The 56,039-nt window shown below is 61.4% G+C and carries 53 protein-coding genes, 1 tRNA gene and 1 riboswitch (2 of these 55 cut by a window edge); of the genes, 42 read left to right on the top strand and 12 right to left on the bottom strand.

Translation table 11 applies throughout. The features are described 5' to 3' along the window. Positions 1–163 carry the beginning of a DUF350 domain-containing protein gene (locus DevBK_RS08920; RefSeq protein WP_061907232.1) on the bottom strand. 239 nt of this gene lie to the left of the window's left edge, so only the first 163 of its 402 coding nucleotides appear in the window; the start codon lies at positions 161–163; the stop codon falls past the left edge of the window. A 32-nt stretch (positions 164–195) separates the two neighbouring features. Next, positions 196–855, bottom strand: a complete 660-nt coding sequence (locus tag DevBK_RS08915; RefSeq protein ID WP_062630900.1) for a DUF2491 family protein — start codon at positions 853–855, stop codon at positions 196–198. 208 nt (positions 856–1,063) lie between these two features. Between DevBK_RS08915 and DevBK_RS08910 the strand changes: the two genes are divergently transcribed. From DevBK_RS08910 to DevBK_RS08890, 5 genes are all read left to right on the top strand, one after another. Further along, on the top strand, positions 1,064–1,510 hold the full coding sequence (locus tag DevBK_RS08910; RefSeq protein ID WP_317185172.1) for a DUF2170 family protein: 447 nt from the start codon (positions 1,064–1,066) through the stop codon (positions 1,508–1,510). Then, positions 1,507–2,235, top strand: coding sequence for a PspA/IM30 family protein (locus DevBK_RS08905; RefSeq protein WP_317185171.1), 729 nt, complete (start codon positions 1,507–1,509; stop codon positions 2,233–2,235). Before DevBK_RS08910 ends, DevBK_RS08905 begins: the two co-directional genes overlap by 4 nt. Positions 2,236–2,381: 146 nt before the next feature. Then, positions 2,382–2,795: a response regulator gene (locus tag DevBK_RS08900; RefSeq protein ID WP_061907228.1), complete on the top strand. Its 414-nt coding sequence runs from the start codon at positions 2,382–2,384 to the stop codon at positions 2,793–2,795. Positions 2,796–2,974: 179 nt separating this feature from the next. Beyond that, positions 2,975–5,059, top strand: coding sequence for a glycogen debranching protein GlgX (gene glgX / locus DevBK_RS08895; RefSeq protein WP_317185170.1), 2,085 nt, complete (start codon positions 2,975–2,977; stop codon positions 5,057–5,059). A gap of 172 nt (positions 5,060–5,231) precedes the next feature. Beyond that, on the top strand, positions 5,232–5,723 hold the full coding sequence (locus DevBK_RS08890) for a hypothetical protein (protein ID WP_317185169.1): 492 nt from the start codon (positions 5,232–5,234) through the stop codon (positions 5,721–5,723). Positions 5,724–5,729: 6 nt separating this feature from the next. Here DevBK_RS08890 and gcvA read toward each other — a convergent pair whose 3' ends face one another. Beyond that, positions 5,730–6,620, bottom strand: a complete 891-nt coding sequence (gene gcvA / locus DevBK_RS08885; RefSeq protein ID WP_061907296.1) for a transcriptional regulator GcvA — start codon at positions 6,618–6,620, stop codon at positions 5,730–5,732. Positions 6,621–6,757: 137 nt separating this feature from the next. On the opposite strand from gcvA, the gene DevBK_RS08880 reads away from it, so the two are divergent. The 29 genes from DevBK_RS08880 (at position 6,758) to DevBK_RS08740 (ending at position 40,881) form a co-directional block, all read left to right on the top strand. After that, on the top strand, positions 6,758–7,168 hold the full coding sequence (locus tag DevBK_RS08880) for a VOC family protein (protein ID WP_317185168.1): 411 nt from the start codon (positions 6,758–6,760) through the stop codon (positions 7,166–7,168). Positions 7,169–7,200: 32 nt separating this feature from the next. Then, positions 7,201–8,400, top strand: a complete 1,200-nt coding sequence (locus DevBK_RS08875; protein ID WP_317185167.1) for a hypothetical protein — start codon at positions 7,201–7,203, stop codon at positions 8,398–8,400. Next, positions 8,397–9,479 (top strand): ketopantoate reductase family protein, encoded by a 1,083-nt coding sequence (locus DevBK_RS08870; RefSeq protein ID WP_317185166.1) that lies wholly within the window; start codon positions 8,397–8,399, stop codon positions 9,477–9,479. Before DevBK_RS08875 ends, DevBK_RS08870 begins: the two co-directional genes overlap by 4 nt. Then, a complete protein-coding gene (locus DevBK_RS08865; RefSeq protein WP_317185165.1) occupies positions 9,476–10,591 on the top strand; it encodes a Gfo/Idh/MocA family oxidoreductase in 1,116 nt (371 codons plus the stop codon). Before DevBK_RS08870 ends, DevBK_RS08865 begins: the two co-directional genes overlap by 4 nt. Beyond that, a complete protein-coding gene (locus DevBK_RS08860) occupies positions 10,588–12,207 on the top strand; it encodes a DUF885 family protein (RefSeq protein ID WP_317185164.1) in 1,620 nt (539 codons plus the stop codon). The genes DevBK_RS08865 and DevBK_RS08860 overlap by 4 nt, the downstream gene beginning before the upstream one ends. Then, a complete protein-coding gene (locus DevBK_RS08855; protein WP_317185163.1) occupies positions 12,204–13,226 on the top strand; it encodes an ABC transporter ATP-binding protein in 1,023 nt (340 codons plus the stop codon). The genes DevBK_RS08860 and DevBK_RS08855 overlap by 4 nt, the downstream gene beginning before the upstream one ends. After that, the gene (locus DevBK_RS08850; RefSeq protein ID WP_317185162.1) at positions 13,219–14,202 is read left to right on the top strand and encodes an oligopeptide/dipeptide ABC transporter ATP-binding protein; all 984 of its coding nucleotides are present in this window, start codon (positions 13,219–13,221) and stop codon (positions 14,200–14,202) included. The genes DevBK_RS08855 and DevBK_RS08850 overlap by 8 nt, the downstream gene beginning before the upstream one ends. A 192-nt stretch (positions 14,203–14,394) precedes the next feature. Further along, entirely contained in the window at positions 14,395–15,324 is a 930-nt protein-coding gene (locus DevBK_RS08845) for a glyoxylate/hydroxypyruvate reductase A (protein ID WP_317185161.1), read from the top strand. Between the two features lie 67 nt (positions 15,325–15,391). Next, the gene (locus DevBK_RS08840) at positions 15,392–17,002 is read left to right on the top strand and encodes a peptide ABC transporter substrate-binding protein (protein WP_082461220.1); all 1,611 of its coding nucleotides are present in this window, start codon (positions 15,392–15,394) and stop codon (positions 17,000–17,002) included. A gap of 71 nt (positions 17,003–17,073) precedes the next feature. Then, positions 17,074–18,027 carry an ABC transporter permease gene (locus DevBK_RS08835; protein WP_061907217.1) on the top strand — a complete coding sequence of 318 codons (954 nt, stop codon included), beginning with the start codon at positions 17,074–17,076 and terminating at the stop codon, positions 18,025–18,027. Beyond that, positions 18,020–18,901 carry an ABC transporter permease gene (locus DevBK_RS08830; RefSeq protein ID WP_082461221.1) on the top strand — a complete coding sequence of 294 codons (882 nt, stop codon included), beginning with the start codon at positions 18,020–18,022 and terminating at the stop codon, positions 18,899–18,901. Before DevBK_RS08835 ends, DevBK_RS08830 begins: the two co-directional genes overlap by 8 nt. Before the next feature lie 30 nt (positions 18,902–18,931). Then, positions 18,932–20,608 (top strand): gamma-glutamyltransferase, encoded by a 1,677-nt coding sequence (locus DevBK_RS08825; RefSeq protein WP_317185160.1) that lies wholly within the window; start codon positions 18,932–18,934, stop codon positions 20,606–20,608. A gap of 211 nt (positions 20,609–20,819) precedes the next feature. Further along, positions 20,820–21,034, top strand: a riboswitch (cobalamin riboswitch). A 254-nt stretch (positions 21,035–21,288) separates the two neighbouring features. Beyond that, positions 21,289–22,272 (top strand): DUF1852 domain-containing protein, encoded by a 984-nt coding sequence (locus DevBK_RS08820; RefSeq protein ID WP_317185159.1) that lies wholly within the window; start codon positions 21,289–21,291, stop codon positions 22,270–22,272. A gap of 29 nt (positions 22,273–22,301) precedes the next feature. Continuing rightward, positions 22,302–23,330 (top strand): methionine synthase, encoded by a 1,029-nt coding sequence (locus DevBK_RS08815; RefSeq protein ID WP_317185158.1) that lies wholly within the window; start codon positions 22,302–22,304, stop codon positions 23,328–23,330. A gap of 117 nt (positions 23,331–23,447) precedes the next feature. Next, on the top strand, positions 23,448–23,948 hold the full coding sequence (locus DevBK_RS08810) for a flavin reductase (RefSeq protein WP_317185157.1): 501 nt from the start codon (positions 23,448–23,450) through the stop codon (positions 23,946–23,948). Positions 23,949–24,057: 109 nt separating this feature from the next. Further along, positions 24,058–25,059, top strand: coding sequence for a bile acid:sodium symporter family protein (locus DevBK_RS08805; RefSeq protein ID WP_061907212.1), 1,002 nt, complete (start codon positions 24,058–24,060; stop codon positions 25,057–25,059). A gap of 364 nt (positions 25,060–25,423) precedes the next feature. Then, on the top strand, positions 25,424–26,764 hold the full coding sequence (locus DevBK_RS08800; protein WP_317185605.1) for a UbiD family decarboxylase: 1,341 nt from the start codon (positions 25,424–25,426) through the stop codon (positions 26,762–26,764). A gap of 3 nt (positions 26,765–26,767) precedes the next feature. Next, positions 26,768–27,349, top strand: coding sequence for a UbiX family flavin prenyltransferase (locus tag DevBK_RS08795; RefSeq protein ID WP_061907210.1), 582 nt, complete (start codon positions 26,768–26,770; stop codon positions 27,347–27,349). 91 nt (positions 27,350–27,440) lie between these two features. Continuing rightward, the gene (locus DevBK_RS08790) at positions 27,441–29,060 is read left to right on the top strand and encodes an ABC transporter substrate-binding protein (RefSeq protein WP_156463950.1); all 1,620 of its coding nucleotides are present in this window, start codon (positions 27,441–27,443) and stop codon (positions 29,058–29,060) included. A 124-nt stretch (positions 29,061–29,184) separates the two neighbouring features. Beyond that, positions 29,185–30,117, top strand: coding sequence for an oxaloacetate decarboxylase (locus DevBK_RS08785; RefSeq protein WP_061907209.1), 933 nt, complete (start codon positions 29,185–29,187; stop codon positions 30,115–30,117). A gap of 90 nt (positions 30,118–30,207) precedes the next feature. After that, positions 30,208–31,155, top strand: coding sequence for an ABC transporter permease (locus DevBK_RS08780; RefSeq protein ID WP_061907208.1), 948 nt, complete (start codon positions 30,208–30,210; stop codon positions 31,153–31,155). Then, positions 31,152–32,072, top strand: coding sequence for an ABC transporter permease (locus tag DevBK_RS08775; RefSeq protein ID WP_317185156.1), 921 nt, complete (start codon positions 31,152–31,154; stop codon positions 32,070–32,072). Before DevBK_RS08780 ends, DevBK_RS08775 begins: the two co-directional genes overlap by 4 nt. Before the next feature lies 1 nt (position 32,073). After that, positions 32,074–33,099 (top strand): ABC transporter ATP-binding protein, encoded by a 1,026-nt coding sequence (locus DevBK_RS08770; RefSeq protein ID WP_317185155.1) that lies wholly within the window; start codon positions 32,074–32,076, stop codon positions 33,097–33,099. Next, positions 33,089–34,078: an ABC transporter ATP-binding protein gene (locus tag DevBK_RS08765; RefSeq protein WP_317185154.1), complete on the top strand. Its 990-nt coding sequence runs from the start codon at positions 33,089–33,091 to the stop codon at positions 34,076–34,078. The genes DevBK_RS08770 and DevBK_RS08765 overlap by 11 nt, the downstream gene beginning before the upstream one ends. Positions 34,079–34,088: 10 nt before the next feature. After that, a complete protein-coding gene (locus DevBK_RS08760; protein WP_317185153.1) occupies positions 34,089–34,589 on the top strand; it encodes a TIGR02444 family protein in 501 nt (166 codons plus the stop codon). A 14-nt stretch (positions 34,590–34,603) separates the two neighbouring features. Beyond that, complete coding sequence (locus tag DevBK_RS08755; protein ID WP_317185152.1) at positions 34,604–35,980, top strand: dihydroorotase; 1,377 nt, start codon at positions 34,604–34,606, stop codon at positions 35,978–35,980. Further along, the gene (locus DevBK_RS08750; protein WP_317185151.1) at positions 35,977–37,260 is read left to right on the top strand and encodes a Zn-dependent hydrolase; all 1,284 of its coding nucleotides are present in this window, start codon (positions 35,977–35,979) and stop codon (positions 37,258–37,260) included. The genes DevBK_RS08755 and DevBK_RS08750 overlap by 4 nt, the downstream gene beginning before the upstream one ends. 38 nt (positions 37,261–37,298) lie before the next feature. Continuing rightward, positions 37,299–38,912 carry a histidine ammonia-lyase gene (hutH, locus tag DevBK_RS08745; protein WP_317185150.1) on the top strand — a complete coding sequence of 538 codons (1,614 nt, stop codon included), beginning with the start codon at positions 37,299–37,301 and terminating at the stop codon, positions 38,910–38,912. A gap of 97 nt (positions 38,913–39,009) precedes the next feature. After that, on the top strand, positions 39,010–40,881 hold the full coding sequence (locus DevBK_RS08740; RefSeq protein WP_317185149.1) for a LysR family transcriptional regulator: 1,872 nt from the start codon (positions 39,010–39,012) through the stop codon (positions 40,879–40,881). Here the strand turns inward: DevBK_RS08740 and DevBK_RS08735 are convergent, their stop codons facing one another. Then, on the bottom strand, positions 40,882–41,919 hold the full coding sequence (locus DevBK_RS08735; protein WP_317185148.1) for an L-idonate 5-dehydrogenase: 1,038 nt from the start codon (positions 41,917–41,919) through the stop codon (positions 40,882–40,884). Continuing rightward, positions 41,919–42,869 (bottom strand): 2-hydroxyacid dehydrogenase, encoded by a 951-nt coding sequence (locus DevBK_RS08730; protein ID WP_317185147.1) that lies wholly within the window; start codon positions 42,867–42,869, stop codon positions 41,919–41,921. Before DevBK_RS08730 ends, DevBK_RS08735 begins: the two co-directional genes overlap by 1 nt. A gap of 93 nt (positions 42,870–42,962) precedes the next feature. Here DevBK_RS08730 and DevBK_RS08725 point away from each other — a divergent pair, with 93 nt between their 5' ends. From DevBK_RS08725 to DevBK_RS08710, 4 genes are all read left to right on the top strand, one after another. Continuing rightward, entirely contained in the window at positions 42,963–43,712 is a 750-nt protein-coding gene (locus tag DevBK_RS08725; protein ID WP_317185146.1) for an SDR family oxidoreductase, read from the top strand. A gap of 20 nt (positions 43,713–43,732) precedes the next feature. After that, the gene (locus tag DevBK_RS08720; protein ID WP_317185145.1) at positions 43,733–44,620 is read left to right on the top strand and encodes an NAD(P)-dependent oxidoreductase; all 888 of its coding nucleotides are present in this window, start codon (positions 43,733–43,735) and stop codon (positions 44,618–44,620) included. Next, positions 44,617–44,952 (top strand): hypothetical protein, encoded by a 336-nt coding sequence (locus tag DevBK_RS08715; RefSeq protein WP_317185144.1) that lies wholly within the window; start codon positions 44,617–44,619, stop codon positions 44,950–44,952. The genes DevBK_RS08720 and DevBK_RS08715 overlap by 4 nt, the downstream gene beginning before the upstream one ends. A 70-nt stretch (positions 44,953–45,022) precedes the next feature. After that, positions 45,023–46,042, top strand: coding sequence for a LacI family DNA-binding transcriptional regulator (locus tag DevBK_RS08710; protein WP_410494047.1), 1,020 nt, complete (start codon positions 45,023–45,025; stop codon positions 46,040–46,042). Between the two features lie 14 nt (positions 46,043–46,056). Here the strand turns inward: DevBK_RS08710 and DevBK_RS08705 are convergent, their stop codons facing one another. The 6 genes from DevBK_RS08705 to DevBK_RS08680 all read right to left on the bottom strand — a co-directional run bounded on the left by DevBK_RS08705 (position 46,057) and on the right by DevBK_RS08680 (position 53,137). After that, positions 46,057–47,109 carry an osmoprotectant NAGGN system M42 family peptidase gene (locus DevBK_RS08705; protein WP_317185143.1) on the bottom strand — a complete coding sequence of 351 codons (1,053 nt, stop codon included), beginning with the start codon at positions 47,107–47,109 and terminating at the stop codon, positions 46,057–46,059. Next, positions 47,106–47,900 carry a FadR/GntR family transcriptional regulator gene (locus tag DevBK_RS08700; RefSeq protein WP_061907193.1) on the bottom strand — a complete coding sequence of 265 codons (795 nt, stop codon included), beginning with the start codon at positions 47,898–47,900 and terminating at the stop codon, positions 47,106–47,108. Before DevBK_RS08700 ends, DevBK_RS08705 begins: the two co-directional genes overlap by 4 nt. Then, positions 47,897–48,703: an ATP-binding cassette domain-containing protein gene (locus DevBK_RS08695; protein WP_317185142.1), complete on the bottom strand. Its 807-nt coding sequence runs from the start codon at positions 48,701–48,703 to the stop codon at positions 47,897–47,899. The genes DevBK_RS08700 and DevBK_RS08695 overlap by 4 nt, the downstream gene beginning before the upstream one ends. Next, a complete protein-coding gene (locus tag DevBK_RS08690; RefSeq protein ID WP_317185141.1) occupies positions 48,700–50,487 on the bottom strand; it encodes a dipeptide/oligopeptide/nickel ABC transporter permease/ATP-binding protein in 1,788 nt (595 codons plus the stop codon). Before DevBK_RS08690 ends, DevBK_RS08695 begins: the two co-directional genes overlap by 4 nt. Continuing rightward, positions 50,484–51,431 (bottom strand): ABC transporter permease, encoded by a 948-nt coding sequence (locus DevBK_RS08685; protein WP_317185140.1) that lies wholly within the window; start codon positions 51,429–51,431, stop codon positions 50,484–50,486. The genes DevBK_RS08690 and DevBK_RS08685 overlap by 4 nt, the downstream gene beginning before the upstream one ends. Before the next feature lie 137 nt (positions 51,432–51,568). Next, positions 51,569–53,137, bottom strand: coding sequence for an ABC transporter substrate-binding protein (locus tag DevBK_RS08680; protein WP_317185139.1), 1,569 nt, complete (start codon positions 53,135–53,137; stop codon positions 51,569–51,571). Between the two features lie 138 nt (positions 53,138–53,275). Between DevBK_RS08680 and DevBK_RS08675 the strand changes: the two genes are divergently transcribed. Both DevBK_RS08675 and DevBK_RS08670 read left to right on the top strand, forming a co-directional pair. After that, positions 53,276–53,911: a DUF1028 domain-containing protein gene (locus tag DevBK_RS08675; RefSeq protein ID WP_317185138.1), complete on the top strand. Its 636-nt coding sequence runs from the start codon at positions 53,276–53,278 to the stop codon at positions 53,909–53,911. Continuing rightward, entirely contained in the window at positions 53,908–54,372 is a 465-nt protein-coding gene (locus tag DevBK_RS08670; protein WP_317185137.1) for a gamma-glutamylcyclotransferase family protein, read from the top strand. The genes DevBK_RS08675 and DevBK_RS08670 overlap by 4 nt, the downstream gene beginning before the upstream one ends. A gap of 129 nt (positions 54,373–54,501) precedes the next feature. Here DevBK_RS08670 and DevBK_RS08665 read toward each other — a convergent pair. Continuing rightward, positions 54,502–54,575: transfer RNA gene (locus DevBK_RS08665), tRNA-Gln, on the bottom strand. Positions 54,576–54,816: 241 nt separating this feature from the next. On the opposite strand from DevBK_RS08665, the gene DevBK_RS08660 reads away from it, so the two are divergent. Together DevBK_RS08660 and DevBK_RS08655 are read left to right on the top strand one after the other, a co-directional pair. Then, positions 54,817–55,989, top strand: coding sequence for a Ppx/GppA phosphatase family protein (locus tag DevBK_RS08660; protein WP_317185136.1), 1,173 nt, complete (start codon positions 54,817–54,819; stop codon positions 55,987–55,989). After that, positions 55,979–56,039 carry the beginning of an RlmE family RNA methyltransferase gene (locus DevBK_RS08655; protein ID WP_061907186.1) on the top strand. It continues 677 nt past the right edge of the window, so 61 of the gene's 738 nt are visible here — the first part of the coding sequence; the start codon lies at positions 55,979–55,981; its stop codon lies beyond the right edge, outside the window. The genes DevBK_RS08660 and DevBK_RS08655 overlap by 11 nt, the downstream gene beginning before the upstream one ends.

The following is a 56,039-nucleotide window of genomic DNA, read 5'->3' as shown; positions in this document are numbered from 1 at the left end:
CGCCGAGAAACGCCGTGACGGCTGCCATGTTGCCGGCGCGGATCAATTCGACTTCGCGATGGGGCGTAATCGCCGTGTAGACGAGCGCGAAAACGCCATAGGCGCCAAGGCCGATCGCGAAGTAGCCGAGGAAGGCCGGCAGGCCCGCCACATAGTCAAGCATGTCGAAACTCCGTTGGATAAAAGGTCAAATGATCAGACGCGTCGGACATCGGCGGGGGTCAGCCCATAGCCGATCATAAATTCCACGGAGCTGCCGGTTTGGCGCTCGCGTTCGCCGAGATCGCGCTCGACATTGATCAGCAGCATTTCGCGCGATTGCCCGAGCGGGCGATAGTAAAGCATGCAGGTCTGGTGGATCGAGCGAACCGTTTCGCCATCATCGACCTGTTCAACAAATTCGACGAGCGGAGCACGGTCGGGACCTTCGCCCCAGAAGCGGCGGAAGAGAATACCGTCGGCGTCATATTCCGGCAGGCCGATCAGCCCTTGGGGTCCAGTCCAGCGGGCCCATTCGCTTGCGCCGGATGGCACCACGCTGTCCCAGGAATGATAGAAACTGATGTCCTCAACCGCATTGCCCGGCTTTCCGCCGCCGGACATTGCCTGGATCAGGCGATGCTCTTCATCATAATAGCGCGACAGCACGGTGCTCGCGTCGAGCTTAGCCTCTCCATAAGCGGCGACGATAAAGGGTCCGCTGAGGGGCAGGGGCATGGCGGGATCGCCGCCGAGGGCATTGGCTTCGAGCGAGAGCAGGTCGAGATCCAGAGCGCCGCCGATGCCGACGGCAAGCGGCCCACGCTCCACCGGAAGGGGCTTTGCTTCACTCTTTCGACCAAACCAGCCGACCATCTCTGCCTCCCCGACGCTCTACGTTTCAGCCGGGCCCCGGCGCAACGTCGCATGATTATATGGTAGCCATGCAACAAGATGCTAGGAAGGCAAAGCGTTGCAATTGGTGGCGACAAGTCGCCACAGTCAGAAAGTCATTGCAGCCGCCGGACGATACTACCATATGCCCGCAATGGCCCGCACATGCCGGTCGATATCGACAGATCCTATGGAGGACCTTTTGGACACCTGGAACCTCACGACCTTGACGCAGCTTTTCGCGTCCGATCCCGAGGCGCTTGGCGATGTGGATGTGCATGTGCCGCCCGAGGGCAGCGTGCTCTATGTGACGCTCAAGGAAAAGGGCGATCTGGACGTCTTCGTGACGGTAAGTGGGGATCGCGATATTCTGGCGAGCGTCGTGCTCGCGCGGTGCAAGGACATTCCCAACCGCGAAGCCTTCGAGCGCATGGTGCTGCGCACCCACAAGCTCGTGCCGCTATCGAGCTTTGGCATTACCCAAATCCAGGGCGAAGAATGGTATGAACTGTTTGGCTCGCTTTCGGCCCGCTCGAGCGCGGAAGCCGTGGTCGAAGAAGTGGCGGTGCTGGCAGCCAATGCGGTCGACGCCGCCGACATGATCAACGAATGGAAGAATGGGGACTTCGCAGCATGAGCGCCTGGGGTAAGATTTTCACCGCCATCCGCGGCGGCGCCAATGAAGCGGCCGAGGCGGTCGCCGATAGCCAGTCGATGCGCATTCTCGATCAGGAAATCCGCGATGCCGAGCAGTCTCTGCGCCTGGCGCGATCCGATCTTGCCGGCATTATGGCCTCGAACAAGAGCGTGATGCGCCGGATCGATGAGAACCGCACTAAGGAAGCAAAAGATACCGATAGCGCTCGCGCCGCTATCGCCGCCGGCCGCACCGATTTGGCTCAGGGTCTAGCCCAGCGTATCGCGACGATCCGCACCGAATTGCAGCGCGACCAGACCGAGCTCGACCAGCTCCTGCCGCGCCAGCAGCAAATGCTGCGCGCCATTCAGGACACCGAAGCGCGCATTACCCAGATGAAGCGCGAAGTCGACAATGTGAAGGCCAACGAGGCTCTGCTCAAGGCGCAGTCAGCACTGGCCCATAGCCAGTCCGGCATCAATACCCGCCTTGGCAGTGCCGTCGATAGCCTCGAACGCATCAAGAAGCGCCAGGAAGCGACCGCTGGCCGGATCGCCGCTGGCGCTGAACTTGCCGCGCTCGAAAACGGTAATGACCTCGACCGGCAGCTGCTCGAAGCCGGCATTGGCGGCTCCAGCCAATCTGCTGATGACATTCTTGCGCAATTGATGTCGCCCGCATCGTCCGATCCGCTTGCCCTGCCGGGCGGCAAGAAGGACAGCTAAGCCTAATCTGCATGGTTCTTCGCCGATATGCGGAGAACCATGCCTCCGTACTTTCTGTCGTCCTGCATATGCTTGGGGCGTCTGGTTTTTGGCGGATCGTTCCGCGATCTCGTACGTTCTGGTGAGCCAACGCCAGGGAGAACGAGATGTCCGACGACTTTACGCCATACGCCTTAGTCGCCGACGACGATGCGCTGATCCGTATGGATGCCTCGGATATCCTCCAACACGCCGGCTTTCGTGTGCATGAAGCATCAGGCGTCGATCAGGCCCTTGCGATCCTTGAGAGTGAAGGCGAGAGCATCCAGCTCTTGTTCACCGACGTGCAGATGCCTCCCGGCGAACTGAACGGCTTTCATCTGGCCCAGGTCTGCGCGAGGACCTGGCCGCATATCAGCATTCTCGTCGCTTCAGGCATGATCGAGCCCCAGGGCGATGACTTGCCAAAAGGTGCGGTCTTTGTGAAGAAGCCATTTAGCGACGAGGTGGTCTACGATCACCTGCAGGATATCCTGCCCGACGGCGCCAAGCCTGAGCCGCTGAAAAAACGCGCCAAGTAGATTTTGACACAACCGTAAGCCTGCCGATTGCCAGTCTCTAGACAGCTTTCAGCCCGGAAACCTGAGCTCTTCGCTCGCCATGCGCCCACATTAAGTTCCGTCTGTGCTGTTATGCATATTTACGCTGCAACCGGGAGGGATTGGCGGGTGTTGTAGGGCAGCCTAACCCGGAGCAGCAAATGAACGATACGCCTTCGTCCTCACGCCGTGCCTTGCCTGGTGATTACACTCGCCTCGGCGCCAATTGGGATGGAGAGGGCACCAATTTCGCCCTGTTTTCGGCTCATGCCTCGCGCGTCGAACTCTGCCTGTTCGATGAAGCGAGCGGTGCGGAGATTGAGCGCATAACGCTGCCTGAGAACACCAACGAGGTCTGGCACGGTTACATTCCCGATCTTGGCCCCGGCACCCTTTATGGCTATCGTGTCCATGGCCCATATGAGCCTTCGCACGGCCACCGGTTTAATCCGAACAAGCTGTTGCTCGACCCCTACGCCAAGGAACTGGTCGGCGATGTTCAATGGTCGCCTGCCCACTTCGGCTATCTTGCCGATGCGGAGGAAAAAGACCTTTCATTCAACGATCAGGACAGCGCCTCGGTCATGCCCAAGGGCAGGGTCGTCGATCCGCGCGCTTACGATTGGGGCAATGACACCAAGCCCAATATCGATTGGGCCAAGACTATATTCTATGAAACCCACGTCAAAGGTTTCACCCAACTCCATCAGGCAATTCCGGAAAACCTCCGCGGCAATTTCGAAGGCCTCGGGCAGCGCGAGATCATCGACTATATCAAGTCTACCGGCGTGACCTCGGTAGAACTTCTGCCGATCCACGCTTTCCCCGATGACGATTTCCTGCTGCAAAAGGGGCTGCGCAACTATTGGGGCTATAACACGCTCGGGTTCTTCGCTCCGGCCGCGCGCTATTATGGCCCCAACGGGATCAATGGCCTGCGCAACACCATTCGCGCTTTCCACGACGCGGGCCTCGAAGTGATCATGGACGTCGTCTACAACCACACCGCCGAAGGCAATGAGATGGGGCCGACGCTCTCCTGGAAGGGCATCGACAACTTCTCGTACTATCGCACCATGCCGGGCGACGCGCGCTACTACATCAACGACACCGGCACCGGGAACACCGTCAATACCAGCCATCCGCGCGTATTGCAGATGGTGACCGATAGTCTCCGCTATTGGTCCGAAGAAATGCACATCGACGGCTTCCGCTTCGATCTCGGTACCATTCTCGGTCGCGAGCCAGAAGGCTTCGATCAGCGCGGCGGCTTCTTTGATGCGGTGGGACAGGATCCCGCGCTCGCCAAGGTCAAGTTGATTGGCGAGCCTTGGGATATCGGCCCCGGTGGCTATCAGGTCGGTGGCTTCCCACCCGGCTGGGCCGAGTGGAACGACAAATATCGCGACACCGTCCGCGATTATTGGAAGAACACCGACCACACCTCGACCGATTTCGCTGCGCGCTTCACGGGCTCAGGCGATGTCTACGACCATCGTGGGCGTCGTCCATGGGCTGGCGTGAACTTCATCACAGCCCATGACGGTTTCACGCTCCACGACGTTGTGTCCTACAATTCCAAGCACAATGAGGCCAACGGCGAGGGCAATAACGACGGTCACAACGACAACCGCAGCTATAACTACGGTGCGGAAGGCGAGACCGATGACGAAGGCATTGTTGCAACCCGCGAACGCCAGAAGCGCAATTTCCTTGCGACGCTCTTCCTTTCACATGGCACGCCCATGCTGCTGGCCGGCGATGAATTCAGCCGCACCCAAGGCGGCAACAACAATGGCTATGCGCAGGACAGCGAGATCAGTTGGATCAATTGGGATCTCAACGACAATGCAAAGGCTCTTCATCAATTCGTCCAGAAGCTGACGACAATCCGCAAGACCCAACCTCTGATTCATCGCTCCAATTGGCGCGATATGATGAGCGTGACCTGGTATAATCCAGGCGGCGGTGAGCAGCAGGCAGCGCATTGGCTCGATGGCGGCGCGACAACGCTTGGTATCAGGCTCTCGCGGGATGACCTGCAGAACCAGGAAGGCATCTGGGGGGAACTCGTCGTGCTCTTCAATCCGCACGATGGCGATGTGGATTTCGTGGTGCCAACCCGCAGCAGCGGCGGCGATTGGACTGCGGAAATCGATACGGCAGAACCCACTAATACCGACCGTCACGTCAAGGGCGGCGAGGCCATCAAAATGGCGCCGCGATCACTGATCCTGCTGCGATAGTGCATGTTTTTCCCGCAACGCTGGCTTGATCTGTAAATAAAGTGAGGGTCGCCCTTAAAAGTGGCGGCCCTTTTTGTTGCGCGGCATTTTTAAAACTGATGAAATCTTCCGAATCTCCCAATTGACGCTCGCAGACGCAAGTCGTTCGCTATCGGCATATTTGGGGGCTACCATGAACATCGTAAAATATGCGGCATTGGCACTCGCGCTGTGCCTCGCCGCCTGCTCGCCGACGACGCTCAAATCGACTTTCAACGCTACGGACGCTGCTTTCATCAATCAGAAAGGGACGGGGACCATCACCGGCCAGGCCTTTCTGCGCCGCAATGACGGCATGGTTGTCTATGCAGCCGGTAGCGAGGTCTATCTGGTGCCGAAGACCCCCTATAGCGACGAACGCTTTGCAAGCATCTATAAGGGCAGCAAGATCAGCTATTTCGGCAGCACGTTTAAGAACGACAGCGCCGAATATTACAATTACACGCGCAAGCTGATCGCTGATGGCGAAGGTCGCTTCGTCTTCACCGATTTGGCCGCGGGGTCGTACTATCTCACGACGAACGTTACCTGGATGGTGCAATATGCGCAGCAGGGCGGCTGGCTAATGGAGCGCGTAACCGTGTCCAATGGGCAGACATCCAACGTCATCATGTCCGGTCAATGACGCCACTCAAGCCAATTGCGCCAGCAGCCATTGCCGAAATATCTTGACGCGGGGCAGTTCGCTTTTGGCTGCAGAGGTGACGAGATAATAGGCGCCGGGTCCCGAAATGCGATCGGTGAACGGTGTCACAAGATTGCCCGAACGAATGTCGTCCTCCACGAGGAAACTCGGCAGGAGGGCGACACCGAGGCCGGCGATGGCCGCCTGGATGACCATGAAAAAGTGCTCAAGCGTTGGGCCCCATTGCTGGTCCTCGCGGTGGGCGCCGACCGAGCGGAACCAATGCTCCCAGCTATTGGGGCGGGTGGAGTGACGGATAAGCCGGTGATGGCGGAGCGAGTCATAGCTGGTGATCGGATACTTGCCTTCCATTAGTCGCGGACTGCAAACAACCATGATTTCCTCGCTCATCAGCGGGTCGACAATGGCATCGCTCCATTCGCCGTGGCCGAAGCGGATGGCCACGTCGATGCGCTCCTTGGTGAAGTCGAGCTGGCCATCGCTCGAGATGATGTTGAGTGAAATTTCTGGGTGCGCTTCCTGAAACGAGGGTAGGCGGGGCACCAGCCAACGCGTGCCAAAAGTCGGCAGCATGCCGATCGAAAGCGTCCCTTTGCCCTCTTTCGATGAGATCAACTCAACAGTGCCAGCTTCGATCAGATCGAGGGAGTCGCGCACGAGTTCGTTGTAAAACCGCCCCTGGTCCGTCAGTTCGATCCGGCGGCTTTGCCGCGTAAAGAGCGGCACCTGCAAGTATTCTTCAAGGCTTCGGACCAATCGACTGGCCGCGCTTTGCGTAACGTTCAGCTCTTCGGCGGCGCGAGTGAAACTGTTGTAGCGCGCAACCGCTTCGAAGGTGCGGATGGCATTGAGCGAGGGCAGGAGACGTCCGCGCATGGCGAGCATTCTTTCAAGTCATGGAAGCGCAATCTTTATGCGGCTTGCGAGCGTTCGCCAAGAGGATAGCTTTTTGGCCAGCACACCCGCGACGTCGCGGAATCATTTTCCATAAGGCACCCCAAGAGGCGCACGGCATGATCCCCTTCCACATGGCATTCGCAATCGACGACAAGGAGGCGGCCCGCCATTTTTATGGCGATGTCATCGGTTGCAAGGTAGGGCGAGAGTCCGACAACTGGATCGACTTCGATTTCTTTGGTCACCAGATTTCGGCCCATCTCAACAAGGACCCAAAGTCCACTGCCACCTCCAAGGTGGGCAATGACATGGTGCCGCTACATCACTTCGGTGCCGTGCTGCCATGGGATCAATGGAATGATTTGATCGGTCGTCTCCGTGCCGCCAACTGGCCTTTTGTCATGGAGCCCAAGGTGCGCTTCGAGGGCGAGCCGGGCGAGCAGGGCACGTTCTTCCTCAAGGACCCGGCCGGCAATGCCATGGAGTTCAAGTCCTTCAAGAACCCCGACGGCCTCTTCGACCACTGACCTAATTTTCGCCCGCCCTTTCCGAGGTCCGCATGAATTCGTTTGAAATCGGCCAGAAACTGACCGCAGTTACCATGGGCATCGACGCTTTCGAGCGCAGCCAGCCAGCAGAAGGTAGCCTCCTTGGCGGTGAAGGCCTCGTGCCGATCTATCTTGGCAAGGGCATTGTCGATGCGGTCAGCTATTCCGACCGCGAAAGCATCAAGGCCGATCTGGTTTCGCTCGATACTGCGACGGCGGCACTCCCTGCAGGACCGCGCAAAGTATTCCTTGAGGGCATGCTGAAGTCCCTCCGCGTCGCCGTCAAAATGCTGAGCGGCGCAAGCCCGTCATTCGAGGAAAAGGTCACCGATCTGGTCGGGGCGCCAGCAGGCCGTGAAGACGCGGCGCTGATCGAAGACGCGCGTGCAAAGGTCGATGCGCTCTTGACGAAGTCCGGCTTCGTCAACGGCTCGCTTGGTGAACGTGTTTCGGCCTGGGAAGACGCCCGTGCCATCCCGACCGAAAAGATCGAAACGGTATTCCGCGAACTCATGGTCGATGCCAAGGCGCGCACTGACAAACTGATCTTTGACACCGGCGACTATGACATGGTGCTCAACCCTGTTCGCGGAATGTTTTATACGGCGCGCTGCTCGTTTGATCAGGGCAAGATGGACCTCAACTACGATCTGAGCTTCACCCGTGCTGCGCTTAAGCATCTGGTCTGCCACGAAGTTTATCCCGGCCATTCGACGCAGTTGCTCTCAACCAAAAAGGCTGTCGATGAGGGCCGTGCGCCAGCTGACGCATTGCTGATCACCACCGATGCCATCACTGGCTGCGTGCAGGAAGGCATCGGCGATCAGGGCGCGCACCTGATCGATTTCATCGAAGATGATGACGATGAAATCCACGTTGAATTGCGCCGCGTGCGCTCGGCGGCCCAAACCAGCGCCGCCTGGATGTTGATGGTGGAAGGGGTGCCGCGCGAAGACGTCGCCAATTATCTGCGCGACACGGCAATGGGGCAGGAGGCCTGGGTGCAGGGTCGTCTGCGCATGGCCGCCCATCCGTTCCGCGGGCCGTTCATCTCATCCTACTGGGCCGGCAATGAGGCCGTTCGCCGGGTGCGCGAACGGGTCACCAAGGATCAGTGGCCCACCTTCCTCGACGCGCTCTATAGCAATGCCAATAGCCCGCAGAGCCTAGAAATGTTTCCCCAGACCGTCATCGAAAAGGCCTCGGCATGAAGATCACCATTATCGGATCAGGCGCTATCGGCGGTCTAGCCGGTGCCTATATGACCAAAGCCGGCCACGACGTGACGCTGGTCGACCGCTGGGCGGAACATGTCGCGGCGCTCAACGAAAAGGGCATGACCATCGACGGTGTTCGTGGTGACATGAACATCAAGGTCAAGGCGAAGACGCCAGACCAACTCGAGGGTGATCTCGGCGTCGTGCTGATCGCGACCAAGAGCCAGCACACCATCGAAGCCCTCAAGCAGATCATTCCGCTGCTCAACGCCGACAGTCTCGTCGTGTCGTACCAAAACGGCTTCAACGAGCCGGGCATGATCGAAGCGCTGAACGAAGCCGGTCTGCCTGGCGACAAGATCATCATGGGCTCCATTCCCAATTACGGCGGCGCGCTGGTCGACCCCGGCTATATCGAATTTGTCCATGAAGGCCCGATCCAGCTCGGCGAAATGAGCGGGGAGATGACCCCGCGGCTCAAGGAGCTTGGCGACGCGCTTTCGGCCCTCACGGAAGTGCAATATTCCGATCGCATTTGGGGCCAGATCTGGGCCAAGGAAGTCTATTCCGCCCAGGTGGTCTTTTCGGCCCTCGCCGATGCCAAGATCCGCGACACATTGGGCGTTGAAAAGTATGCCCGCACGGCTGGTGCCGTGGTCAAGGAAGCCCTCGAGATCGCCGATGCCAACAATATAGAGATCCAGGCTTTCGACTTTTTCGATCCCGCCAATTACCGCGTGAAAACCGCCGAGGACACCAAGAAGCTTCTCGCCAATATCGACCACGCCATCTGGCTCCTCAAGAAGGACCAGGACAACAAGCCCACCCACAATTTCAAGAAAAAGGGTTCGGGCATCTGGTGGGACATCGTCTATCGCAAGCGCCCCTCCGAAACCCGCGCCTTTGCCGGCAAGCTCATCGAATTCGGCAAGAAGGCGGGAGCCGATACGCGTCTCAACGAAAAGCTGACCTCGATGATTTATGAAATCGAAGACGGCAAGCGCGAACTCGGCTTCCACAATTTTGATGAGCTGGCCGCCTATGCTGCCGAAATTGGAAAGACCCTGCCATGACCAGCAAACTCGGCGTTGGCCTCATTGGCGCGCATACCTGGGCCGACAAGGCACACCTTCCCGGCTACAAGGCGCATGAACGCGTTGACCTCATCGCCGTCTGCGATGTCGATCCCGATCGCGCCAAGGCCATGGGCGAAAAATACGGGGCCAAAAAGGTCTATACCGACCCTGAAAAGCTCATCGCCGATCCCGATGTGCAGATGGTCGATGTTTGCACCCCGACCCATACCCATTTGCCGCTGAGCCTCCTCGCCATCGCAGGTGGCAAGCATGTCCTCTCGGAAAAGCCGCTCCACACCGAAGCCGCCCCGGCCTTCGATGCAGCGGCCAAGGCCGACGCCAAGGGTGTCCGCACAAAGCTCGGTTTCACTTTCCGCTATTCGCCTGCCATCCGTCAGATCAAGAAGTGGATCGATGATGGCACGCTCGGCGAAGTCTTCCATATCCACGGCTTCGAGCAGAACTCCCAGTGGCTCGATCCTCAAGAGCCGCTGCGCCAGATCACGCCGGGCGTCGACCGCAATTCGCTGATCCCAGCCTCGATCGTCGGCTATGGCTCGCACCTCATCGACCTGATGCGCTGGCTCGGCGGCGAGTTCGGCTCGGTCGCCTCGACGATGAAGAATTTCATTCCCGAGCGCATCGTTCGCGGCGAAGTCGGCCTTCAAAAGATCAAGGTCGAAGACGGCGCCGTGGCGCTGGTCGAATATGCCAATGGCGCGCAGGGCCTGCTGCAGACCTCCTATGTCGCCGTCGGCAATTATCCCGGCGTCGAAATCCGTGTTTATGGCTCCAAGGGCGCCGCTGTTGCCCGCCTGATCTCGGAATTTGGCACGGCCGAAACCCTCAAAATCGCCAAAGCCGAAGCCGTCGAATTCATCCCATATGATGTCGGCGCAGAGGCCCTCCCGCCGGGCACAACGCTCAATACGCCCTGGCCTGAGCTCTATTATCGCAATCTCGTCCGCCACTTCGTCGACGAAATCCTCGAAGACCGGCCGCAGGAATGCACCTTCTTCGATGGCGCCAAGAGCCAAGAAATTGTCGACGCGATCATCAAGGCGCATTTCGAGCGCCGCTGGGTCGACCTGCCGGGCAAGAGCGCATGAAGGTTTCTTACAATCCGGCGGTTGTCGACGACTTCCTCGCCCATCACTGGCGCTTCCGTCCAGTCGACGCGACCTTCATGGGCGATAAGGCCCATGATGCCGTGCTGCCGCCGGCCGGACCGGAGACGCTGAGCGAAGAGATCGCCGAAATCGACGATCTTCTCACGCGCCTTGAAGCCAGCGAACTGCCTGAAAATCTTGGCGATCGGCTTGATCGGCGCATGATGTTGGCCGAACTGCGTATGCAGCGTCTGTCGGCTGAAACGCGGCCACGGCTCCACAATCCGGCTTGGTATTCGGGCGAGGCGGCGTTTTCGATTATTTCGCTTTTGCTGCCACAGTCCCAACCGATCCGGCACGCGGCGCTGATCGCGCGGCTCAATGGTCTCGCTGGTTTTCTGCGTTCAGCCGCCGAGCGCCTTGATGGCGTCCCGGCTCCGCAGGGCTGGGTCAAGCGCGCGCAAAAGGAAGCCACGGCCATGGCCGGTTTCCTCCGCAGTGACATAAAGCTCCACGAAGAATTCGCCGACGATTGGGCTGAACCCGCCCGCCAGGCCGCCGACGCCTTCGAAACCTTCGCCGCCGCGCTCGATACCCAGCCCGATGCTGATCCGGCCTGTGGCGAAGACTATCTCAGCCTGCTCATGGTCGAGATCCACGGCCTTCCCATGTCCCCGCGCGAAGCCGTCGACATGGCCGAAGCCGCATACAAGCGCATGGGCGACGAGATGGCCGAAATGGCCCGCGCCATCGACCCAAGCCGCAGCGCGGAACAGATCGTCGCCGGTCTCGCCGACCTTCACCCCGCCGATCCCGAAGCCGTCTTCGACAGCTACATCGATTGGGATGTGCAAGCCGTCGCCCAAGGCGCCGCGCTAGTCACCCCGGCGCAGGAATACGATCTCGATTATCGCTGGATGGCGCCATGCTTCCGCAAGATCAGCCAGCCGCTCTATTTCCTGTTTTATCGCTCGCCCCCCGGCCTAAATCCCGGCGCCGGCAGCGTCTATTGGGTCACCCCGCCCGGCGAAGATGAAGAGGCCTTCCTCCGTGGCAACAACACCGCCATGGTCAAAACCATACATTCGGTCCACCACGGCAGCGTCGGCCATCACACCCAGAATACCCGCGCCCGCGCCGCCAAATCGCGCCTCGCCCGCATTGCCGGCACCGATTGCGCTTTGGGCTTGGCCTTTCTCGGTTCCGGCACGCTCATCGAAGGCTGGGCCTGCTATGTCGAAGACCTCCTCATGGAAGCGCCGGGCTTCTACACGCCCGAGGAAATCCTGCTCCTCAAGCAGTTCGAGCGCCGCAATGCCGCGAGCGTCCTCGTCGACATCAAGCTGCACTTGGGCGACTGGTCCCTCGAAGAAGCCATGGCCTTCTATCGCGAGGCCGGTTTTGCCGCGGCGCGCGTCGAGGGTGAAGTCGTGCGCAATTCCATGCTGCCGGGCTCCCGCCTCATGTATTGGCTCGGCGTTGAAGGCATCAAAAGCTTGCGCCAGCGCTGGAAGGGCGACACGCTCGGTTTCCACGATCACCTCCTGAGCTACGGCCACATGCCGCTCGCGTGGATAGCAGAGGAAATGGAAAGGGCAGGGCACCTCAACCCATGACGGATCAGACCACTCCACTGCTCGATATCCGCGGCCTCGTCACCGAGTTCTCGACCGAAACCGGCGTCGTCCGCGCTGTCAAAGGCGTCGACCTCACCATCGGGCAGGGCGAGACCGTTGCCCTCGTCGGTGAAAGCGGCTCGGGCAAATCCGTCACCAGCCTTTCGGTCATGCGCCTCATTCAAAAGGGTGTTGGCGCCATCACCGGCGGCGAAATGCTGTTCCGCACCCGCTCGAGTCAGGTCGTCGATCTCGTCAAGCAGCATGAAAACGCCATGCGCGCCATTCGCGGCAACGAGATCGGCATGATCTTTCAGGAGCCAATGACCTCGCTCAATCCAACCCAGAAGGTCGGCGCCCAGATCGCCGAAGCTGCACGGCTCCACCAGAACCTGACGCGCAAGCAGGCCTGGGCTCGCGCCGTCGAAATGCTGGCCCTGGTCGAAATCCCCGATCCCGCCCGCCGCGCCGATGTCTATCCCCATCAGATGTCGGGCGGCATGCGCCAGCGCGTCATGATCGCCATGGCGCTGGCCTGCAATCCCGCGCTGCTTATCGCCGACGAGCCGACCACGGCCCTCGACGTGACCGTGCAATTGCAGATCCTTGAACTCATGCGGCGCTTGCAGCGCGAGATCGGTATGGGCATCCTGTTCATTACCCACAATCTCGGCGTCGTCGCCGAAGTCGCCGATCGCGTCGCCGTCATGTATGGCGGCCGCATCGTCGAGACGGCCCCGGTGCGCGAATTGTTCGCCCATCCAAGCCATCCCTATACGCGTGGCCTGCTCGACAGCCTGCCGGTCGTCGATCATGCCGCCCGCGCCTCCGGTCAGGAGCTTCGGCTCCGTGCCATTCCGGGCAGCGTGGTCGATCCGCGCAATCCGCCGCAAGGGTGCGATTTCAATCCGCGCTGTGCCTGGGTCATCCCCGAATGCCGCGCCGCGGTGCCCGCCCTCCTGCCGGTCGTTCCCGAACATCGGGCCCGCTGCATCCGCTGGAACGAAGTCCATGGCTGAGCCGCTCCTCGTCGTCGAAGACCTCAAAGTCCACTACCCAATCGGCAAGACGCTTTTCAAGGAAGGCGTCACGCTGCGCGCCGTCGATGGCGTCTCCTTCACCGTCGGCAAGGGTGAAGTCGTCGGCCTCGTTGGGGAATCGGGCTCGGGCAAGACCACGCTCGGCCGTGCGGTGCTCCGTCTCGTCGAGCCGACGTCGGGCAAGGTGCAACTGGGCGATAAAGACGTTACCGCCCTCGCGCCGGCGGACCTTAAGGCTCTCCGCAGCAAGATGCAGATCATCTTTCAGGACCCCTATGCCAGCCTCAATCCGCGCATGAGCGTCGGTCAGACGCTGGGTGAGGCGCTGCTTCTCCATAAGATTGGTACGCGGAAAGATCGCGACCAGCGCATTGGCGATCTGCTCGAAAAAGTCGGCCTGCCACGCAGCGCGTCTGCGCGTTTCCCACATGAGTTTTCCGGCGGGCAACGCCAACGCATCGGCATCGCCCGGGCGCTCGCGGTCAATCCCGAATTCATTGTCGCCGACGAGCCGGTCTCAGCCCTCGACGTCTCAATCCAGGCCCAGATCATCAACCTGCTACAGGATCTGCGCCGTGAACTGGGCCTCTCGCTCCTCTTCATTGGCCACGATCTTTCGGTCATCGAATTCCTCTGCGACCGCGTCATCGTCCTCTATCTTGGTAGGGTCATGGAGATGGGCACTGCCGCCGATCTCTATTCAAATCCGCGCCACCCCTATACCCGCGCTCTGCTCGACGCCGCGCCCGTGCCGGACCCGACGATCCGCCGCGAGCGCATCACGCTCAAGGGTGATCTCCCAAGCCCGGTCAGTCCACCCTCCGGCTGCGTTTTCCGCACCCGCTGCCCCTATGCGATTGAGCCCTGCGCTGAAGTGGTCCCGCCACTCGAAACGCTCGAAAACGGTCACCGCGTGGCGTGCATCAGAGCAGCCGAGCTTAACCTGAGCGAATAGATCAAGCATTTCGCCGGTCCTGCGCACTTCGGTAACAACCACCTCTCAATGCCTGCAATTGCTAATAAAACCGCGATTGCGGGCATTTTTAGTGCATTTGGACGATTTGCCCAGTGCATGAGTTGAAGTGCGCATAAAGCGGATTTTTTCGGGCATTGCATGACGCCTTCCTGCCGCATCATGCTGCTTGTCATGAAACGTATATTTATCGCCGCACGAAGCAATCCAGAGCACATGGCCGAGCTGTTTCGCAGCGAGTTGCCAGAGCATGAAGTGTTCACCCAGCAGCCCCAGTCTGGGGATGCGCCTGTGCCATATATCGTGGTCGGCCGCCCGACGCCGGGTGTTATCGCTGCAGTTCCGGGCCTTGAGCTTGTACTGAGTCTGAACGCCGGCATCGAGCACCTGCTTGCAAGTGGCGAAGTGCCGGACCATTTGCCGATCGTTCGTCTGGTCGATGATGGATTGGCCGACGGTATGTCGGACTGGGTGCTGGCTCACGCGCTCGCTTGGCACCGCAACCTCGCCACCTATGCCGACCTTCAGGCCAAGCGCGAATGGGCGCCGCAGCAGGAAAAGCTGGCGCGCGAGCGCACCGTCGCCGTGCTCGGGGCAGGGGCCCTTGGCTCGCAGGTCGCCGGCCATTTCGTCCGCTTTGGTTTCAAGACGCGCGTCTGGAGCCGATCTGGCCGCCCGATCGATGGCGCAACCAGCTTTGCGGGCCGCCCGGCCCTCATGGATGCAGTGAGCGGAGCCGACATTCTCGTCAACCTCCTGCCCATGACCAGCGAAACGGCCAATGTCGTCGATGCGACCGTGCTGAACGCCTTGGCCAGGGGCGCGTTCTTCATCAACGGGGCACGCGGTGGCCATGTGGTCGATGCCGATCTGATCGATGCGCTCGATCGTGGACAGGTGAGCGGCGCCGCCCTCGATGTCTTCCGGACGGAGCCTCTCCCGGCGGCAGATCCGCTGTGGAGCCACCCAAAAGTCCTGCTCTCTCCCCACGTGGCGGCGCCGACGCATGCGCATACGGCCGTGGCGGAAATGGCTGAAAATATCCGGCGGTTCGAGCGCGGCGAGAAGCTGCCGCATCTCGTGGATCGAACGCTGGGCTACTAGACGACAAGACCGGCCGAAGCTGGCTAAGGCAAACGCCCGCATGGGCATCAGGTAGAAGGACGTGACAATGACAATCAAACTGACCCGCCGTGCAGCGCTTCAGGGCATGCTTGCCGGTACCGCCGTACTCACCACCATGCGGGCTTTCCCAGCCTGGGCCCAGGCGCCCGGCGGCACGCTGATCGTCGGTCTCACCTATGAGATCGATACGATGAATCCCTATTCGACCGGCTTCCTCGGCGATGCGCAGGCTGCCGTTATCGAAGGCCTGATCGCACCCGATAAGGACGCGGTCTATGTGCCGGTCCTCGCCACCGAAGTGCCATCGCTCGAAAATGGCGGCATCGTCGTCTCGGAAGACGGCAAGACCATGCAGATCACCTACAAGCTGCGCGAAGGCGTCAAGTGGCATGATGGCGAACCCTTCACCTCTGCCGACGTGAAATACACCTGGGAGGCAGTCAAGGACCCGGCGTTCATCGCCGAATCCAAGGATGGTTCGTCCGAAGTCGAGAGCATCGACATCCCCGACGACTATACGGTCATCGTCAACTACAACACGATCACGCCGACCTTTGCTGCGACGCTGTTCACCTTCGGCATCATGCCAAAGCACCTGCTCGAAGGCACCGATCTCAACACCTCGTCCTACAATGAGACCCCAGTCGGCACCGGACCGTTCAAGGTCAAGGAATTCGTGCGCGGCCAATATGTGGAGACCGTGCGCAACGACGATTACTGGCGCACCGCCGAAAATGGCGACAAGCTGCCCTACCTCGACTCCATCATCTTCAAGATGATCCCCGACACCAATACCTTGATCACCCAGCTCAAGTCGGGCGAAGTGACCATGGTCGTCTCGACACCCTACAGCCAGGCGAGCCAGGTTCAGGGCATCGAGGGCATCGAAATCGTCCAGGGGCCCCAGTTGAGCTGGCAGCACCTCGATTTCAATTTCAAGCGTCCATCGCTCGCCGATCTCAACGTGCGCAAGGCCATTGCCATGGGCATCGATCGCGAAGTGATCATTCGCGCTCAGGGTGGTTTCCCCAAGGCTATCAAGTCGCCTGTCGTGCCGGTGTTCGATTTCTACGACGACAGCACGCCGGTCCTCGCCTATGACGTTGCCGCCGCCAATGCGCTCCTCGACGAATCCGGCTATGTCGCCGGCAGCGACGGCATCCGTGAAAAGGATGGCGAACGCCTCTCCTACGCGTTCATGGTACAGTCCGGCCGCGCAGATGACGAACTCGCCCAGCAAGTCATCATTGCCCAGCTCAAGGCCATCGGCATCGAGGCAACCGCCAACAACCAAACCGGCGTTGCCTATCGCGAAGCCCGCTATAAGGGCGGCTACGACCTGATCTATGGTCGCTGGATCACCTCGGCTAACCCCGTCTACCACGACTTCTGGGGCACGGGCGGCGCCAACAATGGCCAGTCCTATTCCAACCCTGAGCTCGATGCAGCCATGGCCGAATTCGAGAACACGCTGGACCCAGCCGAGCGCAAGGTTGCAGCCTCGAAGTTCCAAGCCATCCTGGCCGAAGACCTGCCGACCATCTCGCTGGTCAACAACGTGGCCTTGATCGCCAAGACCACCAAGCTCAAGAACTTCGTGCCGAACCCAACCAACATGACCAACTTCGTCGATACCTCTGCCTGGTACATGGAGTAATCTCCACTAGACCAAACGCCCCCGGCCGCAACGGGCCGGGGGCATTTTCTTTTTGCGAGCCTGGAGGCGGCATGAGTTTTGGTTACGTCTTGCGCCGTCTATTGAGCGCCATCCCGCTGCTGCTGGGTATTTCGGTCATCCTCTTCGCCATTATCCATCTGGCGCCGGGCGGTCCGCTCGATATGTATACCGAGAACCCTGCCGTCAGTAAGGAAGCGCTGGCGCAGATCTCTGCCGCGTATGGCTTGGATCAACCGGTGCCGATTCAATACCTCCTCTGGCTGAAATCCATGGTGGTCGGCGATTGGGGTTATTCCATCCGCACTGGTCGCCCGGTGCTGACCGAAATCGTCTTGCGCCTCGGGCCAACTTTGGAACTTGGCGGCCTTGCGCTGATCATTTCCCTCATCATCGCGATTCCTCTCGGGATCATCAGCGCTTCGCGTCGTGGCTCGAAGCTCGATAGCAGCCTGACGCTGGCCTCGTTCGCGGGTATCTCGATCCCCGTCTTTTGGCTGGCCTTGCTGCTGCAATTGCTGTTTTCCGTGCAACTGGGTTGGCTGCCATCGGCTGGCTATAAATCCATCGGCGGCGGCGATTTTCTCGATCGTCTGCGCCATATCGTCATGCCTGCCGCAGTATTGTCGCTCGCCACTGTCGCCAGTTGGAGCCGATTTATCCGGTCCGGCATGATCGACGTGCTCAATCAGGACTATATCCGTACCGCTTATGCCAAGGGTCGCTCGGAGCGGGGGGTGGTTATTCTCCACGCCCTGCGTAACGCCATGATCCCGGCAGTCACCGTCATCGCGGTGGATTTTGCCACCGTGATTTCCGGTGCTGTCATCACTGAAACCGTCTTTGCCTGGCCCGGTATTGGACGTCTTTTCATGGAAAGCATGGATGGCCGCGACTATCCGATGCTCATGGGCCTGATGATGATGGGCTCGCTCGGCATCATCATCGCCAACATCATCGCTGATCTCGCCTATGCATCGCTCGACCCAAGGATCCGCTATGGTTGACACTGCCATTCCGCTGGCCAAGGTGCAGCCGCCGCAAAGCTATGGCCGTCGCGTCATCAAGCGTTTCTTCAAGCACAAGCCGGCAGTAGCTGGTCTGACGTTCTTGTTGCTTCTCGCCGTCGCGATCATCATCGGCCCCTATTTCTCGCCCTATTCCTTCGATGGGCAGGATTTCATGCTGATTGGTTCACCCGGACCGATTTCAGCGCAGCATTGGCTGGGGACTGACGAACTTGGTCGCGACTCCCTGACCCGGCTGATCTATGGCGGTCGCGTATCGCTCGCTGTCGGTCTTGCGGGCGCAATCATTGCGACGATAGCCGGGACTTTGGTGGGCGCGCTCTCAGGTTTTTACCGTGGCTGGACCGACGCGCTCTTGATGCGGCTGACCGACGTGATGTTGTCGATCCCGACTTTGCCGCTTGTGCTGCTGCTGTCCGGGCTCTTTCGTCCCAGTCCGCCTCTCCTTGTCGCCATCGTCGGCATGCTGATCTGGATGGGTACGGCGCGTTTAGTGCGGAGCCAGTTTCTGGCGCTTCGTGAGCGCGAATTCGTCGAGGCGGCCCGCGCCTTGGGGGCAGGGGGCGCGCGCCTCATGTTCCGCCATATCCTGCCCAATGCCATCGGCCCTATCACCGTATCGGCCACCCTGGCCGTAGGCAGCGCCATCATGCTGGAATCGGCGCTGAGCTTTTTGGGCTTCGGTATCCAGCCGCCGGTGCCGACCTGGGGGAACCTGCTCAACAGCGCCAGTTCCTATCTCAGCGTCGCGCCTTGGCTAGCCATTCCCCCGGGGCTGTTGATCCTTTGCACGGTGCTGGCCGTGAATTTCCTTGGCGATGGTCTCCGCGACGCCATGGAGCCGAAGGAATAATCTCTATCTCGAAGAAAACGGTGACATCAGTTGGATCAAGCACGCCTGATTGACCTGCAAAGCCGCTATATAGTCGACCAAGGCCCCAAGCCTCTGGCGCGCGGCAAGGCAGTGGCGAGCACCGGCAATCCGATCGTCACCGAAACCGTGATGAAAGTCCTGGCCGGTGGTGGCAATGCTGCAGACGCCGCCATCGCCGGAGCCTTGGTGCAAGCGGCAGTTGAACCCCACCTGACGAGCCATGCGGGCATGGTCTCGTTTCTCTATTGGGACGCCAAAACCAAGCGCGCCTCTCAGTTGAATTCACTCGGCACCTTGCCGCACGACCTAGCGCCATTCCGGCCGATCAACGGCGTCGGCGGTTGGGCGCGGGAGGGCGCGCCGGGACCGCAAGCAGCCATTCCTGGTTTTATGCCCGGACTTGGCGCCATGCACGATCGCTTTGGCACGCGACCATGGTCTGAATTGTGCCAGGATGCCATTCGCTGGGCGGAGGAAGGGCATCCTGTCTCCTCTTTCGAATATGGCGTCAACGTCTTCGCCGCTCCCTTTTCGACCTATTTCGAAGAAGGCCGCGCCGTCTTCATGCCCGATGGCTATCTGCCACCCGTCGGCAGCATCACGCGAAATCCCTCTTTGGCAAAGACGCTTCGGACTTTGGCGGAGGAGGGTCCAACCTACTTTACGGAAGGCCAATGGGCGCGTGATTTCGTGGCGGTCGGCAACGCCCTCGGCTGGCCGGCGCGGCTCGACCATATGACCGCCAACCCGCCGCGCTGGCAGGAGCCATTGAGTTTTAGTCATCGCGGCAATGAGATTGTCAGTCTGGCCCCGCCGGAGCGTCAGGCGGTGTTCTGCTCGCTGGTGCTGGGCGTGCTCGAGGAGGCGGGCATTGCCCAGATGGAGCCATTTGGCGCCGATTATCTCTTCTATATGAGCCACGCGCTCCGTCTGGCCGAACAGGCATGCGGCTTCCTTCATGACCCGCAATATTTCGGCGAGGGCGCCGCCGCCATCACGGACCCGGCCTATCACCGCTCGCTGGCCCAACTGATCCAGGCCAGCCGGCCCAAGGTCGACCTGACCGACCATGTGCGGTTGACCACAGGCGCCGCCGCCTTTGCGGCGTCCGGTTGGAACAGCGCCAAGTCCAAGGCGCCGGTCGGCAGTTGTGAAATTTCGATCGTCGATGCCGAAGGCAATTGGCTTCAAATGATGAACACGGTGCAATCGGGTGGCATCCCCGGCATGGCTGTCGGCGGCGTTGCCATGATGGGATCGCACGAGCAGACGTCGATGAACGCGCACTTTTCCAATTGGCGCACCCCCGGCGCCCGCATGCGCAACATCTTGGGCAATACCTTCGTCATGAAGGATGGCGCGCCTTGGCTGGCGCTCGGCACGCCAGGCAATGTCTACGCGACAGTGGCGCAGATGCTCGTCAATATCCTCGACTTCGGCATGACGCCCGATGCGGCGTCTGATGCCCCGCGCATGCTGCCGCTCGAGGACAATTATGCGCTCACGATCGAAAGTCGCTTGGCACCAGAAGCCGTCCTAGGCGTCACCGCCCTCGGCCTCCATCTCACGCCCATGCCGGCATGGGACTGGAATATGGGCTCCTTCCAGATGTGCTGGCGCAGCGATGCCGGCCTCATGGCATCGGCCGATTTCAGGCGCACCGGCACCGCTGCGTCTTTGATCTAGCGGAAGACTGGCCTTGGTCGCGCACCGAGCGGCGCGACCGTCGCTATTAGCTTCACGACCAAAATCTCTTTATCGAGATAGCTTTAGCTTCAACGCGAGCAAGGGGCTCGCGTCATGCTGCTTCACGCTTTGCAAACCTGAAACCACTCACCTTATGGATTAAAGATATAAACATATCTTTATACGGTATTGACTCGCAATGGCTTCTGCCGGAATGTGCAGAGGCCAAGGTTCTCCGGTCGCCGCTTGCGATGTGCCGGAGCTAAGAGGGAAGCCGGTGCCCCGAAAGGTCGGGAATGCCGGCGCTGCCCCCGCAACTGTAAGCGGCGAGCTGAAGTCCACCATGTCACTGGGGTCAGACCTGGGAAGACGGGCAACGGCGATGACCCGCGAGCCAGGAGACCTGCCTCGGCGAAATAACGTCCACGGGCGGGGTGTCCTGGTGTGCCGTAGTGATGGTCGCGAGCGCGGCCCGTTTCGCTATGTGCTTGCCTCGGCCTTGCCCCCAACAAACTGGGGCTTGTCATGTCTCAAATGCAAAATCCGCCGGCATGTTTGGCGTGCCACCAACGAATGCCAGGTCTGCTCGACGTCCCGATGATGCGCGCGGGCGAAACGTCATGCGCCACTTCCAACCCTGCTGACTGACACCAAGACCGATAAGAGACGGCGACCGCTCCATGACCAAAGACCTGACTTTCGCAATCAAGACCGTTGCTTTCAACGAGGACTATCAGCCCGCTGAAAACACGCGCGTCACCACCAACTTCGCCAATCTCGCTCGCGGCGAAAGGCGGCAGGAGAATCTGCGCAATGCGCTGAGGATGATCGACAATCGATTCAACGCCTTGGCGTATTGGGATAACCCCAAAGCTGACCGCTACACCGTCGAACTCGACATCGTCACGGTCGAGTTGACGATCGGTGCCGAAGGAAAGAGCGCCTCGTTCCCCCTCATCGAAATCCTTAAGTCGACCATTCTGGACAAGAGGACGAATGAGCGCGTCGATGGGATCGTCGGCAATAACTTCTCGTCCTATGTTCGCGACTACGATTTCAGCGTCGTGTTGCCCGAGCACAATAAGGGACAGGCCAAATTCAACATTCCGGAGAGCTTTGGCGATCTCCATGGCAAGCTATTCAAGGCATTTCTGAACTCGGACATCTACCGCGCAAATTTCGGCAAGCCGCCGGTTATCTGCATCAGTGCCTCAAGCAGCAAAGTCTATCACCGCACCGAAAATCAGCACCCGGTTATGGGCGTCGAGTACCGTCAGGACGAGTTCTCGTCGACTGATCAGTACTTCGCCAAAATGGGGCTCAAGGTTCGCTACTTCATGCCGCCCGATAGCGTGGCGCCGCTCGCGTTCTACCATGTGGGCGATCTCTTGGGTGACTACACCAATCTGGAATTGATCAGCACCATCAGCACGATGGAGACGTTCCAGAAAATCTACCGGCCCGAGATCTATAACGCCAATTCGGCTGCCGGAGCTCTCTATCAGCCCGACCTGAAGCACCAGGACTATTCCGTGACGCGGGTGATCTATGACCGCGACGAACGTAGCCGCCTCGCCGTCGAGCAGGGCAAGTTCGCCGAAGAGCATTTTATCAAGCCCTATAAGAGCGTGCTCGACCAGTGGTGCGCCAGCTACGCGTCCTGAACAGTTAAAAGAACAGAAGATCGAGCATCATGAACAAACTCCTCCCCACCTCGACGGCTGGTAGCCTGCCCAAACCCTCTTGGTTGGCCCAGCCTGAAAAGCTCTGGTCGCCCTGGAAACTGGACGGCGAAGAACTCGTCGAGGGTAAGCAGGACGCGCTGCGCCTATCCCTCACCGATCAACAACAGGCAGGCATCGATATCGTCAGCGACGGCGAACAAACGCGCCAGCATTTCGTCACGACCTTCATCGAGCATCTCGATGGCGTCGATTTCGAAAAGCGCGAAACCGTGCGCATTCGCGATCGCTATGATGCGAGCGTGCCCACCGTCGTGGGCGCCGTTTCTCGCCAGAAGCCGGTCTTTGTCGAAGACGCCAAGTTTCTGCGTCGTCAGACCACGCAGCCGATCAAATGGGCCCTTCCGGGGCCGATGACCATGATCGATACGCTCTATGATGCGCATTACAAAAGCCGCGAAAAGCTCGCCTGGGAGTTCGCCAAAATCCTCAACGAGGAAGCCAAGGAGCTTGAAGCCGCGGGCGTCGATATCATCCAGTTCGACGAGCCGGCCTTCAACGTCTTCTTTGCCGAGGTAAACGAATGGGGCGTAGCAACGCTTGAGCGCGCGATCGAGGGACTCAAGTGCGAGACCGCCGTCCATATTTGTTATGGCTATGGCATCAAGGCCAACACGGATTGGAAGAAGACGCTCGGCGACGAATGGCGGCAATATGAAAAGACGCTGCCAACGCTGCAGAAATCGAGCATCGATCTGATTTCGCTCGAGTGCCATAATTCCCATGTTCCCATGGACCTGATCGAACTTATTCGCGGCAAGAAGGTCATGGTTGGGGCGATCGACGTCGCATCCAACACCATCGAAACTCCGGAAGAAGTCGCCGCGACCCTGCGGAAGGCCTTGCAGTTCGTGGACGCCGACAAGCTCTATCCCAGCACCAATTGCGGCATGGCGCCTCTTTCACGAAAGATCGCTACGGGAAAATTGCAGGCCCTGAGTGCTGGCGCTGCGATCGTCCGCCAGGAGCTATCGGCTTAAGCACCGACCTGTCGTCACCCCGTGTGGCCGGCTGAGTTCGCCACCGCTAAATCGATCAAAAGGAGCGACAAACGCCGCTCCGGTTCTTCCGCCCTAAAATATGCTTGAGAGGCCGATATGGACGTCTTGGACCATCGCCCCAACTCTGTGGACAAAGCCACCTATCGCAACGGCATGTCGCGCCTCGGCACGTCCGTCAATATCGTCACCACGACGCTGGCTGAGAAACGCTACGGTTTCACAGCCTCGGCCGTTTGCAGCGTCAGCGATACACCCCCGACACTGCTCGTTTGCATCAATCGTGCCAGCTCATGTTTTCACGCCTTCGAGAACGCCCGCCACTTCTGCGTCAACACGTTGAGGCCGGGCCAGGAAGACCTCTCGGAACTTTTTGGAGGCAGAATGCCGGGCTTGGAGCGCTTTGCCCTTGGCGAATGGCACGAGGGTTTTGCCGGAGTCCCCGTCCTCGCCACCGCATCAGTGAGCTTTGACTGCGAACTCACTAGTTTTGTCGACGAAGCAACCCACCGAGTTCTCTTCGGACGTGTCGTCAGCGTTCGTGAGAGCGACGAGAAAGCGACGCTCATGTACTGCATGCGGCGCTACATCAGCGGCTAGGCTGCTTGAAGCGCGCTAAGGTTGCCCGTGACTAAAACTGCCCGAGCGCTGTGGATCATTGCGCCGATCCATTATACCAAACCCCATCTCCTCGATCTGGCACGTCCCAATGTCCCTTGCTAACCGCCTGAAACGCTTCGGCCTCGATTATTATCTCTTCCTTCTGATCGGGACTGTAGCGCTCGCGACCATTTTTCCCGCGTCGGGCGTCGGGGCAGATATCGTCGACCAGATCGCCTATTTCGCTGTCGCGCTGCTGTTTTTCCTCTATGGCGCCAAGCTCAACACCAGCGCGATCGTGGCGGGCATCGCCAACTGGCGCCTGCAAGGCCTGGTCTTCGGTTTCACCTATGTGCTGTTTCCGCTTTGCGGATTGGCCTTGGCGGCTGTCCTGTCGCCATGGATCGAGGAAGAACTGGCAATTGGCATCGTCTATCTTTCCATCCTGCCGTCTACGGTACAGTCGTCAATCGCGTTCACGTCGATCGCACGCGGCAACGTCCCTGCGGCCGTTTGCGCGGCATCGATGTCGAATGTGCTCGGCGTGTTCCTCACCCCGGCGCTGGTGGCCGTGCTACTGCATTCTTCGGGCGATGGCATTTCGCTAAAATCCATCCTCGATATCGGTCTCCAAATCCTCGCGCCTTTTATCCTCGGCCAACTACTCCGCCCCTTGGTCGGCGGTTTCATCAGCCGTCATTCCGTTCTGACGCAGGTCGTTGATCGTGGCTCCATTCTTATCATCGTCTACTCAGCCTTCAGCGCCGGCGTCATCGCCGGGATCTGGCAGGAAGTGAGTCTGGCGAGCCTTTCGATCATCATCGCGGCCGATGTCATTCTGCTCGCGGTCATCATGGTAACCACGGTGTGGGCTGGGCGGGCAGCAGGGCTCACTCCAGCCGATCGGATCACCTTGCTCTTCTGCGGCTCCAAAAAAAGCCTCGCCAGCGGACTCCCCATGGCCAACATTCTGTTCGCTGGTCAAGCCGTCAGCATGATCATCCTGCCGCTGATGCTGTTCCACCAAATCCAACTCTTCGTCTGCGCCATCATTGCGCAACGTGCTGGCTATCTCGCCAGCGAAAAAGAACTGGAAGCGGCGGCGACTTAGTTCGGGGCGACGCCTCGTTCGGCGTTCCGAAAGGCTGTGGTAAGGGCCTGCTCCCGAACGTTCCGGAGCTGGGGAGTATCGCGGAACAGCACTGCTCACATGGCGCAGATATTAAACGCTTGAGCGTCAATGGCATCTGCCGCTCACCGCACGTGGGAGGACAATGGCGCTAAGATTAAAAATTTCCGATACCTAAATTAAGGGAACTCTGACTACTCACGCCCCTCCGATCGCTCCATGCTCATCAAATAGACAGAGGGCGGTGAGGGTAGTGGTTTTGGCTAGTGTTTTAGCAGTGGCAGATATTTCGCCTCAAACCGAGAGCCTGTTCGGCCTCGATGTGCAGGACCAGTCCTGCCGGCCGATGCTGCGCCAGCTCGAGGCACAAGGCGAACTGCTGGTTGTCGGCGAAGAAGTCGATCCGCATTTCGATCTTTCAGCACTGCTGTCGCTGACCCACGATACCAAAGCCGTCATTGCCGGCAAGCTTAAGGGTTCGGACCTCTCCGCTTTCGGCAATCTCCTCTCCGATCGCAAGCGCATTGCCCTGGCACTCGGCGTCGAAACGGACCAAATCCAGGAAACGCTGCTTGCCTCGGTCAAAAAGCCGGTTGCGCCAGTGATCGTCGAGAACGCTCCGGTGCAGCAGGTCGATTTTGACTATGGCGTTCTTGCCCGCCTCCCTGTTCCAACATTCTTCGCCAAGGAAACCGGCCCTTATATCAGCGCCGGCATGATGGTTGCGGTTGATCCCGAAACCGGCCTTGGCAATGCCTCCTATGCGCGCCTCAAGATCCTTAGCCCCACCGAGGCGTTGATCGGCATTGCGCCGAACCATCACCTCGCGATCATGACGCGCAAGGCCGCGGCGATGGGTAAGCCCTTGCCCTTCGCCGTGGTTCTAGGTGCACATCCCGCCATTCAACTGGCCGCGTGCCTCTATCTCGGCCTTGGCGACGATGAACTGCATTGTGCTGGTGCACTGCTCGGCGCGCCCGTGCGCGTCACCAAGTGCCTCACCAATGACATCCTCGTGCCGGCAGATGCCGAGATCGTGCTCGAAGGTTTCATCCATGCCGATAAGCCCATCGAAGAGGGCTATGTCTCGGAATATCATGGCATGTACGAGGATTATGGCGTCGGTGTCCTCGCCACCTTCCACCGCATGACGCGGCGGGAAGATGCCATGTTCCAGGTCATCGAACCCGGCTACCACGCCGAACACATCAATCTCGGCGCCATCCCGATTGCCGCGAGCCTCAAGGCCCAGCTGTCGCGCTCGATCCATAATGTCGGCGAGGTCGCCGTCACGGCGTCCGGTTCGGGTCGCAACAATGTCGTGGTGCAAATCCACAATCCGCGTCCCGGCCAGGCTCGCCGCGCCATGGCGATCTGCTGGGGCGCCGTCAGCATCATCAAGAACATCACCATCGTCGATAGCGATGTCGACCCGTGGGACACCGAAGCGGTGGAACTGGCCAAGTCCACCCGCATGCGCGCCGAGCGCGACGTGCTGATCGTCACCGACCTTCCGGCCGATCGCTCCGAGCCGCAGGAGTCGGGCGGCATGGTCGCCAAGATCGGTTATGACGCGACCATCCGACAGTCGGACCGCAAGGAAGGCTTCGATAAAGCCCTTCCGCCGGAAGCTTCTTATGACCGTATGCGTGCCGTTCTGGCCCGCGCCCAGGCCAAGGGGCGCTGAGCCATGCACAAGCGCCGTATGATCGTTGCGATTACCGGAGCCTCCGGCGCTTGCTACGGCGTGCAGGCGCTCAAGATGCTGCGCGAAATCGAAGGCATCGAAACCCATCTCATCATGTCGAGCGCCGGTGTGCGCACGGCCATGGAAGAGGGCGTCGTTGGCTCTGCCGAGGAAATTCGCGCTCTGGCCGATGTCACCTATCCGCACAAGGATATCGGGGCAGCGGTGGCCTCCGGCTCGTTCAAATGCGAAGGCATGCTGGTCGCGCCGTGCTCGATCAAGACGCTGAGCGCAGTAGCCCATTGCTATTCCGACGATCTCATTTCGCGGGCCGCCGACGTTTGCCTCAAGGAGCGTCGCAAGCTCGTCCTGATGGTGCGCGAGACCCCGCTTCATGCCGGTCACATCGCGTTGATGGACACGGCAACGCGCAGCGGGGCGATTATCATGCCGCCCGTGCCCAGCTTCTATACCCGTCCGAAGACGCTCGACGATCTGGTGAGCCAGACAGTGGGTCGCGCTCTGGACCTTTTCGATCTCGACCACCCCAGTGTGCGCCGATGGAAAGAAGGAGGTCTGAGCTAGTCAGGGATGCGTCCGCTGGCCGCCTCAGCCAGCATGAATAAGGGAACGGGCTTCCTCTGGAGAAAGGAGGCCGCAAAAAATGGAGAAACACATGAACAATCTGACGACTACCAGCAAGTCGCGCGCCGCCCGCATGGGCCGAGCCGCTGCGCTTGCACTCGCTCTGCTTGGCACCTCGGTTTTGACCGGCATGACCAGCAACGCCTTTGCTCAGGCCGACGAGCAGGCCGTGAGCGGCGGTGAAATGACCATCATCGCCGGCTCCGATATCAAGAGCTGGGATCCGGCCATCACCTCGGGCACCTTCCCGGGCGGCCCAATGGATCAGCTCGATTCCGTCTATGGCTTCCTGGTCTATGTCGACCTCCAAGGCAAGGTTCAGGGCGGCATGGCCGAAAGCCTGACCAGTGACGACGCCAAGGTCTGGACCCTCAAGCTGCGTCCGAACGTGAAATTCACCGACGGCAATCCCTATGATGCCGAAGCCGTGGTCTACAACTGGAAGCGCGCCGCCAATCCCGACACGCTCGCACCGGCCCAGCCCTTCGTTTCGTCCTGGATCGACGGCGTCAAGATCATCGACCCCCTGACCATCGAAATCACCCTGCCGACTCCGAACCGCAATTTCGGTTCGACTGTCGCCCAGTCCGCGCCTTTCGTTGCGTCGCCCGCGGCGCTCGAAGCTGCCGGCTCGGATAAGGCCGCGATCAAGCCGGTCGGCGCTGGCCCCTTCCTCTTTGAAAGCTGGGATCAGGGCATTTCGCTCTCGTTCGAGCGCAATCCGGACTATTGGGACCAGCCGCGCCCCTATCTCGACACGCTGAAATTCGCGATCATCCCGGAAACCAACAGCCGTATCTCGACTGTGGTTCAGGGCGGCGCGCAGATGATGGCGGGCTATCCCTACCAGTTCGGCGCCAATGCCGAAGCACCCGGTGTGACGACGCATGAAATCCCGATCCCGGGCCTTTATCGCGCCTATTTCAATCAGGTCGCCGGCAGCTTCACCGATCACCGCGCGCGTGAAGCCTTCTACCACGCGGTCGATCCGGCCCGCCTGATGCAGGCCTATACCCAGGTCGATGGCTATGTGACCCCGACCAACTATTTCACCGAAGCCTCGCCTTACTATCAGACCGAATACACTCTGCCGACCTACGACCCGGAAAAGGCGCAGGAGCTCTTCAACGAACTGGCTGCCGACGGCAAGCCGTTCAAGATGAAGCTCGTCACCTATTCGAACTCGGACCTCAAGCGTCTCGCTTCGTACTTGCAGCAGGTGCTGTCGGCCTACGAAAACGTCGAAGTCGAGCTCGAACTCGTCGACCAGGCCATGCTTAAGCCGCAGTGCCAGACCCAGGTCAATTTCGACCTCTGCGTCGATGGTGGCGTGCTCGTGGCCAATGGCGCCGAGCCGATCATCTCGAACCTTCTCAAGACCGGTGGCGTCGACAACTGGGGCCAGTATTCGAGCGAAGCCATGGACGGCTATCTCAATGCCGCCAATGCGACCATGGATCAGGCTCAGGTCAAGGCTGCCTATCTCGACGTGCAGAAGGTCATTGCCGAGGACCTGCCGCTCTACATCTTTGGCTCGGAGACGCGCTTCCTGCTGCTCCGCGACAACACTGGCGGCATCGTGCCCTCCAATGGCGGCATCTTGCAGAAGCAGTATCTCTACGTCTGTGAAGACGCCTGCGCTGCAAAATAAGCTCTAGCCCACACCGCTCCGTTCTTCCCTCGTGACGGAGCAAACGGTGCCGCGCCTCCCCGCGGCACCGTCCCATAAAACGGATGCCGACGGCGTCCATCCAATGACACCTGAAGGTCATCTCATGTTCGACAAACGCCCCAGAAAAACCTTCCGCCAGCTCTTTGGCGAGAAGCAGGTCTTCACCCCTTGCGTGTGGGATTGCTACTCGGCCAAGGCAGCGGAAATGGCTGGTTTCGAAGCCATTCTGCTCTCGGGCGCCTCGCTCGGCTTTTCGATGTCGGGCGTGCCGGATATGGGCCTGCATAATCAGGAAGAGCTGGTTTGGGCCACCGACCGCATTTCCGATTACTCCCCGCTGCCGCTGATCATCGACGCCGACGATTGCTTCGGTGACGTGGCCCAGGCCTATCGCACCTGCCGCCGCCTCGCCAAGGCCGGCGCTGCCGCGATTCTCCTCGAAGATACGCCCAACGAACGCGGCTATGCCCGCTTCGGCCGCGCCATGGAAAAGGCGACGCTCGAAGGCAAGCTCGATGGCAATATCGAGCATCCGGTGATTTCCCAGGAACTCTGGCTGGCCAAGATCAAGGCCGCACTCGACGCCTGCGCCGACACCGATTGTGTCGTCATCGCCCGCACCGAGTCCAAGCTCGAAAAGGGCCTCGACGACGCCATCGAGCGCTGCGTCAAGGCCGAGGATCTCGGCGCTGAAATGACCTATGTCCATGGTCTGCGCACCCTCGAAGAGTGCAAGAAGGTCAACGCGGCGCTGCCGGGCTGGAAGATGTTTGGCGACATCGCCTGGGTCAATGGCAAGCCCTTCGTCGAACTCGAAGATATCGGCGCCCTCGGCTTCAACCTCGTCACCATGCACTACCTCGAAAAAGGCTCGATGTACGGAATGATGGATTTCGGTAAGCGCGTCTTTGCCGAGCAGAGCACCCGCTATTCCGATGAGCACGACATGGGTGGCTACACCAAGGAAGAGCAGCGGAACCTGCTCGAACGCGACATCGGCTGGATGGACGCGGAAGAAGAGTGGAAGCGCATCTGAGCGCGCCATTGAAGGTGAACGCAAAGGTGGCGGTGGGTGTCAAAACTCGCCGCCGGAACAGGAAAGGGAACTGACGTGCTGAATAGCGCAATGCCCTATTTTCGGGCCATATCGACGCGATTGATCACCGGGGTTCTCGTCTTCCTGCTGGTGACTTTTAGCGCCACTGCCCTTTCAAGCCTGGCGCCCGGCTCGGCTGCGCAGCTGATCCTTGGCGATTACGCAACGCCAGAGCAGATCGCGGCGCTCAATGCCCAATATGGCTATGACCTGCCGCTCTGGCAGCGCTATCTCAGCTGGCTCGGCGATCTCTTGCGCGGTGATCTCGGTGTGACGCTCTTCAGCCAGCAACCCATTCTTGGCGTCGTCCTCGAACGCGCCGCCGTCACCTTCGAAATCGCCTTCCTCGCCATGGCTGTGTCGCTGCTCGGCATTCCGATCGCCATGTATACCGCGAGCCATCCAAACAAGCTCGCCGACAAGGTAATGCGCTCCATCTCGACGGTGCTGCTTGCCGTGCCGACCTTCGTCATCGTGGTCTTGTTCTCTTACCTTTTCGCCATGGTGCTGCGCTGGTTCCCGGCGACGGGCTGGGCCAAGTTCACCGAAAATCCGGTGGCCAATCTCTGGTATGTGGCGCTGCCGGTCCTCTGCCTCAGCATGCACCAGACGGCCTATCTCTACCGCGTGGCGCGCAACGAATTTGTCACGACGCTGCAGGAAGATTACATCGCAGTCGCCCGCGCCAAGGGCCTGCCGCTCGGCTACATTCTCTTCCATCACGCCCTACGTCCCGCCATGCCGCAGATCCTGACGGTCATGGGCCTGTCGCTGACCTATATGCTGGCCGGCTCTTTCGTTGTCGAAAGCTATTTCGCCGTGCCCGGCATCGGCTGGACCATCCTGAGCGCCGTCAAGAGCCACGACATTCCGCTCGTCCAGGCGATCCTCTCGCTCACCGTCGTCATCTTCGTCATCGTCTTCATGCTGGTCGATCTCGGCTACGCGCTCATCGACCCACGGGTGAAAGTATCATGACCGATATCGGCAATTCCCCCGTCTTCAAGCCTGGCCCCGATGCCAAGCTCGGCGAGATCGTGCGCCACGCCATGCCCTGGTCGAGCCGCCTCAAACTCCCCGGCGCCTCGCCCTTCGAAATGCTGGCGGCGATCTTTCTCGTCCTGCTGGTGTTGATCGCGCTTTTCGTCGATTTCATTCCCGGTCTTGTCAGCCCGAAACTGCCCTATGGCGATTTCTCGGCTCTGCCGGAATGGTCGCTCAATGGCCTTCTCGGCACCGACGATATCGGCCGCAGCATTTTCTCGCGCGTACTCTATGGCGCGCGTACCTCGATGATGATCGTCGCCATCTCGACGACGATCGCCCTCTTCGCCGGTCTCCTCCTCGGCATGCTCGCCGGCTATTATCGCGGCATTTTCGAGCGCGGCGTCGATCTCTTCGCCAATGCGCTTGCCGCCATGCCTTCGACGCTCGTCGTGCTCGCCTTCGTCGCCGTCACCGGCCCATCCGTCGTCACCATCATCGTCGTCCTCGGCATCTTTGACATTGGCACCTATGCCCGCGTCGCCAAAGCCGGCGTCATTTCGCAGTCCAACCGCGACTATGTGCTCGCCGCCCGCGCCATGGGCGCCACCGATGGCCGCATCCTCCTCAAGGAAATCCTGCCCAATCTCATTCCAGCCCTGACCGCTGTCATGCCGACGCTGATGGCTGGCCTCATCATCACAGAGGGCTCGCTGAGCTTCCTTGGCTACGGCATTCCTGCGCCGGCGCCGAGCTGGGGTGGAATGATCGCCAGCTCCACCGATCTCTTGAGCCGCTTCCCCATTCTCATCGTCGGACCCGTGCTCGCCATCGTCTTGACCGTCTATGCCTTCAACACCATCGGCGACTATCTCGCCCAACGCCTCAACAGCCGCGAACGGGAGAGCTGAGATGTATTCCGAAGCTCCTGGCCCGATCCTCTCCTGCGCCGCCATGACCTGTGAGATGGACTCTGTCTCCGGTCCCTTGCAGATCCTTCAGGACATCAACTTCACCCTCGCGCCCCGCCGCGCTCTGGGCATTGTCGGTGAATCCGGCGCCGGAAAGTCCATGCTGGTCAAGGCCATCATGGGCATCGCCCCCAAGGGCCTCAAGACCATGGGCCGGATCGAACTTAAAGGGCAGGACCTGCTCGCGCTCAAGCCGCGAGATCGTGCCCGGCTCATCGGCCGCAAGGTCGGTATCGTCTTCCAGAACCCGATGACCTCGCTCAATCCTTTCGTCCAGATCGGGCGGCAGATCGAAGAAGCCGGCTGCATCCATATGGGCCTGAGCAAGGCCGAAGCCCGGTCGCGCGCCATCGAGCTCTTGTCCTTCGTCGGTCTTCCGGACCCCGAGGATTGCTACGATTATTATCCGCACCAGTTCTCGGGCGGCATGAAGCAGCGCATCATGATCGCGGCGGCGCTCATATGCCAGCCCGACCTCCTCATCGCCGACGAAGCCACGACGGCGCTCGATGTGACCGTGCAAAAGGAAGTGCTGGACCTGCTCCAGACCATCCAGGCCGAGCGGCAGATGTCGATGATTCTCGTCTCGCACAATCTCGGCGTCGTCGCCGGCCGCACGGACGAAATCCTCGTGCTCTATGGCGGCAATGTCGTCGAATATGGCCCGACCGCCGAAGTCTTCCGCAATCCGCGCCATCGCTATACCGAGGCATTGCTCTCGGCCATGCCGGCGATGGACCAGCCGGCCCACACACGGCTCCGCACCATTCCCGGCCAGCCGCCGAACCTGGCCAATCGTCCTGCCGGTTGCCCCTTCGCACCGCGTTGCCCTTCTGCCCAGGCCATCTGCCATGAAGCGACGCCGCCGATGTCGGCCGGCATTCACCCCGACCATCGCTTTGCCTGCCACTTCCCGCTGGCTGAACTGCCGCGCCAGGCGCCGCAGGAGGTTGCCCATGTCCAGTGACGCCATTCTCGAGGTCCAGAACCTCTCCGTCAGCTTCACCCGCGCCGGCAAGGAAATGAAGGCGGTCGACGACGTCTCTTTTACAGTCGGGGCAGGGGAAACCTTGGGCCTCGTCGGCGAAAGCGGCAGCGGTAAGACCACCATCGGCCGCGCGCTCCTGCGCCTCCTGCCCAATGCCAATACGACGGCCAAGGGTTCGGTGCGCTACAAGGGCCAGGACCTCATCACCCTGCCAAGCGAAGACATGCGCCGCATGCGCAATCGCCTGCAGATGATTTTCCAGGACCCGCTCTCGTCCTTCAATCCGCGCCGCAATGTCGAAGACATCGTCGCCGAGGGCCTCGTCATTCAGGGCAAGCCGGCCAGCGAACGCAAGACCCGCGTGCAGTCCGCTCTCGCCGATGTCGGCTTCGATATCGACCTCGTTGCCGGGCGCAAGCCGCATCAGTTTTCCGGCGGCCAGTGCCAGCGCATCGCCATTGCCCGCTCGCTCGCCGTCGAGCCTGAACTCATCGTTTGTGACGAACCGGTCGCCTCGCTCGACGTCTCGGTGCAGGCGCAGGTCATCAACCTGCTGCAGGACATCCGCGAAAACCGTAATCTCGCGCTGATCTTCATTTCGCACGATCTCGCGGTCGTCAAAAATGTCAGCGATCGCGTGGCCGTGCTTTACATGGGCCGCATTGTCGAGATCGGCACGGGGCCGCAGATCTACACCCGACCGGCGCATCCCTATACCCGCACGCTGCTCGAAGCCGTGCCCGTGGTCGATGCCACGCGAAAGATCGAGCCCGATGGCAAGCGCACCGTGATGCCCTCGCGCAATCGGCCCCAAGGCGGCTGCGCCTTCCGTAGCCGGTGCCCGCGCGCGACGGACATATGTGCCCAGGTCGTCCCGACCCTGCAGCCCGCGCCAGGTGGCCAGATGGTCGCCTGCCATCATCCCCATGATGAGCCGGCCCCCGGCATGGCGGCGTGAGGGCAAGGCGATGAGCAATCCCGGCTTTCTCCAGCGCGTCTGGCCCGATATGTGCGCCGCCTATCGCGACGCCGCGCTTGGCCGCGCCTGCCTCGACCTGCAGGAGCGGTACAATGTCGATGTGCCGCTGCTCTTGGTGCTGTGCATTGCCGACCGCGTCGGCCACGGCATTGCAGCCGAAAATCTCGATGCGCTGGTGATCGAGAGCGAAGACTGGCGCGCTGCCGCCATCGAACCGCTCCGCCGCGCCCGCCAGGCCATGAAAGGGCGCTTCACCGCGCCATCCGAACAGGCGCTACGCGACGACATCAAGCGCCTCGAACTCGAAGCCGAGCGCCTGCATGTCCAGCGCCTCGCCGAAGCCTTCCCGCCTGCAGGCGGGGAATTTGGCGTGGCGGCCAGCCAATATCTCGCGCTGCGCGGCGTGCCCACAGACATTGCCACGCAGTTCTTGCAGACCTTCGATATCGCCTATGATGCGCAGGTTGCGCCGGTCGTGGCGCTGGATTGAACGGAGCATAAATCATGAGTGATTTCGATACAGTCATCCAGGGCCGCTTCGTCGGCGAAGACGGCATCGTCGAGCGCGGCTTCGCCGCCGTGCGCGATGGCAAGATCGCGATGCTCGGCTCGGGCACGGCGCCCGCAGCAAAAGATGTCCACGATTTCGGCGACGCCATCGTCCTTCCCGGCGTCATCGACGGCCAGGTCCATTCGCGCTCGCAAAAGGACCAGGAAGACTTCATCTGGTCGACGCGTTCGGCCGCTGCCGGCGGCGTCACCACCATCGTCGACATGCCCTATGACGCTGGCCTATTGATTTCGACCGGCGACATGATCCGCGAAAAGGCCCGCAGTGCCGGCGAACAGGCCCGGGTCGATTTCGCGCTCTATGGCACGATCAATCCAGCGCATGGCCCGATCCATATCGCCGAAATGGCCGAAGCCGGCGCCGCCTCCTTCAAGTTCTCCACCTTCAACACCGATTCCACCCGTTTCCCGCGTATCCCGACGCCGCTGCTCCATGCCGCCTTTACCGAAGTCGCCAAGACCGGCCTGATCGCCGGCGTCCACAACGAGAACGATGAATGCGTTCAGGTCTGGAGCGAGGCCATCAAGGCAACGGGCCGTACCGACTATCGCACCCATGGCGAATCCCGCCCGCCGATCGCCGAAACCCTGGCCGTCGCCGAAGTCTACGAAATCGCCCAGGCGACCGGCGCCTCGGCCCACATCGTCCACTGCTCGGTCGGCCGCGGTTACGACATCGCCCAGGCCTATCGCGCCCAGGGCGTCGATGCGACCATCGAAGCCTGTATCCACTATCTCGTCTGCAGCGAGGAAGAGGACGTCTCGCGCATGCTCGGCCGCGCCAAGTGCAATCCGCCGATCCGCTCCGCCGCCGAACGCGAAAAGCTCTGGCAGCATCTGGCCGCCGGCCACATCACCATCGTCTCGACCGACCACGTTTCCTGGGGCCTTGAGCGCAAGTCGTCCCCGGTCATGCTCGAAAATGCCTCGGGCATGCCGAGCCTCGAAGTTCTCCCGAGCCTCCTCCTCGACGGCCTCACCGATCGCAACCTGCCGCTGACCCACGCGGCAAAACTGCTGGCGTCCAACCCGGCCCGCCTCTTCCGCATCGCCGACCAGAAGGGCGGCTTTGGCCTCGGTCTCGACGCAGACTTCGCCGTTTTTACCGAGCGCCCGCGTTACTACGACCCGTCGGCCAGCGGCCACAACGTCGTCGGCTGGAGCCCCTATGAGGGCCGCCTCATGCGCTATGCGCCCGTCGCCACCTTCCTCCGCGGCGATCTCGTCTTCGACGGCACCAATGTCCTGGCCCAGCCCGGCAATGGCCGCTTCATCAAGCCCAACCGCGTCACCCCGGCAATCGCCGCATGAACATCCCCGGCACCAATACCCCGCTCAAGGTGGATCGCGAGCAGCTCCAGCGCGATCTCGACGCGCTGGCGGCGCTCACCGAGCCCGGTAAACCCTGGACCCGGCGATCTTTTACACCCATGTTCCTGAAGGGGCGCGATTACCTCGCCAAGCGCTTCGCCGAGGAAGGCCTGTCCACCCATATCGACGCCGCCGGAAATCTCATCGGCCGCTGGCAGGGCACGGATGCGTCCGCCCCGGCCCTGATGACCGGCTCCCACAGCGACACCGTCCCGAGCGGTGGCCGTTTTGACGGCATTGCCGGCATTCTCTCCGGCCTTGTCGCCATCCGCGCGCTGCGGGAAGCCGGATACAAGCCAAAACATTCGATCGATCTCGTCGATTTCCTCGCCGAAGAGCCCAGCGAATGGGGCCTCTCCTGCATCGGCAGCCGCGGCATGGTCGGGGCACTGACCCCGGACCACCTCGCCATGATCGGCCCCGATCACGAACGGTTCGACACGGCCATCACCCGCATGGGCGGCGACCCCGCGCGCCTCGGCGGCAAGCTTCATTCCGATGTTGCAGCCTTCGTCGAGATACACATCGAGCAAGGCCCTGTCCTTGAGGCCGAAGCCATTCCGCTCGGCGTGGTTAGTGGCATTGCCGGCATCGCCCGCGTCCGCCTCCGCCTTGAAGGCGAAGCCGGTCACGCCGGCACCGTGCCGATGAATATGCGCGCCGATGCCGGCATGGCCATGTCGCGCCTCCTTCTCTCACTTCGAGATGCCGCCCGCGTCGAGGCCGAAAAGGGCAGGGGCCATTTCACCGCCACCGTCGGCGTCATCAAGTTCGAGCCCAATGGCGCCAATGTTGTGCCCGGGGCCGCCGAAGCGATCGTCGACATCCGCGCCGAGAACGATGCGGCCATGGACGATTATCTCGCTGCCATCGACACTCTGGCTCAGAACGCTACCACAGCCGAAGGCTGCCGTGTCGCCGCCACCGAGCGCCTGAGCCGCACTTTCGCAGTCCTATGCGATCAGCGCCTCCGGGGCATCATTCGCGAAGCCGCCGAAGTCCATGGCCTCGCGACGCGCTCGCTCGCGTCCGGCGCCGGCCATGACGCGGCCTTTGTCGCGCGCATTGCCCCCGCCGCCATGATTTTCGTGCCCTCCAAGGGCGGCATCAGCCATGCCCCCGAAGAGTGGACCGACACCGAAGCCATCGCCCGAGCCGCCGACGTTCTGGCGCTGACCCTTTCAACCCTCGATCAAAAGCCCCGTGCCCCCGCGGCCTGACCATTGGCGCAACAGCGCCCCCACCTAGGAATAGAAGAATGAGCAGTATCATCCTCGACGGCAACAGCCTCACCATCGAGCAGGTCGTCCGCATCGCACGCGAAGGCGTCAAGGTCGAGCTGGCCCCCGAGGCCCGCGCCGAGATCGTCAAGAAGCGCGCCTATATCGAGGAAAACTGGCTCACCGAAAATGCCCCGGCCACCTATGGCTTCAACACCGGCGTGGGCAAGCTCAAGGATTACAAGATCAACCAGGCCGATAACGAGCAGTTCCAGCTCAATATCGTGCTCTCGCACTGCTCGGGCATGGGCGATCCGGCCTCCGAGGAAATCGTGCGCGCCATGATGGCCGTCCGCATCAATGCCTTCTGCGTCGGCGTCTCGGGCCTCCGCATCGAAGTCGTCGATCGCCTCGTGGCCATGCTCAACAATGGCGTCCATCCGGTCGTCCCGATCCAGGGTTCGGTCGGCGCCTCGGGCGATCTTGCTCCACTCGCCCACATGGTTTCGGTGCTGATCGGCTACGAAAAGGCCGAGGCGTATTATAAGGGCGAACGCATGTCCGCCCCCAAGGCCCTCGAATTGGCCGGCATTTCGCCGACCAAATTCGATCTCAAGGCCAAGGATTGCCTAGCGCTCATCAACGGCAACAGCCTCTGCGCCGGCATGGGCTCGCTCACCATCTGGGATGCCGAGCAACTGATGAAGACGGTCGATGCCATCGGCTCATTGAGCCTTGAAGCCATCCGTGGCGAACAGGCCGCCTTCGACGCGCGCATCCATGAAGTCCGCAAGCAACCGGGCCAGATCAACGCCGCCGAAAACGTGCGCCGCATGATCAAGGGCTCGCGCCGCACCTCGGAATCCGCCCGCGCCGTTCGCCTCGAAGACGATATCCTCCATCCCGTCCACCATGCCCGCGTGCAGGATCAGTATTCCTTCCGCTGCCTGCCGCAGGTCCATGGCTCCTGTCGCGACCAGCTCGAACACGCCAAGACGCTGATGACGCGCGAACTCAATGCCGCGACCGACAATCCGCTGGTGTTCTGGAATGAAGCAGGCGCGCTTGAATTCCTCTCGGGCGGCAATTTCCACTGCGAACCCATCGCCTTTGCCATGGATATCCTCGCCATCGCGCTGATCGAAATCGGCAACATCTCAGAGCGCCGCCTCTTTGCGCTCTGCGACACGACGCTGAACTATGGCCTGCCGCCCAACCTGGCCGGCCGCCCCATCGGCCTCAACTATGGCTATGGCATCCTGTCGACAGCCGCTGCCGCCGTCGCCTCGGAGAACAAGACCCTCGCCTTCCCATCGGTGGCCGACACCATCCCGACCAAGTCGAGCCAGGAAGATCACGTCTCGATGGCCGCCTGGTCCTGCCGCAAGGCCCAGCAGGTCCTGAGCAACATGCCGAAAATCGTCGCCGTCGAATGCCTCTTGGCCACCAAGGCGATCTTCCTCACGCGCGATGCGCTTGGGCAGTTCGCCCTCGGCGCCGGCACCCAGGCGATCTATGACGCCGTGTCCGATGTCGTCCCGCTCCAGGAGCAGGATGGCTATATGCAGGACCAGATCGTCCCGATGATCAAGCTCCTCACCGATGGCGGCGTCCTCGCCGCTGCTGAAGGCGCCGTCGGCGCGCTCAATTAAGCCCTCTTGAGGCCCGCGCTCGACGCGGGCCTCGCTACCCATACTCGACTTCAGGCTAGCTTGAGTGCGACCATGGCCGGCTCTATGCTGCCCCCTTATGGATAAGGCTGGCTTCGAACTTTCCCTATTGTCAAAGTTCGTGCTCGCCTGCCAATCCCCCCGTCTTGCCGACGCAGCCAAAGACCTCGGCCAGACCCCATCCGCCCTCAGCATTGCCCTTCATAATCTCGAAGAACGGCTTGGCCTCAAACTCTTCGAGCGTCGGGGCGCCGGGCTTGATCTCCTGCCGGCCGCCTTCTGGCTGTTTCGCACCGGCGCACACCTGCTTTATCTCGAGCAGCACACGCGCGAGGCCCGGTTCGCGGGCGGCCGCCGCATGGTCAAGCTATCGGTTCATCTTGATCTGAATTTTGCCATCGGTCGGGTCTCGAAGGCTCTGCTGCGCACCTCGCAGGAGATGATCGAGACAGCGCCGGAATTGCTCGTCGATTGGCACTTTTCGGGCCTTGATGACGACGATATCGGCGATCCCACTGGCCTTGCCCAAAGCGAGCGCCTGCCCGACAAATCTGGCCAGCTCCGCATCTTTTATGGCACAGCCGCCACGGTTGGTGTCCAGGCCGTCCATCTCTACGACGATCCCTGGATCGTCGTCGGCAATAAAGGCAGCCGGGTCGATGCCTTCCAGCCCGACGAGCGCGTGACGCTCCTCCGCATGCGGCGCGAGATCGTCGATGCCATGACGCGCTTTGCCACCGAACACGGCTTTGCCGATCGCCTGCGCTATCGAGACGAAGAGCCCGCCCAGCTCTCGGCCATTCTGCGCGATCAACCGCAGACGCGTCTTCTGATGCCCGCCAATCTCATGCCGCGCCGGCTCGGCCTCGCCCGCCACGAGGAGGCGCCCTTTGCTCCGCGCTTTGTTTCCTCGATTTATGGCGAAACCGGCGGGGCTGCCGGGGCCTATGGCAAGGCTTTCCTCGAAGCCATGCGGCGCAACCTCGTCGCAGAAAGTAGCGCGGTCTTCACGCCGCGCCTAACCACGCGCCAAATCCATTTCTTCAATCTCGTCGCCCAAACGGGCAGCATTTCCGCCGCCGCGCGGGTCGCCAATACAGCGCAGTCGTCCGCCTCGAAGCACATTTCCCAAATGGAAGAGGCCATCGGCGCGCCATTGCTCCAACGTACCGAGGAGGGCACGAGCCTTTCCCCGCGCGGCGAGGACGTGCGGGCGCAGACCGTCGTCATCGAAGAGCGGCAGGATTGGATCGTCCGCAAGGCCCATGACATTGCCGCCCATTCCCAAGCCCGCGTCACCATCGGCACCTTGCCGAGCTCCGGCCACGACAGCGTTCTCACCGAAAAGATCGCTCATGTGATGACGCGCATCCATGCGCGCCACCCGGACTGGCAGATGCAGATCGTTGAGAGCTCCAACACCATGCTCCACGAGCATGTGCGTTCAGGCGATCTCAACCTGGCGCTGGTCGGCATGGTGCAGGCGCAGGTCGCGCGCATTCGCCTCGGACCCACCGAGCCGCTCTGCGTCATCGGCAATCCCGCGATCAGTTTCGGCGGTCGCAAGGAATTGGGGATCGAGGAAACGGTGGCGCTGCCGCTCGTTCTCGGCCGCCAGCATCTCAGTATTCACCAGAGTTTTGCCGATGCTGCCCGCGAACGCGGTCTGCGCCTCAAGACGGTGGTCGAAGTCGGCTCGCTGGCGCTGGCCATCGCCATGGTGCGCCAGGCGCCACTTTGCACCATCCTGCCGCCATCATCCGTGCGAGCGGATATCGAGGCCGGCAATCTCATTGCCGTGCCCATCCGCCACGAGGAACTCTCCGGCGCACTGTCGGTCATCTTCTCGGCCGACCGCGAACTCTCGGAAGCCGAGCGCATCATCGTACAGGAATTCGTCCGGGTATTCCGACCAGGGCGCACCGCCACGGTCGAACTGCCCGAGGACTGATCAGGCACTCGCGAAGGTAATCTGCGCCTTCATGGCCGAGGACCGATCGGAGGCCAGCTTGAACGCCGACTCCGCTTCGGCGAGCGGCACCGAATGGGTAATCAACGGCTTCACGTCGATCAGTTTTTTCCGCATCAATTCGACGCCGATGGCAAATTCCTCGTGGAAGCGGAAGGAGCCGCGCAGGTCCAGCTCCTTTGAAGTCAACACCTGCATCGGGATGGTCATGTCGCCACCCAGGCCCAGTTGCAGGATAATCCCACGCGGCCGCAAAGCGACGATGCCCGAGGCGAGGGCAGGGGCCGCGCCGGAGCATTCATAGAGCACGTCGAAATAGCCCTTGTCGGCACCATAAGGCGAAAGGCCCTCGGGATTCTTGGCCGTATTGATCACGCGATCAGCGCCCGCCGCCTTGGCAATGGCGAGGGTGAAATCCGACAGATCGGTTGCCACGATCTCAGCTGCGCCCGCGCGGCGGGCCGCCAGGATCGACAGCACGCCAATGGGGCCGCAACCGGTCACCAGCACGCGCTTGCCGAACAACTGTCCCGCGCGGCGTGTCGCATGCAGCGTCACCGCCAAGGGTTCAGCCATGGCGGCCTCACCCGCGCTCAACCCATCCGCGACGACGCACTGGCTCGCCAGCGCCACCAATTGCTCGCGAAAAGCGCCCTGAATGTGGGGGAAGGGCATCGCCGAGCCATAGAACCGCATATTGAGGCACTGGTTCTGCAGCCCTTCCTGGCAATAGCGGCAATGGCCGCAGGGCCGGGATGGCGACACGGCCACCAACTGCCCACGCTCAAGCCCCGTGACACCCTCGCCAAGCTCTTCGACAAAAGCCGAAACCTCGTGGCCGAGCACCATCGGCTCACGCAGTTTCACCGTGCCGAAGCCGCCATGGTTGTAATAGTGCAGGTCCGAACCGCAGACGCCGCCGGTCGCGAGGCGCAATGAAACCTCGCCGGGACCGGGCTTTTCCACCGGACGATCTTCGACGCGCAAATCCTTGGCGGCATGAATGACAATGGCTTTCATCAGAGCACCGGTGTGAGAAGGTTGCGGCCCGTAAAATGGGCGGTGAGATTGTCGCGCAGCAATTGGCCCATGGCCTTGCGCGTTTCGACCGTACCCGAGGCATGGTGCGGTTGCAGCAGCACATTGTCGAGAGCCAGGAACCGCGGATTGAGTTTCGGTTCGCCTTCGAACACATCGAGCGCCGCCGAACCAAGCGCCTTGGTTTCAAGCGCCGTCAGCAGCGCTTCCTCGTCGATATTGGACGCGCGGGAAATATTGATCAGCATACCTTCGGGGCTGAGCGCTTCGATCACCTCCTTGCCCACGATGTGCCGCGTCGCAGCCGAGGCGGCGAGAGTGACGAAGAGGAAATCGACCTCTGTCGCCAGCGCTACGGGATCGGCGACAAACTGCCAGGGCTCTGGCGCGAAGTCCTTTGCGGAAACGTCACTGTAGGAAATCTCGAGATCAAAACCCTGCAGGCGCTTGGCGACTTCAAAGCCGATGCGGCCGAGGCCGAGCACGCCGGCCTTCTTGCCCCAAACTCGGCTCTTGAGCGGATAAAGCCCCTTTTGCGCCCATGACCCATCCCGCACCCAGGTCTCGGCACCGATCATGCCGCGCGAGAGCGCCAGCATCATCGCAACGCCGAGATCGGCGACGTCCTTGGTCAGGACATCGGGCGTATTGCTGACGCGGATGCCGCGCGCCCGGCAGGCATTGAGATCGACCGCGTCATAGCCTACGCCATAGACGCTGATCACTTCGAGATTGGGCAAAGCCGCGATGATGTCGGCACTGGCACCAAGCTCGCCGCGCGTCGCGATGCCGCGAATGTCCTTGCCGACCGCCGCGAGAAGGGCCGGCTTGTCCGCCGCTTCAAAATAGCGGTGAACGGTGAAGGCAGCGTCGAGCGGCACCTGATCCCATTCGGGATAAGGCCCCATTTGCAGGATATGCGGCTTGGTCATGATAGGCAGGCTTTACGGCTTGACAGAAAATGTTATCGATAACAAAACAGAGGCAGGCACATTTGTCGAGCCCGTTTCTTGAAGGAGTGACCCATGCAGATTTTTGATCTGACCGGCCGCCGCGCCCTGGTGACGGGATCGTCGCAGGGCATCGGTCTCGCACTCGCCAATGGTCTTGCCGAAGCCGGCGCCAGCGTCGTCCTCAATGGGCGCGACGAGGCCAAGCTCGCCGAAGCCGCCCGCCAAATTCCCGGCGCCAAGACGCTCGCCTTCGATGTCACCGATCACGCAGCGGCCCGCGCTGCCGTCGATGCCTTCGAGGCTGAAACCGGCGCCATCGATATCCTCGTCAACAATGCAGGCATGCAGTTTCGCGCGCCGCTCGAAGATTTTCCCGCCGACGCTTTTACGCGCCTCCTTCAGACCAATGTCGCGAGCGTCTTCAATGTCGGCCAGGCCTGCGCCCGCCATATGATCACCCGCCGCGCCGGCAAGATCATCAATATCGCCAGCGTCCAGACCGCTCTCGCGCGCCCCTCGATCGCGCCCTATACGGCCACCAAGGGCGCCGTCGGCAATCTCACCAAGGGCATGTGCACCGATTGGGCCAAGTATGGCCTCCAGTGCAACGCCATCGCCCCAGGCTATTTCGATACCCCGCTCAACGCTGCGCTCGTCGCCGACAAGGATTTTTCGGCCTGGCTCGAAAAGCGCACCCCCGCCGGTCGCTGGGGCAATGTCGAGGAACTGGTCGGCGCCTGCATTTTCCTCGCCTCGCCGGCCTCGAGCTTCGTCAACGGCCACACGCTTTACGTCGATGGCGGCATCACCGCGTCGCTCTAAGACTGCCTGAGGAGGATTTCATGACGGGTCACATCGGTCTTGTCGGCGCCGGCGCCATGGGCGGCGCCATCGGCGCGCGTTTGGCGACCACCGGAGAGGAGCTAAAAGTCTTCGATCTCGACGCGCAAAAAGTCGCCGATCTCGTCGCCAAGGGCGCGACCGCTGCGACCAGCGCCAGCGAACTCGCCCAAGGCGCCCGCGCGGTCATTCTCAGCCTCAACGCCCCCCACATCGTCCGCGCCGCTGTCTTCGGCCCCAACGGCATCGCCGCAGGCGCCGCGCCGGGTCTGCTCATCATCGACATGTCATCCATCGACCCCGAAGCTACGCGCGCTCTCGCCGCCGAAGCCAGGGAAAAAGGCCTCCGCTGGGTCGATAGCCCCCTCTCTGGCGGAGCGCCCAAGGCCGAATTCGGCCAGCTGACCCTCATGCAGGGCGGCGCCGAGGCCGATGTGCGCGAGGCCCAGCAAATCCTCGCCCAGGTCGCCTCCAACCAGACCCATATGGGCGATGTCGGCACCGGCCAGACGACGAAAATCGTCAACCAGGTCCTCTGCGGTCTCGGCTTCATGGCTGTGGCCGAAGCCACCGCCTTGGCGGAAGCCGCAGGCGTCAATGTCGAGCGCATTCCTTCTGCGCTCAAGGGCGGTCGCGCTGATAGTGCGCTGCTCCAGGAATATATGCCCCGTTTTGCCGCCCGCGATTATCGCCGTACCGGCCGCATCGACAATATGGTCAAGGACCTCGATGGCGCCCGCGAGCTCGCGCGCCAGACCCAGATCACCATGCCGCTGACGGCCCTCGCGGCCGAAATCCATCGCCTGCTGACCGCAGCGGGCTTGGGCGGCGAAGACCAGGCCGCGCTGATGGAGTTCTTCCGCGGCCCCAGCAAGGAGAAGTTTCAGTGATCACCCGCTACGCCCTTTTTGAAGGTCAGGTGCATGAAGGCCAGGACGCCGCCTTCCGCGCCGCCGTTACCGCCGAAATCCTGCCGCTCTGGAAGCAGTTTCCCGGCGCTCTCTCGGTGTGCGTCAGCTATGCCGTCAAGCGCGACGACGGCGCGCCAGAATTCCCGATGATCCTCGCCGTCTCCTATCCTGACGTCGCCGCCGTCGATGCCGCGCTAGCCAGTCCCGTGCGCACCAAGGCGCGCGCCGCCACTGAAAGCGTCCTCGCCCGCTTCTTCACCGGCCGCATCCACCATCACGTGATGGACGCCGAAGACTACGAAAAACTCTGAGATTGCGCTTGTCCGGCAACGCGCCCCCTGATCATTTGGCGCCCGCCATACTCGCTTTTCGGAACCGCTGATGCCGCCACGCAAACCGCCGACCATGCAGGACATTGCCCGCAAGGTCGGCGTTTCGCCCATGACCGTCAGCCGGGCTCTCCGCGATGGCACCTCGGTAAACGCCCAGACGCGCGACGCCATCCGTCAGGCCGTCGAAGAACTCGGCTATGTCTTTGACAGCACTGCCGCCAATCTCCGCCAGCAGCGCACCGGCTTTGTCGCGGTCACAATTCCCTCGATCAACAACGCCAATTTCGCCGACACCGTCCGCGGCCTGTCGGATGGTTTGAAGGCCCACGGCCTGCAGCCGCTCCTCGGCTACACCGACTACGATATCAAACAAGAAGAAATCCTTGTCGAACAGCTCCTCCGCCGTCGCCCTGAAGCTATAGTGGTCACCGGCGGCCAACATACGCCGCGCTGCCGACGCCTTCTTCAAAGCGCCAGTATTCCCGTCGTCGAAACCTGGGACATTCCAGCGGACCCAATCGGCCACGTCGTCGGTTTTTCCAATGCCGATGCCGCCGCCATGCTGGTCGATCACCTCGTCGCCGCCGGCCGCCGCCGCATCGCTTTCATCGGCGGAGAAGCCGGCCGCGATTCCCGCGGAGCCGACCGCCGCACCGGCTTCATCGCCGCCATGGAGCGTCACGGCCTGGATGCGACCCGGCTCGTCGCAGCCGGTGTCCCGCCCGTCTCGATGCTCGAAGGCGCCGCCGCCATGCGTTCGCTGCTGCAGCAGTGGCCCGATACAGACGCTGTCATTTGTGTTTCGGATCTTGTCGGCTTCGGCGCGCTAACTGAATGCCAGCGAATGGGCATCGCCGTGCCCAAGCAAATCGCCATTGCAGGCTTTGGTAATTACGAAGTCGCTGAGATCTGCGTTCCGCCTTTGACCACGGTCAACCCATTCCCTGACCGGATTGGCCGCAGAACCGCGGCGGTGGTCGCTAGTCTACTTGGGCTTGAAGAGACGGACAGTCTGCTAGGTTCTGAAATTACTACGGAACTGCTCATTCGTGCGTCAACAATGTCTTGAGAACACTTTATAATTTACGACAGTTGGCCTTCGGTATTGAACATCTCGGTTTCAATATAGCCCTTTAGCAATGCTGCCAGTGCTTGGAGCGAGGCCAGGTGGGTGCGTTCCCAGCCGTGGGAGCTGTCGAGGGAAAAGCAGACGAGGCCAACGCGGATATCCCAGCCGGCTTCGACGGCGGCGGCGCTATCGGAGCGGTAGTGGCGGAATGTATCGCGCTCGTATCGGATGCCATTCTGTTCACAGACCGTTAACATTTGGCGCGTCATGCGGGCGTCAAAGGGCCCCTGGCGATCTCGCATGGCGATGGTGACGGCGTCGTCGCGCGATGTCTGGTTGGGAGCGGTTACCGCGTTGTCGATGGCGAGCAGTTCTTCGACCTCGGGACCAAACCCGTGCGTGCCACCGATGTTAATCTCTTCGGCGATGGTGAACATGGCTTGGAAGGGGACAGCGACTTTGGTGTGCCCCTCGGCGATGGATTTGAGGACAGCGAGGAGGGTGGCGCAGCCGGCCTTATCGTCGAGGTGACGGGAGACGATGAAGCCGTCGACGACCTCGGGCTGGGCGTCGATCGCGACCATATCGCCGACGTTGAAGCCGGCGGCGACGAGGGCTTCGCGATCGGGCAGGATGGCGTCGATACGGATTTCGAGATTGTCCCAATCGGCGGGCTGGGTGTCGACTTCGGTGTTGAAGCGGTGGCCTGAGGCTTTGAGCGGCAGGATGGTGCCGCGGTGCTCGGCATGGTCGGAAAAGATGGTGACGCGGGCGCCTTCGGCGAAGCGAGCGGCCCAGGTGCCGGTGTTGCGCAGGGAAAGGCGGCCATTGGGCTTGAGTTCGGTGACCATGGCGCCGAGCGTGTCGAGATGGGCGGCAAGGGCGCGGCGGGGTGGGCCATCACCGACTTCGACATAAAGCACGCCGCGGCGGGTATATTTGGGCGAATAGCCGAGATCGCGCAGCCAGGTATCGACCAAGGCCACCGCGCGATCAGTCATGCCGACGGGGCTCGGCGTTTTGACCAGCTGCAGCAGCCGGTCGAGGAGATAGTCGGAATCGATCATGCGGAGCGGCGCTTTCGGGTGCGGGCTGGCGAGACTTCTTCGAGGAAGCGGTCTTCGAGCTTGGCCTCGAGGGTCAGCATGTGCTTTTCGGCTTCGCTCATATGCTCGGCGAGGATCGCGGCGGCTGCGACGGCATCGCGACGGCGCATGGCGGCGATGAGATCGCGCTGATGCTGGATGCCGCTGGCGCGCGAGACGGGCTCGGGCTGGACATAAATGTCCTGTGCGATGGTGAGATCTTTCAAGAGGCGCTGGAGAAACCGGCAGGTGAAAGCGAGAATAGGATTGTCGGAATATTCGGCAACGACGCCGTGGAAATCCAATTCCGCCATGCGCTGGTTCCAACGCTCGTTCTGGTCGGCCGGCTCGTGGTCGTAGATGCCAATGATGGCCTCAAGGCGTTTGAGGCCCACTTCGTCGATATTGGGGGTGGCGCTGGCTGCCAGTTGCGGTTCGAGAACCTTTCGCATCTCATAGATATTGGCGATCGTCAGGTTCTTGGCGAAGAGGAAATTGGAGAGAAGGCTCATCGCCCGGCCTTCGGACATGCGCTCGATGAAGGCGCCGCCGCCGGGGCCGGTGCGGACCGAGATCAACCCTTGAACTTCGAGGGATTTCAGAGCCTCACGGACGGTGCCTTTGCTTGCAGAAAACTGGGCAATGAGATCGCGCTCCTGCGGCAGGCGATCGCCGGGGCCAAGGCCATGTTCGACGATCATGCGCTTTATGGCGTCGACGATCTCGTCGGTGCGCTTGCGGCGCGGCGGATCAAGGGGGGCGATTTCGCTCATGCGGCGCTGTCCGTTGCGGAGAGGCGTGGGGCGCTGGCGATGAGCGAGCGCGTGTAGTCGTGTTGCGGGTTGGCGAAAAGCTGGGCCGCTGGGCCGGTCTCCACCACTTCTCCGAGATACATGACGGCAACGCGATCGGAAATCGATTCCACGACGGCGAGATCGTGGCTGATGAAGATGTAGGAAAGGCCGAGATCGTCGCGCAATTGCTGGAGGAGCAGCAGGACTTGGGCCTGCACCGAGACATCGAGCGCACTCACCGGCTCATCGAGGACGAGAATGCTGGCTTCGGCCGCCAGAGCGCGGGCGATGGCGATGCGCTGGGCTTGGCCGCCGGAGAATTCGTGGGGATAGCGGTCGAGCGTATCGAGCGGCATTTGCACGGCGTCGATCAGTTCGCGCTTTCGGAGGGCGCGTCTGGTGCTGTCGTAAGAGCAGAGGAGACGCAGCGGGACGTCGAGGATTTCGCCGATGGTTTTCCGCGGATTGAGCGAGGCGACGGGGTCTTGAAAGACATATTGAATGGTGCGGCCAAAGGCGCGGGAGCCTGAGGCGGCAAGATCGGCCCAGGGCTTGTTATCGATCAGCATCGTGCCGGAGGTGGGATGCTCAAGGCCAACGAGCATGCGGGCGAGCGTTGACTTGCCTGAGCCGCTTTCCCCGACGATGCCGAGCGTTTCGCCGCGCTTGAGATCAAGCGAAATGCCGCGGACAGCTTGGACTTCATTGGCCTTGCGGCCGAAAAGGGAGCGACCACCGCCGAAGGTTTTGACGAGATCGCGGATCTGGATGGCGTTGGTCATGCCTTGGCCTCCGTAAAGAGCGGGCGAACCCGATTAAGGAAACTGTGGCCTTCCCCGAGTTCGGGGACGCAGGCGATGAGGCGCTTGGTGTAGTCGTGCTGGGGATCGCGGAGGACCGTTTGCGTTTCGCCCTGTTCGACGATTTCGCCATTTTTCATCACCGCGACGCGATCGCAAACCTGGGCGACGACGCCGAAATCGTGGGTGATGAGAAGGAGAGCAAGGCCACGCTCGCGCCGCAGGGTTTGCAGGAGATCGAGATTGCGCGCCTGCACGGTGACATCGAGCGCAGTGGTCGGCTCGTCGGCGATGATGATATCGGGATCATTGGCGAGCGCCATGGCGATGCCGATGCGCTGGCGCTGGCCGCCGGAGAGTTCGTGCGGATAGGCGCTGGCACGATCAGATGCATCCCGAATGCCGACAGTTTCCATCAGCTCAATAGCGCATTGGCGGGCTGCGCGCTTGCCGATGGGATTGTGCGCAAGGACTGCTTCGGCGATCTGGTCTGCGACGGAGAAGAGCGGATGGAGCGTCGTCAGCGGGTCCTGAAACACATAGGCGACGCGGGCGCCGCGGAGGGCGATAAGGTCTTGCTCGCGCACAGACAGCACGTCCTGGCCTTGGATATAGACGCCGCCATTGGTGATGACGCCGGGCGGGGACGCGACCAGGCCCATTAACGAGAGCGCGGTGACCGACTTGCCAGAGCCGCTCTCGCCGATGAGGCCAAGACATTCGCCTTTGCCCAAGCGGAAGCTGATGTCGCGGACAGCGGGGGTGATAGAGGCGCCGGTATCAAAGCCGGTCGAGAGGTTTTCGACGACGAGGGCGGGTGCGTCTGCAAGAGTCGGGGCGGGCTTGGACTGGCGGTCAATCTTGGTGACCGGCATGGGGCGGCCGAGGGTGCCGGAGCGGAGGCGCGGATCGAGCACGTCGCGGATACCGTCGCCGAGGAGGTTGATGCTCATGACGAGGAGGAAAATCATCACGCCGGGAATGATGGAAGCATGTGGCGCGGTGAAGAGCTGAGCGCGGGCCTGGCCGAGCATGGAGCCGAGGTCTGAGGTGGGCGGCTGGGCACCGAGGCCAAGGAAGGAGAGGCCGGCAGTTTCAAGGATCATCCAGCCGACGGTGGTCGACATGGTGATGACGATCACCGGCAGAACATTTGGCAGGACCTCGGTGAAGAGGACAGCCGCGTGGCTTTTGCCCGAGAGGCGCGCGGCGTCGACGAATTCGCGATTACGGATCGAGACGGTGACGCCACGAATATTGCGGGCAAAGAAGGGGATATTGACGAGGGCGATAGCGTAGAGCGCATTGAGAAGGCCAGGGCCAAGCGCCGCGACGATGGCGATGGCAAGGAGGATGTAGGGGAAGGCCATCAGCATATCGACAAAGCGCATGAGAATGCTGTCGGTGGCGCCGCGGGCATAGCCGGCGACGAGGCCGATGAGCGAGCCGAAGAAGGCCGCGAGCGCCGTGGCGCTGATGCCGACGAGCAGGGACACCTGTGTGCCCCAGATGAGGCGCGAAAGGATATCGCGGCCCAGGTGGTCGGTGCCGAGGAGATGGCCGGGGCTCAGTGGCGACAGCAGGCGATTGGGCTGATCGGTTATGTCCGGGTTCGGGATCGGCAGGATGGGCGCGAGCAGCGCCACAATGACGATGAAGCCGAAGATGAAGAGACCCGCCGCCGCGAGGCGATTGGCCAGCAGCAATTGGAGATTGCTGCGGCGCTTGCGAGCAAAGGTCGGGGTCGGGACAGTGAGATCGGTCATGCTTTGAGCCTTGGATCGAGCATGGCCTGAGCGACATCGGCCAGAAGATTGACGAGCACATAGACGGTGGCGGCAACGAGCACGCCGCCCTGCACCAGCAGCAGATCACGGGTCGAGACGGCCTTGACCAGCATCTGGCCGAGGCCGGGCCACTGGAAGACTGTTTCGATATAGACTGCGCCGCCGAGGACGAAGCCGGCCTGAATGCCAAGCACTGGAATGATGGAGACCAATGCGGCGCGGAAGGCGTGGCGGTAGATGACTTTGTTTTCGCTGAGACCCTTGGCGCGGGCGGTACGGATGAAATCCTGGCGCAGGACTTCGAGCATGGCGGCGCGGGTGAGGCGGGCGACGACGCCCGTCGCGACGATGGCGAGAGTGGAGGCGGGCAGGATCAGGTGGCGCAGCAGATCGGGGAGGTCGCCGCCGCCATAGACTGCATACATGCCCGAGGCGGGGAGCAGCTTCCATTGCACGGCGAAGAACAGGATGAAAACGAGGCCGAGGAAGAAGGCCGGCATGGAAATGCCGATGAGGACGAAGAAGGTGACGATCCGGTCGGTCCAGCCGAATTGGCGCACGGCCGAGACGATGCCGGCGAGAATGCCAAGCACCGAGCAGATGATCAGAGATGCGCCGGCTAGGATGAGCGTCGCGCCAAACCGCTCGAGCACTTCGTCGAGGACGGGGCGATTGAGGATGTAGGAGCGGCCGAAATCACCCTGGAGAAGATTGCCGATCCAGATGACATATTGCTCGGGCCAGGAGCGATCGAGGCCGAGCGCTCGATTGATGCGCGCGACATTGTCGGGGGTCGCATAGGAGCCGAGGAGGGCCTGCGCAGGATCGCCGGGGATCAGCTTCATCACGAGGAAGACGATGATGGAAAGGCCGAGAATGACGGGGATCGCGGCGAGGAGGCGTTTGCCGATATAGGCGGTCATGGAAGGTCCTCCGGGGCAGTGGTGTTGGCGGCATCCCCCTCACCCGTCTCGCGCTTTGCGCGATCCACCCTCTCCCCGAGGGGGAGAGGAACAAGAGGCGAGCGCCGGATGAGGGGGATGCCCCCTCTGGCACAGAGTTACTGCTTGGTCACGTCACGCAGGATCAGAGAAAAGTCCGGCTGCAGTTCGAAATCGCCGACGGCGCTGGTGACGACGGCGTTTTGCTTCCAGTTGGCGACGAAGAGCCAGGGGGCATCTTCGTGGGTGATGGCCTGGACTTGCTTATAAAGTTCGCCGCGCTCGGCAGGATCGGTCGAGAGACGCGCCTTGTCGAGGAGGGCGTCGACTTCCGGGTTGGAATAATAAGACGAGTTGAAGCCGCCTTCGGCCGGGAAGGCCGCTGTGCGCAGGGTCAGGAAGGGCAGGGTGTCGGGGTCGGAGGTCATCCAGGCCATTTCGGCCATGTCGCCCTTGCCTTCGAGGCCGGGATTCACTTCCGAAAGGAAAGTGTTCCACTCATAGGTCTTGATTTCGACATCGAGCCCGACGGCCGCGAGATCGGCCTGGATAGCGGTGCCCATCGGGACGGGATCGAGCATGCCCGAGCCGCCTTCGGTGACGAGGAAGGTGAGTTTTGCACCTTCCGCCCCGGCTTCGGCGAGGAGTTCCTTGGCCTTTTCCGGATCATAGGGATAGGGCGCGACGTCTTCGTTATAGGCCCAGTTGAAGGCGGGCGGGATTGGGCCGGCGGACACGTCGGCCGTGCCCTGGAGCACGTCGTTGACGAGGCTTTCCTTGTTGACCGCGTAGTTCACCGCCTGGCGCACGCGCTTGTCGGCAAAGGGGCCGTCCTTGGCGTTGAGCATCACGTACCAGACGTGGGGGCCGACAGCTTCGACGACCTGGTAATTGGCGTCGTCGCGGAACTGGGCGACATTGTCGGGCGGGGTTTCGAGCAGCACGTCGATGCCGCCCGAGAGCATTTCGGCAACGCGGGTATTGGCGTCGGTGATCGGGCGGAAGATCACAGCTTCAAGCGAAGGCGCGCCATCCCAATAGGCATCGTTGCGCGAGGCGACGACGCTGGTATTGGACTGCCATTCTTCGAACTTGAACGGGCCGGTGCCGACGGGATGACGACCGTAATCCTTGCCATATTGTTCGACGGCGGCCGGCGAGACGATGAGGCCAGTAGGCGAGGCCAGATTGCTCATGAACGGGGCAAAGGGTTCGTTGAGCGTGAATTTGACCGTCAGGTCATCCACCACCGCAACGTCCTTGACCGAAGAAAAGAAGAAGGCGAGCGGGAAGGGGCCGGTCGAGGCGAAGGGGTGATCTTCCTTCAGCATGCGATCGAAGTTGAATTTCACCGCTTCAGCATTGAACGGCGTACCGTCGTGGAAGGTCACGCCTTCGCGCAGATTGAAGGTGTATTCGAGGCCATCGTCGGAAATGGTCCAGTCGGTGGCCAGCGCCGGTTCGATTTCGAGCGTGCCGGGCGTGTTGCGCACGAGGCCGTCGTAGATGTTGACGGCGATGCGGAAATCGTTTGCGGCCGTTGAGACATGCGGATCAAGCGAAGCCGGCTCGGCGATCTGCCCGATGACGAGGATGTTGGGCGGCGTCTGAGCGAACGCCGGCGAAACAAAGCTGAGCGAAGTGGCGGCCAAAAGCAGCGCCGCGACGCCTTTCCATGTGCGGATCATAGTGAAAACCTCTCCTTGCGTTCCCTCGCTCTCGCCGTGCGGTTGCGCTATGCAGCAGAGCATGGTCAATTTATCAGCATAAATTCGTACCATGTCAATTTATGATGATAAATCTTCTTTGCCTGCGAGGATGCCGGAATGACCTTTTCCATAATTGCGCGTGATCCGGTCAGCGGCGCCTTCGGCGTGGCGACGGCGACGGCCGGTCCGATGGTGGGTGCGTTGGTCCCGCATGTGCGCGGAGGAATCGGCGCGGCCGCGACGCAGGCGATGACCAATCCGTACCTGGCGATCGATGCGCTGGCGCTGCTCGATGGCCAACCGGCCGATGCGGCGCTGGCGGCGGCGCTTGCAAATGACGCAGAAGCCGATCGGCGGCAGGTGGTGCTGGTGGATTCGGCAGGGCGTACGGCGGGTTGGACCGGGGCGGACTGCATCGGGTTTGCAGGGCATTTGCTGGAGACCAATGTCGCGGTGGCCGGCAATATGCTGACGGGTCGCGCCGTGATCGAGAACATGATGGCAGCGTTTCGCGCGGCCGAGGGAAATCTGGCGCGGGCACTGCTCGACGCGCTCTTGGCAGGTGCAGCAGCGGGGGGCGACAGCCGCGGCGTCGGCTCGTCCGCACTATTGGTGCAGGGGAGCCAAGCCTATCCCGATCTCGACCTCAGGATCGATGCAGCCGATGACCCATTGGCGGCACTGGATCATCTGCTGGGGCTGGCGACCTCGGGTTCCTATGCTGAGTTCGTCGACGAAGTGCCGAGGCGATGAAACAGCACTTTCTCTACTTCGCCTATGGCTCCAACATGGACCTCGCGCAAATGCAGGCACGCTGCCCTGGAGCCGAAGTCGTCGGCATCGGGGTTTTGGCGGACCATGTGCTTTGCTTTCCGCGGCATTCTGTGACTCGCGACTGCGGCGTTGCCTCCATCACGCCGCGACCGGGCGCTGAGACATTGGGCGTGGTCTATAGGCTGTCGGCGGAGAATATCGAGCGCCTCGACGCCTACGAAGATTTTGTTGTCGAGCGGGCGACAGAACTCAATAGCTATAATCGGGTCGAGATCGAGGTGCTGGTCGATGGCAGACCGTATTTAGCGCAGACTTATATCGCTGTAGCGCAGGATGGCGCACACCGCCCCAACGCAGCCTATCTCCGGCACCTACGCGACGGCGCATCCATGCACCGGTTTCCGGAAGAGTACCTGACACAACTTCAAGATTGGAACTAAAGCCCAACGCCTCGCTGCGGTGATGCAAAGCTTCGGGACGTAGGCCGTCAACTTTCGGTTGAGTCGGCATGTGTGAAACAATCACACAAAGCACAGACCGCTTAGCTTTTCGATAAATGCAGGAAGTTTTGGCTGGGGAACCTGGATTCGAACCAAGATCGACGGAGTCAGAGTCCGCTGTTCTACCGTTGAACTATTCCCCAGCAGGGCCTGCTGGCCGGCCGCTTCGGTGGTGAAGCCTGAGCTTCTTGGCGGCGCGGGTTTCCATTAGACAAAGCAGAAGCGGATTGCAAGCGGTTAGGGCGCAGGTTTGCCCAATGAATGTGTGCATTGCGCTCCGCGTCCCGTTCAAGTACCGTCTTTTTCAACAATGCAACACAAAAGCTGCGCTGTGGGCGCGGCCGGCAATGCTGGCCAGCGACCGCGCAGCGTCAGGAGAACCAAGTGACCGATTCGAATCGGTCCGCTGCCCTGTCGGTCGCCCGGACCGGCACGGCGCTCCGCACGCCTTCCGGCCCCGATCGGAAGGAAAGGGGCTCGGCTGCGCCACATCAGGCGGAGCCGCGGACGTCGCATGGGCCAAGGCGCGCACGAGGGCCGCTTTATGCAGCGCTCGATCTTGGGACCAATAACTGCCGCCTGCTGATTGCCCGCCCGCATGACCACGGTTTCCGCGTGCTCGACGGCTTCACCCGCATCGTGCGCCTGGGTGAGGGGGTTTCAGTTACCGGTCGTCTTGGCGATGCTGCCATGGAACGCACCATGGAAGCGCTGAAGCAGTGCCGCAACAAGCTGCGCGATCACCAGCCGACGCGCATGCGTCTGATTGCGACCGAAGCCTGCCGCGCTGCTGAAAACGGCCCGGAATTTCTTGGCCGCGTGAAGGACGAGCTCGGCATCGAGCTTGAAATCGTCGATCGTCGCACCGAGGCCGAACTCGCCGTCACAGGCTGTGCCGACCTTATCGACGATAGCGCCCAGGGCGCGCTGATGTTCGATATCGGCGGCGGCTCGTCTGAGCTGGCCTGGCTCGATTTTCGCGGTGGCCGTCCCCGCTCGCAGGGCCGCATGTCGGCCTCGATCCGCTCCTGGCAGTCGCTGCCGGTGGGTGTCGTTTCCATCGCCGAACGCTTTGGCGGCGTCGATGTGACGCCCGAGGTGTTCGAGGCGATGGTTGCTTTCGTTGCTGAGCATCTCAAGCAGTTCCGCGGCCGCGAAAAGCTTCGCCAGATGATCGCGACCCATCCGGTGCATTTGATCGGCACCTCGGGCACGGTTACGACGCTTGCCGGTCTTCACCTCGGGCTTGAGCGCTATGAGCGCCAAAAGGTCGATGGTCTCTGGCTCAAGAGCGGCGAGGTCGACGAGATCATGCGTGTGCTGCTCAATATGCCGTTTGATCGTCGCGTCACCCATCCCTGCATTGGCCGGGATCGCGCCGATCTGGTTTTGCCGGGCTGCGCCATTTTCGAAGCCATTCGGCGCGAATGGCCGACCGAGCGCGTGCGCGTGGCCGATCGTGGCCTGCGCGAAGGCATCCTGATTTCCCTGATGGATGCAGATAAGGTTCACAAGCGGCCGAGCCGCCCCAAGCGGAGGAACGGACATGGTGGATAAAGCCCTCGGCACAGGCGGACGCAAATCCGACCGTGACCTCAAAATCCGGC

The sequence above is a fragment of the Devosia sp. BK genome, from assembly GCF_032907385.1.
Taxonomy (GTDB): Bacteria; Pseudomonadota; Alphaproteobacteria; order Rhizobiales; family Devosiaceae; genus Devosia.
Note: the sequence above shows the minus strand (reverse complement) of the source record. Positions and strands in the feature narration are given on the sequence as shown.

What these genes read in the sequence shown, in the direction of transcription:
- DevBK_RS08915 (WP_062630900.1), bottom strand. Translation starts at nt 855, where the DNA reads ATGGTCGGCTGGTTTGGTCGAAAGAGTGAAGCAAAGCCCCTTCCGGTG.
- DevBK_RS08910 (WP_317185172.1), top strand. Translation starts at nt 1,064, where the DNA reads ATGGAGGACCTTTTGGACACCTGGAACCTCACGACCTTGACGCAGCTT.
- DevBK_RS08905 (WP_317185171.1), top strand. Translation starts at nt 1,507, where the DNA reads ATGAGCGCCTGGGGTAAGATTTTCACCGCCATCCGCGGCGGCGCCAAT.
- DevBK_RS08900 (WP_061907228.1), top strand. Translation starts at nt 2,382, where the DNA reads ATGTCCGACGACTTTACGCCATACGCCTTAGTCGCCGACGACGATGCG.
- glgX (WP_317185170.1), top strand. Translation starts at nt 2,975, where the DNA reads ATGAACGATACGCCTTCGTCCTCACGCCGTGCCTTGCCTGGTGATTAC.
- DevBK_RS08890 (WP_317185169.1), top strand. Translation starts at nt 5,232, where the DNA reads ATGAACATCGTAAAATATGCGGCATTGGCACTCGCGCTGTGCCTCGCC.
- gcvA (WP_061907296.1), bottom strand. Translation starts at nt 6,620, where the DNA reads ATGCGCGGACGTCTCCTGCCCTCGCTCAATGCCATCCGCACCTTCGAA.
- DevBK_RS08880 (WP_317185168.1), top strand. Translation starts at nt 6,758, where the DNA reads ATGATCCCCTTCCACATGGCATTCGCAATCGACGACAAGGAGGCGGCC.
- DevBK_RS08875 (WP_317185167.1), top strand. Translation starts at nt 7,201, where the DNA reads ATGAATTCGTTTGAAATCGGCCAGAAACTGACCGCAGTTACCATGGGC.
- DevBK_RS08870 (WP_317185166.1), top strand. Translation starts at nt 8,397, where the DNA reads ATGAAGATCACCATTATCGGATCAGGCGCTATCGGCGGTCTAGCCGGT.
- DevBK_RS08865 (WP_317185165.1), top strand. Translation starts at nt 9,476, where the DNA reads ATGACCAGCAAACTCGGCGTTGGCCTCATTGGCGCGCATACCTGGGCC.
- DevBK_RS08860 (WP_317185164.1), top strand. Translation starts at nt 10,588, where the DNA reads ATGAAGGTTTCTTACAATCCGGCGGTTGTCGACGACTTCCTCGCCCAT.
- DevBK_RS08855 (WP_317185163.1), top strand. Translation starts at nt 12,204, where the DNA reads ATGACGGATCAGACCACTCCACTGCTCGATATCCGCGGCCTCGTCACC.
- DevBK_RS08850 (WP_317185162.1), top strand. Translation starts at nt 13,219, where the DNA reads ATGGCTGAGCCGCTCCTCGTCGTCGAAGACCTCAAAGTCCACTACCCA.
- DevBK_RS08845 (WP_317185161.1), top strand. Translation starts at nt 14,395, where the DNA reads ATGAAACGTATATTTATCGCCGCACGAAGCAATCCAGAGCACATGGCC.
- DevBK_RS08840 (WP_082461220.1), top strand. Translation starts at nt 15,392, where the DNA reads ATGACAATCAAACTGACCCGCCGTGCAGCGCTTCAGGGCATGCTTGCC.
- DevBK_RS08835 (WP_061907217.1), top strand. Translation starts at nt 17,074, where the DNA reads ATGAGTTTTGGTTACGTCTTGCGCCGTCTATTGAGCGCCATCCCGCTG.
- DevBK_RS08830 (WP_082461221.1), top strand. Translation starts at nt 18,020, where the DNA reads ATGGTTGACACTGCCATTCCGCTGGCCAAGGTGCAGCCGCCGCAAAGC.
- DevBK_RS08820 (WP_317185159.1), top strand. Translation starts at nt 21,289, where the DNA reads ATGACCAAAGACCTGACTTTCGCAATCAAGACCGTTGCTTTCAACGAG.
- DevBK_RS08815 (WP_317185158.1), top strand. Translation starts at nt 22,302, where the DNA reads ATGAACAAACTCCTCCCCACCTCGACGGCTGGTAGCCTGCCCAAACCC.
- DevBK_RS08810 (WP_317185157.1), top strand. Translation starts at nt 23,448, where the DNA reads ATGGACGTCTTGGACCATCGCCCCAACTCTGTGGACAAAGCCACCTAT.
- DevBK_RS08805 (WP_061907212.1), top strand. Translation starts at nt 24,058, where the DNA reads ATGTCCCTTGCTAACCGCCTGAAACGCTTCGGCCTCGATTATTATCTC.
- DevBK_RS08800 (WP_317185605.1), top strand. Translation starts at nt 25,424, where the DNA reads ATGCTGCGCCAGCTCGAGGCACAAGGCGAACTGCTGGTTGTCGGCGAA.
- DevBK_RS08795 (WP_061907210.1), top strand. Translation starts at nt 26,768, where the DNA reads ATGCACAAGCGCCGTATGATCGTTGCGATTACCGGAGCCTCCGGCGCT.
- DevBK_RS08790 (WP_156463950.1), top strand. Translation starts at nt 27,441, where the DNA reads ATGAACAATCTGACGACTACCAGCAAGTCGCGCGCCGCCCGCATGGGC.
- DevBK_RS08785 (WP_061907209.1), top strand. Translation starts at nt 29,185, where the DNA reads ATGTTCGACAAACGCCCCAGAAAAACCTTCCGCCAGCTCTTTGGCGAG.
- DevBK_RS08780 (WP_061907208.1), top strand. Translation starts at nt 30,208, where the DNA reads ATGCCCTATTTTCGGGCCATATCGACGCGATTGATCACCGGGGTTCTC.
- DevBK_RS08775 (WP_317185156.1), top strand. Translation starts at nt 31,152, where the DNA reads ATGACCGATATCGGCAATTCCCCCGTCTTCAAGCCTGGCCCCGATGCC.
- DevBK_RS08770 (WP_317185155.1), top strand. Translation starts at nt 32,074, where the DNA reads ATGTATTCCGAAGCTCCTGGCCCGATCCTCTCCTGCGCCGCCATGACC.
- DevBK_RS08765 (WP_317185154.1), top strand. Translation starts at nt 33,089, where the DNA reads ATGTCCAGTGACGCCATTCTCGAGGTCCAGAACCTCTCCGTCAGCTTC.
- DevBK_RS08760 (WP_317185153.1), top strand. Translation starts at nt 34,089, where the DNA reads ATGAGCAATCCCGGCTTTCTCCAGCGCGTCTGGCCCGATATGTGCGCC.
- DevBK_RS08755 (WP_317185152.1), top strand. Translation starts at nt 34,604, where the DNA reads ATGAGTGATTTCGATACAGTCATCCAGGGCCGCTTCGTCGGCGAAGAC.
- DevBK_RS08750 (WP_317185151.1), top strand. Translation starts at nt 35,977, where the DNA reads ATGAACATCCCCGGCACCAATACCCCGCTCAAGGTGGATCGCGAGCAG.
- hutH (WP_317185150.1), top strand. Translation starts at nt 37,299, where the DNA reads ATGAGCAGTATCATCCTCGACGGCAACAGCCTCACCATCGAGCAGGTC.
- DevBK_RS08740 (WP_317185149.1), top strand. Translation starts at nt 39,010, where the DNA reads ATGGATAAGGCTGGCTTCGAACTTTCCCTATTGTCAAAGTTCGTGCTC.
- DevBK_RS08735 (WP_317185148.1), bottom strand. Translation starts at nt 41,919, where the DNA reads ATGAAAGCCATTGTCATTCATGCCGCCAAGGATTTGCGCGTCGAAGAT.
- DevBK_RS08730 (WP_317185147.1), bottom strand. Translation starts at nt 42,869, where the DNA reads ATGACCAAGCCGCATATCCTGCAAATGGGGCCTTATCCCGAATGGGAT.
- DevBK_RS08725 (WP_317185146.1), top strand. Translation starts at nt 42,963, where the DNA reads ATGCAGATTTTTGATCTGACCGGCCGCCGCGCCCTGGTGACGGGATCG.
- DevBK_RS08720 (WP_317185145.1), top strand. Translation starts at nt 43,733, where the DNA reads ATGACGGGTCACATCGGTCTTGTCGGCGCCGGCGCCATGGGCGGCGCC.
- DevBK_RS08710 (WP_410494047.1), top strand. Translation starts at nt 45,023, where the DNA reads ATGCCGCCACGCAAACCGCCGACCATGCAGGACATTGCCCGCAAGGTC.
- DevBK_RS08705 (WP_317185143.1), bottom strand. Translation starts at nt 47,109, where the DNA reads ATGATCGATTCCGACTATCTCCTCGACCGGCTGCTGCAGCTGGTCAAA.
- DevBK_RS08700 (WP_061907193.1), bottom strand. Translation starts at nt 47,900, where the DNA reads ATGAGCGAAATCGCCCCCCTTGATCCGCCGCGCCGCAAGCGCACCGAC.
- DevBK_RS08695 (WP_317185142.1), bottom strand. Translation starts at nt 48,703, where the DNA reads ATGACCAACGCCATCCAGATCCGCGATCTCGTCAAAACCTTCGGCGGT.
- DevBK_RS08690 (WP_317185141.1), bottom strand. Translation starts at nt 50,487, where the DNA reads ATGACCGATCTCACTGTCCCGACCCCGACCTTTGCTCGCAAGCGCCGC.
- DevBK_RS08685 (WP_317185140.1), bottom strand. Translation starts at nt 51,431, where the DNA reads ATGACCGCCTATATCGGCAAACGCCTCCTCGCCGCGATCCCCGTCATT.
- DevBK_RS08680 (WP_317185139.1), bottom strand. Translation starts at nt 53,137, where the DNA reads ATGATCCGCACATGGAAAGGCGTCGCGGCGCTGCTTTTGGCCGCCACT.
- DevBK_RS08675 (WP_317185138.1), top strand. Translation starts at nt 53,276, where the DNA reads ATGACCTTTTCCATAATTGCGCGTGATCCGGTCAGCGGCGCCTTCGGC.
- DevBK_RS08670 (WP_317185137.1), top strand. Translation starts at nt 53,908, where the DNA reads ATGAAACAGCACTTTCTCTACTTCGCCTATGGCTCCAACATGGACCTC.